At 73.1% G+C, this 57,531-nt stretch carries 54 protein-coding genes (1 of these 54 only partly in view); 35 read left to right on the top strand and 19 right to left on the bottom strand.

The genetic code is table 11. From position 1 onward, the window contains the following. The 6 genes from ABZS66_RS26200 to ABZS66_RS26225 all read right to left on the bottom strand — a co-directional run. Positions 1 to 201: hypothetical protein (locus tag ABZS66_RS26200; RefSeq protein ID WP_354761969.1), on the bottom strand; the 201-nt coding region annotated here is incomplete at its 3' end. Beyond that, positions 198 to 1,238, bottom strand: coding sequence for a hypothetical protein (locus tag ABZS66_RS26205; RefSeq protein WP_354761971.1), 1,041 nt, complete (start codon positions 1,236 to 1,238; stop codon positions 198 to 200). The genes ABZS66_RS26200 and ABZS66_RS26205, both read right to left, overlap by 4 nt. Positions 1,239 to 1,303: 65 nt before the next feature. Continuing rightward, positions 1,304 to 2,692: an MFS transporter gene (locus ABZS66_RS26210; protein WP_354761973.1), complete on the bottom strand. Its 1,389-nt coding sequence runs from the start codon at positions 2,690 to 2,692 to the stop codon at positions 1,304 to 1,306. A gap of 106 nt (positions 2,693 to 2,798) precedes the next feature. After that, positions 2,799 to 4,004: an ABC transporter substrate-binding protein gene (locus tag ABZS66_RS26215; protein ID WP_354761975.1), complete on the bottom strand. Its 1,206-nt coding sequence runs from the start codon at positions 4,002 to 4,004 to the stop codon at positions 2,799 to 2,801. A 140-nt stretch (positions 4,005 to 4,144) separates the two neighbouring features. Continuing rightward, entirely contained in the window at positions 4,145 to 4,948 is an 804-nt protein-coding gene (locus ABZS66_RS26220) for an enoyl-CoA hydratase-related protein (protein ID WP_354761977.1), read from the bottom strand. Further along, complete coding sequence (locus ABZS66_RS26225; protein ID WP_354761979.1) at positions 4,945 to 5,994, bottom strand: hypothetical protein; 1,050 nt, start codon at positions 5,992 to 5,994, stop codon at positions 4,945 to 4,947. Before ABZS66_RS26225 ends, ABZS66_RS26220 begins: the two co-directional genes overlap by 4 nt. 161 nt (positions 5,995 to 6,155) lie before the next feature. Here ABZS66_RS26225 and ABZS66_RS26230 point away from each other — a divergent pair, with 161 nt between their 5' ends. The 7 genes from ABZS66_RS26230 (at position 6,156) to ABZS66_RS26260 (ending at position 13,853) form a co-directional block, all read left to right on the top strand. Continuing rightward, positions 6,156 to 7,310 carry an acyl-CoA dehydrogenase family protein gene (locus tag ABZS66_RS26230; RefSeq protein WP_354761981.1) on the top strand — a complete coding sequence of 385 codons (1,155 nt, stop codon included), beginning with the start codon at positions 6,156 to 6,158 and terminating at the stop codon, positions 7,308 to 7,310. 71 nt (positions 7,311 to 7,381) lie between these two features. Continuing rightward, positions 7,382 to 8,248, top strand: a complete 867-nt coding sequence (locus tag ABZS66_RS26235; protein ID WP_354761983.1) for a branched-chain amino acid ABC transporter permease — start codon at positions 7,382 to 7,384, stop codon at positions 8,246 to 8,248. A gap of 2 nt (positions 8,249 to 8,250) precedes the next feature. Then, a complete protein-coding gene (locus tag ABZS66_RS26240; RefSeq protein ID WP_354761985.1) occupies positions 8,251 to 10,086 on the top strand; it encodes a branched-chain amino acid ABC transporter ATP-binding protein/permease in 1,836 nt (611 codons plus the stop codon). Then, positions 10,086 to 10,823 (top strand): ABC transporter ATP-binding protein, encoded by a 738-nt coding sequence (locus ABZS66_RS26245; protein WP_354761987.1) that lies wholly within the window; start codon positions 10,086 to 10,088, stop codon positions 10,821 to 10,823. Before ABZS66_RS26240 ends, ABZS66_RS26245 begins: the two co-directional genes overlap by 1 nt. 16 nt (positions 10,824 to 10,839) lie before the next feature. Continuing rightward, positions 10,840 to 11,652, top strand: a complete 813-nt coding sequence (locus ABZS66_RS26250) for a GntR family transcriptional regulator (protein ID WP_354761989.1) — start codon at positions 10,840 to 10,842, stop codon at positions 11,650 to 11,652. Between the two features lie 22 nt (positions 11,653 to 11,674). After that, positions 11,675 to 12,211 (top strand): nuclear transport factor 2 family protein, encoded by a 537-nt coding sequence (locus ABZS66_RS26255; RefSeq protein WP_354761991.1) that lies wholly within the window; start codon positions 11,675 to 11,677, stop codon positions 12,209 to 12,211. 16 nt (positions 12,212 to 12,227) lie between these two features. Further along, a complete protein-coding gene (locus ABZS66_RS26260) occupies positions 12,228 to 13,853 on the top strand; it encodes an AMP-binding protein (RefSeq protein ID WP_354761993.1) in 1,626 nt (541 codons plus the stop codon). Between the two features lie 49 nt (positions 13,854 to 13,902). Here the strand turns inward: ABZS66_RS26260 and ABZS66_RS26265 are convergent, their stop codons facing one another. Beyond that, on the bottom strand, positions 13,903 to 14,874 hold the full coding sequence (locus ABZS66_RS26265) for an NADPH:quinone oxidoreductase family protein (RefSeq protein WP_354761995.1): 972 nt from the start codon (positions 14,872 to 14,874) through the stop codon (positions 13,903 to 13,905). Positions 14,875 to 14,893: 19 nt separating this feature from the next. After that, on the bottom strand, positions 14,894 to 16,117 hold the full coding sequence (locus ABZS66_RS26270; RefSeq protein ID WP_354761997.1) for an acetyl-CoA C-acyltransferase: 1,224 nt from the start codon (positions 16,115 to 16,117) through the stop codon (positions 14,894 to 14,896). Between the two features lie 133 nt (positions 16,118 to 16,250). On the opposite strand from ABZS66_RS26270, the gene ABZS66_RS26275 reads away from it, so the two are divergent. The 10 genes from ABZS66_RS26275 to ABZS66_RS26320 all read left to right on the top strand — a co-directional run bounded on the left by ABZS66_RS26275 (position 16,251) and on the right by ABZS66_RS26320 (position 28,019). Next, the gene (locus ABZS66_RS26275) at positions 16,251 to 17,861 is read left to right on the top strand and encodes a class I adenylate-forming enzyme family protein (RefSeq protein ID WP_354761999.1); all 1,611 of its coding nucleotides are present in this window, start codon (positions 16,251 to 16,253) and stop codon (positions 17,859 to 17,861) included. Further along, positions 17,858 to 18,799 (top strand): NADPH:quinone oxidoreductase family protein, encoded by a 942-nt coding sequence (locus tag ABZS66_RS26280; RefSeq protein WP_354762000.1) that lies wholly within the window; start codon positions 17,858 to 17,860, stop codon positions 18,797 to 18,799. The genes ABZS66_RS26275 and ABZS66_RS26280 overlap by 4 nt, the downstream gene beginning before the upstream one ends. Before the next feature lie 66 nt (positions 18,800 to 18,865). Further along, positions 18,866 to 20,455, top strand: coding sequence for an AMP-binding protein (locus ABZS66_RS26285; protein WP_354762002.1), 1,590 nt, complete (start codon positions 18,866 to 18,868; stop codon positions 20,453 to 20,455). Further along, positions 20,452 to 21,591, top strand: coding sequence for a CaiB/BaiF CoA-transferase family protein (locus ABZS66_RS26290; RefSeq protein WP_354762004.1), 1,140 nt, complete (start codon positions 20,452 to 20,454; stop codon positions 21,589 to 21,591). Before ABZS66_RS26285 ends, ABZS66_RS26290 begins: the two co-directional genes overlap by 4 nt. 23 nt (positions 21,592 to 21,614) lie before the next feature. After that, entirely contained in the window at positions 21,615 to 23,219 is a 1,605-nt protein-coding gene (locus tag ABZS66_RS26295; RefSeq protein WP_354762006.1) for an AMP-binding protein, read from the top strand. Next, the gene (locus ABZS66_RS26300) at positions 23,216 to 24,061 is read left to right on the top strand and encodes an enoyl-CoA hydratase/isomerase family protein (RefSeq protein ID WP_354762008.1); all 846 of its coding nucleotides are present in this window, start codon (positions 23,216 to 23,218) and stop codon (positions 24,059 to 24,061) included. Before ABZS66_RS26295 ends, ABZS66_RS26300 begins: the two co-directional genes overlap by 4 nt. 65 nt (positions 24,062 to 24,126) lie before the next feature. Further along, complete coding sequence (locus tag ABZS66_RS26305) at positions 24,127 to 25,296, top strand: acyl-CoA dehydrogenase family protein (protein WP_354762010.1); 1,170 nt, start codon at positions 24,127 to 24,129, stop codon at positions 25,294 to 25,296. Then, on the top strand, positions 25,293 to 26,405 hold the full coding sequence (locus tag ABZS66_RS26310; protein WP_354762012.1) for an acyl-CoA dehydrogenase family protein: 1,113 nt from the start codon (positions 25,293 to 25,295) through the stop codon (positions 26,403 to 26,405). The genes ABZS66_RS26305 and ABZS66_RS26310 overlap by 4 nt, the downstream gene beginning before the upstream one ends. A gap of 40 nt (positions 26,406 to 26,445) precedes the next feature. After that, positions 26,446 to 27,234: an SDR family oxidoreductase gene (locus ABZS66_RS26315; RefSeq protein WP_354762014.1), complete on the top strand. Its 789-nt coding sequence runs from the start codon at positions 26,446 to 26,448 to the stop codon at positions 27,232 to 27,234. Next, positions 27,231 to 28,019: a hypothetical protein gene (locus ABZS66_RS26320; RefSeq protein WP_354762016.1), complete on the top strand. Its 789-nt coding sequence runs from the start codon at positions 27,231 to 27,233 to the stop codon at positions 28,017 to 28,019. Before ABZS66_RS26315 ends, ABZS66_RS26320 begins: the two co-directional genes overlap by 4 nt. Before the next feature lie 63 nt (positions 28,020 to 28,082). Here the strand turns inward: ABZS66_RS26320 and ABZS66_RS26325 are convergent, their stop codons facing one another. The 4 genes from ABZS66_RS26325 to ABZS66_RS26340 form a co-directional block, all read right to left on the bottom strand. After that, positions 28,083 to 29,099, bottom strand: a complete 1,017-nt coding sequence (locus tag ABZS66_RS26325) for a Rieske 2Fe-2S domain-containing protein (protein WP_354762018.1) — start codon at positions 29,097 to 29,099, stop codon at positions 28,083 to 28,085. An 85-nt stretch (positions 29,100 to 29,184) separates the two neighbouring features. Beyond that, a complete protein-coding gene (locus ABZS66_RS26330) occupies positions 29,185 to 29,826 on the bottom strand; it encodes a PaaI family thioesterase (protein WP_354762020.1) in 642 nt (213 codons plus the stop codon). Beyond that, positions 29,823 to 30,968, bottom strand: a complete 1,146-nt coding sequence (locus ABZS66_RS26335) for a thiolase family protein (RefSeq protein WP_354762022.1) — start codon at positions 30,966 to 30,968, stop codon at positions 29,823 to 29,825. The genes ABZS66_RS26330 and ABZS66_RS26335 overlap by 4 nt, the downstream gene beginning before the upstream one ends. Positions 30,969 to 31,058: 90 nt before the next feature. Further along, on the bottom strand, positions 31,059 to 31,733 hold the full coding sequence (locus ABZS66_RS26340) for a TetR/AcrR family transcriptional regulator (protein WP_354762024.1): 675 nt from the start codon (positions 31,731 to 31,733) through the stop codon (positions 31,059 to 31,061). Positions 31,734 to 31,911: 178 nt separating this feature from the next. On the opposite strand from ABZS66_RS26340, the gene ABZS66_RS26345 reads away from it, so the two are divergent. From ABZS66_RS26345 to ABZS66_RS26395, 11 genes are all read left to right on the top strand, one after another. Next, a complete protein-coding gene (locus tag ABZS66_RS26345) occupies positions 31,912 to 32,964 on the top strand; it encodes an acyl-CoA dehydrogenase (protein ID WP_354762026.1) in 1,053 nt (350 codons plus the stop codon). After that, positions 32,964 to 34,109: an acyl-CoA dehydrogenase family protein gene (locus tag ABZS66_RS26350; RefSeq protein ID WP_354762028.1), complete on the top strand. Its 1,146-nt coding sequence runs from the start codon at positions 32,964 to 32,966 to the stop codon at positions 34,107 to 34,109. The genes ABZS66_RS26345 and ABZS66_RS26350 overlap by 1 nt, the downstream gene beginning before the upstream one ends. 36 nt (positions 34,110 to 34,145) lie before the next feature. Continuing rightward, positions 34,146 to 35,021, top strand: coding sequence for an SDR family NAD(P)-dependent oxidoreductase (locus tag ABZS66_RS26355; RefSeq protein ID WP_354762030.1), 876 nt, complete (start codon positions 34,146 to 34,148; stop codon positions 35,019 to 35,021). 106 nt (positions 35,022 to 35,127) lie between these two features. Further along, positions 35,128 to 36,750 (top strand): class I adenylate-forming enzyme family protein, encoded by a 1,623-nt coding sequence (locus tag ABZS66_RS26360; RefSeq protein WP_354762032.1) that lies wholly within the window; start codon positions 35,128 to 35,130, stop codon positions 36,748 to 36,750. A 21-nt stretch (positions 36,751 to 36,771) separates the two neighbouring features. Further along, on the top strand, positions 36,772 to 37,647 hold the full coding sequence (locus tag ABZS66_RS26365; RefSeq protein ID WP_354762034.1) for a MaoC/PaaZ C-terminal domain-containing protein: 876 nt from the start codon (positions 36,772 to 36,774) through the stop codon (positions 37,645 to 37,647). Next, a complete protein-coding gene (locus ABZS66_RS26370) occupies positions 37,644 to 38,408 on the top strand; it encodes an enoyl-CoA hydratase-related protein (protein ID WP_354762036.1) in 765 nt (254 codons plus the stop codon). The genes ABZS66_RS26365 and ABZS66_RS26370 overlap by 4 nt, the downstream gene beginning before the upstream one ends. Further along, positions 38,398 to 39,462 carry an MBL fold metallo-hydrolase gene (locus tag ABZS66_RS26375; protein ID WP_354762038.1) on the top strand — a complete coding sequence of 355 codons (1,065 nt, stop codon included), beginning with the start codon at positions 38,398 to 38,400 and terminating at the stop codon, positions 39,460 to 39,462. Before ABZS66_RS26370 ends, ABZS66_RS26375 begins: the two co-directional genes overlap by 11 nt. Next, on the top strand, positions 39,463 to 40,317 hold the full coding sequence (locus ABZS66_RS26380; RefSeq protein ID WP_354762039.1) for a CoA-transferase: 855 nt from the start codon (positions 39,463 to 39,465) through the stop codon (positions 40,315 to 40,317). Beyond that, the gene (locus ABZS66_RS26385) at positions 40,314 to 41,111 is read left to right on the top strand and encodes a CoA-transferase (protein ID WP_354762041.1); all 798 of its coding nucleotides are present in this window, start codon (positions 40,314 to 40,316) and stop codon (positions 41,109 to 41,111) included. The genes ABZS66_RS26380 and ABZS66_RS26385 overlap by 4 nt, the downstream gene beginning before the upstream one ends. Before the next feature lie 172 nt (positions 41,112 to 41,283). Beyond that, positions 41,284 to 42,015 (top strand): hypothetical protein, encoded by a 732-nt coding sequence (locus ABZS66_RS26390; protein ID WP_354762043.1) that lies wholly within the window; start codon positions 41,284 to 41,286, stop codon positions 42,013 to 42,015. Positions 42,016 to 42,117: 102 nt separating this feature from the next. After that, a complete protein-coding gene (locus ABZS66_RS26395) occupies positions 42,118 to 43,581 on the top strand; it encodes an MFS transporter (protein ID WP_354762045.1) in 1,464 nt (487 codons plus the stop codon). Between the two features lie 9 nt (positions 43,582 to 43,590). On the opposite strand, the gene speB is transcribed toward ABZS66_RS26395, so the two are convergent. From speB to ABZS66_RS26425, 6 genes are all read right to left on the bottom strand, one after another. After that, positions 43,591 to 44,532, bottom strand: a complete 942-nt coding sequence (gene speB / locus ABZS66_RS26400) for an agmatinase (RefSeq protein ID WP_354762047.1) — start codon at positions 44,530 to 44,532, stop codon at positions 43,591 to 43,593. Between the two features lie 11 nt (positions 44,533 to 44,543). Next, the gene (locus ABZS66_RS26405) at positions 44,544 to 45,563 is read right to left on the bottom strand and encodes an amidohydrolase family protein (protein WP_354762049.1); all 1,020 of its coding nucleotides are present in this window, start codon (positions 45,561 to 45,563) and stop codon (positions 44,544 to 44,546) included. After that, positions 45,554 to 46,585, bottom strand: a complete 1,032-nt coding sequence (locus ABZS66_RS26410; protein WP_354762051.1) for an NAD(P)-dependent oxidoreductase — start codon at positions 46,583 to 46,585, stop codon at positions 45,554 to 45,556. Before ABZS66_RS26410 ends, ABZS66_RS26405 begins: the two co-directional genes overlap by 10 nt. Before the next feature lie 34 nt (positions 46,586 to 46,619). After that, on the bottom strand, positions 46,620 to 47,417 hold the full coding sequence (locus ABZS66_RS26415; protein ID WP_354762053.1) for an ABC transporter permease: 798 nt from the start codon (positions 47,415 to 47,417) through the stop codon (positions 46,620 to 46,622). Continuing rightward, positions 47,414 to 48,367, bottom strand: a complete 954-nt coding sequence (locus tag ABZS66_RS26420) for an ATP-binding cassette domain-containing protein (protein WP_354762055.1) — start codon at positions 48,365 to 48,367, stop codon at positions 47,414 to 47,416. The genes ABZS66_RS26415 and ABZS66_RS26420 overlap by 4 nt, the downstream gene beginning before the upstream one ends. A gap of 250 nt (positions 48,368 to 48,617) precedes the next feature. Then, entirely contained in the window at positions 48,618 to 49,286 is a 669-nt protein-coding gene (locus ABZS66_RS26425) for a GntR family transcriptional regulator (RefSeq protein ID WP_354762057.1), read from the bottom strand. A gap of 304 nt (positions 49,287 to 49,590) precedes the next feature. On the opposite strand from ABZS66_RS26425, the gene ABZS66_RS26430 reads away from it, so the two are divergent. Genes ABZS66_RS26430 through ABZS66_RS26460 form a run of 7 tightly spaced genes read left to right on the top strand, consistent with a single transcriptional unit; the run spans position 49,591 to position 57,513 of the window. After that, complete coding sequence (locus ABZS66_RS26430) at positions 49,591 to 51,147, top strand: ABC transporter substrate-binding protein (RefSeq protein ID WP_354762059.1); 1,557 nt, start codon at positions 49,591 to 49,593, stop codon at positions 51,145 to 51,147. A 26-nt stretch (positions 51,148 to 51,173) separates the two neighbouring features. Next, a complete protein-coding gene (locus tag ABZS66_RS26435) occupies positions 51,174 to 52,148 on the top strand; it encodes an ABC transporter permease (RefSeq protein WP_354762061.1) in 975 nt (324 codons plus the stop codon). Beyond that, complete coding sequence (locus ABZS66_RS26440; protein WP_354762063.1) at positions 52,145 to 53,026, top strand: ABC transporter permease; 882 nt, start codon at positions 52,145 to 52,147, stop codon at positions 53,024 to 53,026. The genes ABZS66_RS26435 and ABZS66_RS26440 overlap by 4 nt, the downstream gene beginning before the upstream one ends. Beyond that, the gene (locus tag ABZS66_RS26445; protein ID WP_354762065.1) at positions 53,023 to 54,810 is read left to right on the top strand and encodes an ABC transporter ATP-binding protein; all 1,788 of its coding nucleotides are present in this window, start codon (positions 53,023 to 53,025) and stop codon (positions 54,808 to 54,810) included. The genes ABZS66_RS26440 and ABZS66_RS26445 overlap by 4 nt, the downstream gene beginning before the upstream one ends. Then, positions 54,807 to 55,772, top strand: a complete 966-nt coding sequence (locus ABZS66_RS26450) for a Gfo/Idh/MocA family oxidoreductase (protein ID WP_354762067.1) — start codon at positions 54,807 to 54,809, stop codon at positions 55,770 to 55,772. The genes ABZS66_RS26445 and ABZS66_RS26450 overlap by 4 nt, the downstream gene beginning before the upstream one ends. Continuing rightward, positions 55,769 to 56,734 carry an NAD(P)-dependent oxidoreductase gene (locus ABZS66_RS26455; protein ID WP_354762069.1) on the top strand — a complete coding sequence of 322 codons (966 nt, stop codon included), beginning with the start codon at positions 55,769 to 55,771 and terminating at the stop codon, positions 56,732 to 56,734. The genes ABZS66_RS26450 and ABZS66_RS26455 overlap by 4 nt, the downstream gene beginning before the upstream one ends. Then, positions 56,731 to 57,513, top strand: a complete 783-nt coding sequence (locus tag ABZS66_RS26460) for a class II aldolase/adducin family protein (RefSeq protein ID WP_354762071.1) — start codon at positions 56,731 to 56,733, stop codon at positions 57,511 to 57,513. Before ABZS66_RS26455 ends, ABZS66_RS26460 begins: the two co-directional genes overlap by 4 nt. 14 nt (positions 57,514 to 57,527) lie before the next feature. Here the strand turns inward: ABZS66_RS26460 and ABZS66_RS26465 are convergent. Then, positions 57,528 to 57,531: part of an ABC transporter ATP-binding protein coding region (locus ABZS66_RS26465; protein WP_354762073.1), annotated on the bottom strand (this coding region is incomplete at its 5' end). Its footprint extends 786 nt past the window's final position; the window shows 4 of its 790 annotated nt.

Genomic DNA, 57,531 nt, shown 5'->3' on the forward strand with positions numbered 1-57,531 from the left:
GTGCGCGCCGCCCTCGTGGCGCCCGGCCGGGGCGTGGCGCAGCACCCACCCGCGCCCCGAACGGTCGGCCACGCGATAGGTCAGCATGCTGTACCCACCGGAGATGCGCTCGGCGGTGAACGGCGGATCGGCCTCGGGCAGCCCACGGGCCAACCAGTCCCGGACGGCCGGCGGCACCCCCTCGGCGAGCGGCGCGGTCACGATTGCGGCTGCGGCGGGGTTGCGCCGGTCATGCCGACGGGCCGGCCGTCGACGAGCTGGTCGAGCATCTCGACGATGCCCAGCCCGCGCCGCCCGTCGCTGGACACGAACTCGTAGGCGGAGTACCCGATCCGCGTGACCAGCTCGGTGCCGTCCGCGGCGGTGCGCCGGTGCCGCAGCGGCGCGAAGCGCTCCGGTGCGCGGGCGGTGCCGGTCAGCGCGACCGGGCCGGTGGGGGTCACGATCTCGGACACGGCCCTGCGGCAGAAGCCGTCGGCGGTCCACTCGATCGACTGGTCGGTCAGCTCGGCCGGCGACGTGATGCCGCCGTCGACCACGGCCGCGCGGCGGGTGCGCCCGCCGTCGCGGCGGGCGACGTCGAGGGTCATGACGGCCGAGCCGTCCTCGAAGGCGGCGACGATCCAGCGGTACGACACCGGGCCGGCCCAGTCGCGCGGCCCCCACGAGTGGTCCCGCAGGCCGCCGCCGCTGACCGCGAGCCGCCGCCCGTCGAGCTCGAGGTCGCCCTCGACGTGGATGAACTGCTCGTAGTGGCCGATGGCCATGGTGTCCTCGAGGATGTTCGCCGGGTGGTCGCCGTTGGTGCCGAATGACGCGCCGTGGCCGGTGACCGACAGCCGGATCCGCGCCGTGCGCTTCGGGGCGGCGCGGAACGCCTCGCCGGGCGAGGCGAGCAGCTTGGGTTCGCTGAAGGACGAGAGCTCCCCGTCGTACCGCAGCTGCTGCCGCCGGTGCGGTTCGACGATCTCGAACGCCAGGCCGCCGACGGCGAGCCGGTCGGCGGTCAGCTCGGTGGTGCGCTGGTGGGTGAACAGCGTCTCGCCGCCGGGGAGGAAGACCAGCACGCTGGCCTGGCCGGCGGGCTGGTTGGCCTGCATCGCCACCCGCACCCAGCCGACGACGCCGGCGTCGGGGCACAGGAAGTTGTAGTAGGTGCTCTCGTTGTAGGCCGGTCGGTCGTCGGGAACGTGCCGATACTCGTGCGCGGGCGCGATCGTCTCGGCGAACATCGACATGGCGTCTCCTCGTGACGGTTAACCAACCGTATGGTTGATAACGTAGTTGCGGGTCCGGCCGCGCGTCAAGCACCGGCCGGTTCGGCCGCCGGGCGCGGTATGGCGACGGCCAGCGCGGTGGCGAGCGCCATCGCGACGGCGAGGAGCACGAACCCCGCCGTGTAGCCGGACCCGAGCGGCGCGCCCGAGGCGTCCAGCCGCGCCGTGACGACGGTGGCCATGACGGCGGTCCCCACCGAGCCGCCGATGTTGCGGGCGTTGAGGTTGACCGCGCCGGCCACGGCGGACTGCGACGGCGGCGCCGAGACCACCACGAGCGTGGCGAGGGAGGCCAGCGCCACGCCGAGCGCGACGCCGTAGACCCCGAGCGTGGTCACCAGCTGCCACGTGGCCGCGTACCCCCACGCGACGACGGCGAGGCAGCCGGCGATGACCACGCTCGAGGAGACCACGACCCGCCGCGAGCCGGTCCGCCGCACGAGCCGAGCGGCGACCAGGCCGCCGACGAAGACCGCGCTGGCCAGCGGCAGCATCAGCAGACCGGACTCGGTGACGGTGGCACCGACGCCGTAGCCGGTCGACGAGGGCGCCTGCAGCAGCTGCGGTACGAACGCGTAGACGGCGAACATCGCGAAGCCGAGCAGGAACGAGACCGCGTTGCCCGACCGGACGGCCGGGATCCGCATCATCCTCAGGTCGATGAGCGGATGCCGGGCGCGCGACTCGAGCCGCAGCCAGCCGGCGGCGAGCGCCGCCGCGACGGCGTAGAGACCGAGCGTGCGCCCGCTGGCCCAGCCCCAGCGGGAGGCGTCGGTGGTGGCCAGCACGAAGGTGGCCAGGGCGCCGGCCAGGAACGGTGCCGGCGCCCAGGAGATCGGCTCGGCCCGCCCGGCCGAGGGGCGCACGACGAGGACGGCCGCGACGGCGGTGGCCGCGATCATCAGCATCGGCAGGAGGAACAGCCACCGGTAGCCCAGCGCGTCGACGATCGGCCCGGCCAGCACCAGCCCGGCGCTCGCGCCGATCCCGCTGATCGCCGCCAGGATGCCGATCGCCGAGGGCACCCGCTCCTCCGGGAACTCGTCGCGCACGATGCCGAAGGCCAGCGGCATCACCGCGCCGCCGGCGCCCTGCAGCACCCGCGCCGCCGTCATGAGGCCGATGTCGGGCGCGACCGCGGCGCCGAGCGAGCCCACGGCCAGCATGGCGAGCGCGGTCACCAGCATCGGCTTCTTGCCGACCGCGTCGCCGAGCCGGCCGAGGACCGGGGTGGCGATCGCGGCCGACAGCAGGTACCCGCTGACCACCCACGTGACGCTGCGGGCGTCGGTGTCCAGCGCGCGCCGGATCTCCGGCAGCACCGGGATCACCATCGCCTGCAGCAGCGCGAACGCCGTGGTGGCGACGACGAGCACGCCGAACGTCGCGGCCGGGCGCGAGGGGAGGTACCGCATGGGCGTCTCCTGCGGAGGCGGTCGAGCGGTCCGGGCGCCCCAGCGGCGGGGCACCCGGACCCGGACGGTTGGATCGCGGTTGGATCGCGGTTGGATCGCGGCGGGATCAGCCGGCCGGCGGGACGCTGAGCCCCTTCTCGACCGGGCCGTACTTGGTGAAGACGAAGTCGCCCGGGGCGAACGTCGGGAAGTGGTTGTCGGCGGAGAACGTCACCGGGCTGACGTAGAGCGGCATGTCCGCCGGCTTGGCGCCCTCCAGGGCCTTCGCCATCTTCTTGGCGTCGAGGCTGCCGGCGAGGTTGGCGGCCGCGGCGGCCAGGATGACGTCGTGGTAGGCGACGAGGTACGTGTTGATCGGGAACGGCAGCTTGCCGCCGGACTTGGCCAGCACCGCGTCGTAGAACTTCTTGAACGCCGCGCTCTCGGTCTGCGGGGTGCCCTTGACGCTCGTGGCCAGCTGCTGGAACAGCATGCCGTCGTAGGTGTTCGCCGGGGCGAGGTCGGCGAGGTTGTTGGCGGAGTACGTCTGCGCGGCGATCGTCGGCAGGGTGACGGCGAGCTTGGCGCGGGCCTTGGCCATGGCGCCGGCGGCGGGGCTGTAGCCGGCGAAGATCAGGGCGTCGGGGTTCGGGGCGAGGACCTGCTGGAGCTGGGGTGTGGCGTCGATCGAGTCCGGCGGGACGCGGGCGAAGGTGACGGCGATGGCGGCGGCCTTGAAGGCGGGGCCGGCAACCGCCTCGAACGCCTGGCCCGAGGCGTCGTCGATGTCGAGGATGCCGACGCTCTTGTACCCGCTCTCCTTCGCCTTGCTGACCAGGCTGCCGACGTAGTCGGGGATGGTGTGGGCGTTGCCGAACTCCAGCGGGTACTTCTTCGGGTCGTTGAAGGTCGCCGACGTGAAGTGCTGGGAGGTGAAGATGCCGGCCTGGGCGAGGATCGGGATGCCGGCCGGGATCTCCGAGGCGACGCCGGGGATGACGGCGTGCGGCTTGCCCCCGCTCAGCAGCTCCTGCAGCTTCGCCGCCGACTGGTCGGCGCTGCCGGCGTTGTCGATGTAGTTGATTTTGAGGGGCTGGCCGAGCACGCCGCCGTTGTCGTTGACGACCTGGACGGCGGCGTCCATGCCCTGCTGCATGGCCCCGCCGACGACGGCGAGCGGGCCGCTGAGCGCGACCAGCGCGTCGATCTTCATCGGTCCGCCGCCGGACCCGTTGCCCGAGCCGGAGCCGTCCCCGGCGTCGTCGCCGCAGGCGGCGACCACCAGTAACGACACCGCCAGCGCTGCCGCGACCGCGGCCCGCCGAGTTCTCATGGTGCTCACTCCACTTCTCATTGTTCAATTGATTTAAACGATTGGTGAGACGGAAGCCAGCGGCCTCGGAGGGAGGATGCTGACGCGGTACTGCGTGATGGGCGGGGTGCCCCACCGGAAGGTGCCCTACTGGAAGGTGCCTACTGGAAGGTGAAGGACGGGGCGCGGCGCTCCCGGAACGCCGCTCGTGCCTCGGCGCTGTCGGTCGTCCGCGCGCTGAGCACCTGTTGCCGGTTCTCGAGCTCGATCGCCGCGTCGAGCGACGGCAGCTCCAGGCCCAGCCACATGCCCTGCTTGGTCAGCTCCAGCGCCATCGGCGCCGCGCCGAGCAGGGCGTCGATCGTCGTGTCCACCGTGGAGTCCAGCGCGCCGGGCTCGACGACGCCGGCCAGCAGCCCGATGCGCAGCGCCTCGGCGGCGTCGAACCGGCGCCCGGTGAGCATCAGCTCGTGGGCCCGGCCGGCGCCGACCAGCCGCGGCAGCAGCCAGCTGGTGCCGAGGTCGCAGCCGCTGGCGCCGATGCGGATGAACGCGGTCGTGAAGACCGCGGTCGACGCGGCGAAGCGGATGTCCGCCGCGCACGCCAGCGCCAGGCCGAAGCCGGCGGCGGGTCCGTTGACGGCGGCGACGACCGGCTTCGGCAAACGGTGCACCCGCTGGATCAGCGTCGCGACGAGGCGCTGGAAGGCCAGGTCGCGGTACACCTGGCCCATCTGCGCCGTGCCAGGAGCGTCGCCGTAGCCGTCGAGGTCCAGGCCGGCGCTGAAGCCCCGCCCGGCGCCGGTGACCACGACGACCCGGCAGCGCGGGTCGCGCTCCGCCGCGCCGAGCGCGTCGTGCAGGCCCTGGGCGAGCTCGGCGTTGACCGCGTTGAGCTTCTCCGGCCGGTGCAGCTCGATGCGGTACACGCCGGGCCGGGGCCACGACACCTCGACGGCGCTCACGGGCGCACCGCCGCGAACGGGAAGTTGCCGGCCTGGGTGCCCCACTCGTGCACGACGTCGCCGGTCAGCCGGGTGGCCCGCCCCCACCGGTACAGTTCGGCGTCGATCCGGCCCACCTGCCGGCAGTAGTAGGCGCCCTCGTTGCCGTCGAGCTCGAACTGGTCGCTGACCCGGCCGTCTGTGAGCCGGGCGAAGAACTCCAGCTCGCCCTGGGCGGCCTTGAGCGTGACCACCTCCGGCCGGGGCAGCCCGGTGCCGGGCTCGATGCGGAACCGCTCGACCGACGAGGCGAACGCGAACGTGCTCAGGACCGGCTCACCCTCCCGATACAGCACGAACGGCGTGAAGTGCCGGAATCCGAGCTGTTCGGACGCCGCGGAGTCGGTCCACAGTCCCGTGTAGTCGCCGCAGGTGAAGTGTCCCCAGGTCCAGACCGACTGGGCGGACCGCGCCTGCTCCCGGCCGGCCAGCGGCAGCGACGACAGCTGCTTTTCGGTGTGGACCCGGCCGCGCACCGGCACGCGGTCGCCGTCGAGGGCGATCCAGCCGGAGACGTCGGCCCGCGGCGCGACCGGCCACCAGCCGACCGCGGTGCCCGACTCGGGGCGGTGGTGGGTGAAGCCGGGGGAGGCGGTGGTGAACTTGACCCCGGCGCAGACGACCGTCGCCGCCAGCTCCAGTTGTACCCGGCCGACGTCCAGGCTGAGGGTGAACGCGGCCGGGTCGCCACGCTCGGATAGCCCACCGACCAGTTGGTTGTTATCGCCCCACCGGCCGCCGAACGGGTACGGCTCGAACTCGTCCGGCGCGAAGCCGGCGTGCAGCTCCAGGAACGGGTGCCCGGGGCGCAGCAGGTTGACGGTGACGGCCGGGCGGCCGCCGTCGAACGGGCGCGAACGGTACAGGCCGATGCCGACCTGCCATCCGTTGTCCAGTGCGGCGTCGAGCCACCACAGCTCGACGTACTCGGGGTCGCCGGCGCCCAGCTCGGTGCGCCAGGCCAACTCGGCCGCGGTGATCGGTCGGAACGCTCGGACGGCACGCATCGGATCGCCTCGATTCGCATCGGCTACGGCCAGGGGTCGGCCCGGCCCCGGTTCGTTCGGGCCGGTCGACGTCGGTGTGCGGTTGCTGTTGTCGTTCGAGCGTCACTCTGTTGTACTGGTCCCCATGTAGTCAACCCATCGGTCGGTTAAGAGAGGGTCGAGTGAACTTCAGCGAGTCGAGTGAGCACCTTGCCCTCCGCGGTGCGGTGAGCGAGATCGGGGCCAAGTACGGCCACGAGTACTTCGCCCGGTGCGCGGCGGAGGGGCGGTTCACCCACGAGCTCTGGTCGACGATCTTCGACAACGGGTTCGGCGGCGTGAACCTGCCGGAGGAGTACGGCGGCGGCGGTGGCGGCATCCAGGAGATGGCGATCGTCATCGAGGAGCTCGCCGCACAGGGCTGCCCGCTGCTGTTCCTGATCGTCGCCGGCATGTGCGGACCGATCATCCACGAGTTCGGCTCCGCGGCGCAGCGGGAGCGGTGGCTGCCGGGGCTGGCCGCCGGCCGGACGAAGATGGCCTTCGCGATCACCGAGTCCGGCGCCGGGTCCAACGCCCCGAACCTCGCCACCACCGCCGCCCCCGCCGGCGACGGCTGGGTCATCAAGGGCGCCAAGCAGTACATCACCGGCATGGACGTGGCCGACGCCGTGCTCGTCGTGACGCGCACCGGCACCGACCCGCGCGGCCGGGGCCTGCTGACCCTGTTCGTCGTGGACACCGACACCCCCGGGCTGGAGTTCCGGCCGATCCCGATGGAGATCAAGGCGCCGGACCGCCAGTTCGCGGTGTTCTTCGACGACGTCGTCGTCCCGGCCGACCGGTTGGTCGGTGAGGTTGCGGACCAGGGGCTGCGGCAGATCTTCTCCGGCCTCAACCCGGAACGGATCAACGTCGCGGCCCAGGCGACCGGGCTCGGGCGGTACTTCCTGGACAAGGCGGTCGCCTACGCCAAGGACCGGGCGGTGTGGGGCGTGCCGATCGGCTCCCACCAGGGCGTCGCCCATCCTCTCGCCGAGGTGAAGATCGAGCTGGAGCTCGCCCGGCTGATGACCGCCCGGGCGGCGTGGCAGTTCGACAACGGCGAGGCCGGCGTGGGCGAGGCGGCGGCGGTGGCGAAACTGGCCGCGGCCGACGCGGTGCAGCACGCCTTCGACCAGACCGTCCAGGTGCACGGCGGCAACGCGTTCGCCACCGAGTACGGCATCGGCGACCTGTGGGGGCTGACGCGGCTCATGCGGTCGGCGCCGGTGAGCCGGGAGATGGTGCTCAACTACGTCGCGCAGCACTCGCTCGGCCTGCCGCGCTCGTACTGAACCGTCCGGCGCCGCGGTGGACGGTACGGAGCCGTCTCTTCTTTCACGTAAATCATTTAGTAGGGGCTGTCGTGACGATTGTCTGGGCTGGGCTGTCGGTCGGCGCTGTCTATGCGCTCACCGCCATCGGCTACAACATCACGATGACGTTCGGCGGCGTGTTCAACTTCGCCCACGGCGCGTTCGTCATCCTCAGTGCGTTCTTCTCCTGGTACGTCATGGTCGACCTCGGCTGGCCGTGGTGGTCGGCGGCGCTGCTCGGCGCGGTCCTCGGTGCGCTGCTCGGCGGTCTCGAGGAACTCGTCGCGGTACGCCCGGTGCTGCGCCGCACCGACACCCGCGCGCTGCTGGTGACCACCGTCGGCGCGTTCGTCGTCATCGAGGGCGTGCTCGCCGCGACGTGGGGCGCCACGCCCAAGTCGGTCGGCTTCTTCGCCGGCGAGGACGCCTTCACCTTCCTCGGCGGGCGGATGGCGCCGGTCGACGTGTGGCTGGTCGTGGTCGCCGTCGCGGCCGGGGCCGGCCTGCACCTGTTCTCCCGGCGCAGCCTGTGGGGCCTCGCCGCCCGCGGCGCCACCAGCGACCCGGACGCCGCCAAGGCCCGGGGCATCAACGTCGGCGCGTTGCGGGCCGGCGGGTTCGCGCTCGCCGGCGCGCTCGCCGGGCTGCTCGGCCCGCTCGTCACCCCGAAGACCGGCGCCAGCGTCGGGATCGCGGTCAGCATGACCATCTTCGGCTTCGTCGCCCTCGCGGTCGGCGGCTTCGGCAGCTTCGCCGGGTGCGTCGTCGGCGGCCTGCTCATCGGGCTGATCCAGGCCTACGGCAGCCGGTACCTCGGGGTCGAGTACCCGCCGCTGCTGCTGTTCGTCGTGCTGCTCGCGGTGCTGCTGCTGAGACCCACCGGCCTGTTCGGCAAGCACGGCATGCGGGCGGTGTGACGATGACCGCCCGGCTGCGCACCCTGCTGACCGACACCCCGCTGCTCGTCATCGCCGGCTTCGTCATCGTGGCGGCCCTGCCGTCGCTCGGGCTGGGCTTCTACTGGCAGCGGCAGGTCATGCTCATCGCCGTCTACACGCTACTGTGCAGCGGGCTCAACCTCAGCTTCGGCTACGCCGGCGAGCTGGCGCTGGGCCAGGTGGCCGTGTTCGCGTCCGGCGCCTACGTCGCCGCGATCCTGTTCAACCACGGCCACACCGACATCCTCCTGGCGTTCCTCGTCGCGACCGCGCTCGCCGGCGTCGCCGGGCTGATCTCGGGGATACCCGGGCTGCGGCTGAGCCACTGGTCGCTGGCCCTGGTGTCGTTCTTCTTCGTGCTGCTCATTCCGAGCCTGGTGTCCATCCTGGACGAGTACACCGGTGGCAGCGCCGGCCTGCCGGGCGTGCTCGGCCCGACGCTGTTCGGCCGGCCCCTGTTCGGCCGGGACTTCTACCTCGTCGCGATCGCCGCCACCCTGCTGTGGATGCTGGTCCTGCGCAACATGGTGGTCTCCCGCTTCGGCACCTTCCTGCGGGTGATGGCGGAGAGCCCGACGCTGGCGGAGTCGCTGGGCGGCTCGGTGCACCTGCTGCAGATCCAGGCGTACGTCATCGGGGCGCTGCCCGCCGGCATCGCGGGCGTGCTGTTCACCTACATGACGGGATTCATCAGCCCGACGACGTTCACCCTGAGCCTGCTCATCGCGGTGCTCGCCGCCACCGTGCTCGGCGGCGCGGACAGCGTCTGGGGCGCGCCGGTCGGTGCGGCGATCCTGGTGCTGGGCCCGTTGCAGGCGGCGTCCTTCCAGAAGTACTCCAGCGCGGTGTACGGCATCTTCCTCGTGTTCGTCGGCGTGGTGTTCTCGATGGGGCTGGCCGGCCTCGCCCGCATCGTCCGCCGCCGGCTGCTCCTGCGCCGCCTGGCGCGCGCCGGTGGCACCGAGGCAGCCGGCGAGCTCGGCGAGCTGTCGATCCCGGGCGAGCGGCTGGAGGTCGCCGGGGTCGCGAAGGCGTTCGCCGGCCTCAAGGCGCTCAACGGCGTCGACCTGACCGTGGAACCGGGCACCATCACGGCGATCATCGGGGCCAACGGGGCGGGCAAGACCACGCTGCTGAACCTCATCTCGGGCGTGCTGCGCGCCGACGCCGGGACGGTGACCCTCGCCGGCCGGCCGATCACCGGGCTGCGCGCCCATCAGGTCAGCCGCCTCGGCGTCGGCCGGACGTTCCAGACCCCGCTGATCCCGCCCCGGATGACCGTGCTCGAAGTGGTCGAGTCGGGCCGCCTGCGCTCCGGCGCGGTCGGTCTGCTGCCGGCCATCCTCCGCCTGCCGCGGTACTACCGGGTGCGCCGGGAGGACCGCGCGGCCGCGCTCGTCGCGCTGTCGTTCGCGGGGCTGGAGCAACTGGCCCACCATCCGGCCGGTTCGCTGCCGCTGGGCACCCGGCGGCTGCTGGAGGTCGTGCGCGCGGTCGCGGGCAAGCCGCACGTGCTGCTGCTGGACGAGCCGGCCGCCGGGCTGGACGACGAGGGACTGCGGGAGCTGGAGATGCTGATGCGCCGTACCAGGGAGGCCGGCGGCACCGTGGTGCTCGTCGAGCACAACGTGCCGTTCGTCATGAGCGTCGCCGACCGGGTGCACGCGATGGAGCTCGGCCGGGTCATCGCCTCCGGGCCGCCCGACGTGGTCCGCCGCGACCAGCGGGTCATCGACAGCTACCTCGGCCGGCGCGGCCGGACGGAGCCCGACGCCGCACCGCGCGCCGGCGTCCCGTCCGAGTCGGGGGTGGCCTGATGACGGCCACCACGGCAACCGGACCGCTGCTGGACGTCACCGGCGTCCGCGTGGCCTACGGCGACCTCGTCGCCGTCTGGGAGGTCTCGCTGCAGCTGCGCGCCGGCAGCATCACCGCCCTCGTCGGGCGCAACGGCGCCGGCAAGACGACGCTCGTCAACGGCCTGTGCGGACTGCTGCCGGTGAAGGCCGGCACGGTCGTGCTGGACGGCCGGGACGTCACCGCGCTGCCGGCGTGGTCGCGGGTGGCGCGCGGGCTGACGGTCGTGCAGGAGGGCAAGCGGGTCTTCCGCGAGCTCACTGTCCGGGACAACCTGGTGCTCGGCCTGCGCGGCGGCGGGGTGAAGCGCGCCGCCCGCGAGGGCGAGCTGGCGATGCTCTACGAGCGGTTCCCGATCCTCGGCGAGTGCCGCCGGCAGCGGGCCGCGGACCTCTCCGGTGGCCAGCAGCAGATGCTGGCGATCGCCACCGCGCTGGCCACGAAGCCGCGGGTGCTGCTGGTCGACGAGCCGTCGTCCGGGCTGGCCCCGGTCTTCGTGGACCTGGTGTTCGAGGCGCTGAGCGCGCTGCGCGACGAGGGCCTGGCGATCCTGCTCGTCGAGCAGCTGGTCGACGAGGTGCTCGGCGGCATCGCCGACGAGGTGATCGTGCTGGAGCGCGGGCGGGTCGCGCTGCGGGACCGGGCCGCCAACCTGGCGGTCGAGGACGTCGCGGCGAGCATCTACTCGTCGCTGTAGGACGGGGGAGTACACCATGCTGCAGGAACGCGGCCCGGGGCCGCCGGGGCCGCCGCGGCTCAACCCGCCGAGCGTGGCGGAGGCCGTCGCGGCACGGCTGCGGACCCGGATCCTCGACGGCGACCTGGTCGACGGATCCGAGCTGCCGCCGGAGGCGGCGCTGCTGGCCCAGTTCCCGGTCAGCCGGCCGAGCCTGCGGGAGGCGTTCCGCATCCTGGAGACCGAGGGCCTGCTCACCGTCCGGCGCGGCAAGCGCGGCGGGACGGTCATCCGGCACCCGACGCCGGACTCGGCCGCGTACCACGTCGGGCTGCTGCTGCACGCCCGGCACATCTCGGTCGAGGACCTGGCGGCCGCCCGCAACCTCGTCGAGCCGCTCGCCGCGGAGCAGGCCGCCCGCCGCGGCGACCACCGCGCGATCGGCCAGCGGCTCGCCGTGCTCACCACCGAGGCCGGGTCCTGTGTGGACGATGCGCTGGCCTTCACCCCGCTGGCCGCCCGGTTCCATCACGAGCTGGTGCAGGCGGCCGGGGTACAGACGCTGCAGTTGCTCGTCGGGGTCATCGAGAGCATCTGGGACACCCAGGAGCTCACGTGGGCCCGGTCGGCGGTGGCGGAGGGCCAGTACCCGGACGAGGGCCGGCGGCGCGAGGTCCTGCGCGCGCATCTGCGCATCGCCGCGGCGGTGGGTGCGGGCGACGACGGCGAGGCGACCCGGCTGACCCGCGAGCACCTGCGGGTCACGTCGCGGTACGTCTCGGAAGCCGGCGGCTCGGTCCGGGTGCTCGACGAGTACGGCAGCCGCCGCCTGCCGCCGGCCGTTTCGTGACGAACCCCTGGGAGGTCAGGTTATGGAGGACGAGATCCGGGCACTGCGCCGGGAGCTACAGGAGCTGCGCGACCACGAGGAGATCCGTCAGCTCCTCTACCGGTACGCCCGCGGCGTGGACCGCGCCGACCTGGAGCTGATCCAGTCGGTGTACGCCGAGGGCGGCACCGACCGGCACGGGCCCTTCGACGGTTCGGGCGCCGAGTTCGCGAAGGTCGTCGTCGACGGCGCCAGGAAGGTCTGGGACCACGTCGGCAACCACCACATCACCAACACGTTCGTCGAGCTCGACGGCGACCGGGCCCGGGCCGAGGTGTACTTCCTGGCCTTCCATCCGCACGCCGACAACGGCCGGCCCGAGCTCGGCATCATCTCCGGCCGCTACCTCGACGTGCTGGAGCGCCGCGACGGGCGGTGGGGCATCGTGCGGCGGGTCGTGGTGTCGGACTGGACCCGCAACGACTTCGCCGGACCGGAGTGGGAGCGCACGACCGAGCGGGCCGGCTACGTCGGCGGCCGGCGCGGCGACACGGACCAGTCGTACGAGTTCTTCGCATAGGGGCGAGAGGTACGTCATGAGTGCAGCAGAGTTCGACTGGAGCCTGGCCACCGTCTGGGAGACCATCGCGGAGGAGCTGCCGGACGCCCCGGCACAGATCCAGGGTGAGCGCACCTTCACGTGGGCCGACTTCGAGCGGCGGGCCAACGGCGTCGCGCGCACGCTGCTGGACGGCCCGGCGAGCCGGGACGACCGGGTCGCGCAGTACCTGCGCAACAGCCCGGAGTACCTCGAGGTCTCGCACGCCGCGTTCAAGATCGGCATTCCGGCGATCAACTCGAACTACCGGTACCGCGACGAGGAACTGCGGTACCTGTGGGAGGACGCCGACGTCACCACGGTCGTCTTCCACGGCTCGTTCACCGCGACCGTGGGCGCCCTGCGCGACCGGGTGCCCCGGGTGCGACAGTGGATCCACGTCGACGACGGCACCCAGCCGTGCCCCGAGTGGGCGATCCCCTACGAGCAGGCCGCGGCGGCGTCGGCCGAGCGGGTCCGCGCGCCGTGGGGCCGCGGCGGCGACGACCTGTTCCTGCTCTACACCGGCGGCACGACCGGCATGCCCAAGGGCGTGATGTGGCGCGCCGCCGACATGCTGCGGCAGGTCAACGACGTGTCCACCGTCCACTACACGCTCGAGGACGGCGCCGGGGGTGTCCGGCGCGACCTGCGGGGACCCGGGCAGGCGCACATCTCCGGCAGCCCGTACATGCACGGCACCGGGTACTTCGGCGCGACGATGGCGATGCACGGCGGCGGCTGCGTCGTGTCGCTGACCGCGCCCGGCTTCGACGCGGCCGAACTGCTCGACAGCATCGACCGCTACCGCGTCGCCAGCCTCGCGATCAGCGGCGAGGTCTTCGCCAAGCGCATCGTCGACGCCCTCGCCGCGCAACCGGGGCGCTGGGACAGCTCCACGATCCGCAACGTCCTGACGTCCGGCGGCATGCTGGGCGAGCAGAGCAAGCGGGCCCTGCTGGAGCACTGGCCGGCCGCGGCGATTCTCGACGGCTTCTCGTCGTCGGAGGGCTTCGGCATGGGCTGGTCGCTGGCGACGAAGGACAACATCCCCGAGACCGGCCGCTTCGCGCCCGGCCCGAACGTCTGGGTGCTCGACGAGCACGAGCAGCCGGTCGAGCCCGGCTCCGGCGTGATCGGCAAGCTCGTCGTGCGCAACCGCCTGCCGATGGGCTACTACAAGGACCCCGACAAGACGGCGCGGACCTTCCGCGAGATCAACGGCGTGCGGACGTCGGTGCCCGGCGACCACGGCATCATCCACCCCGACGGCACGATCCAGCTCATGGGCCGCGACTCGCTGTGCATCACCTCCGGCGGCGAGAAGATCTTCACCGAGGAGGTCGAGGGCGTCATCCTCGACCACGAGGCGGTGACCGACGTCCTCGTCGTCGGCGTGCCCGACCCGCAGTGGGGCCAGTCGGTGGCCGCCGTCGTCAGCGTCGAGGCGGGCACCGCGCCCACGGCGGCCGAGCTGATCGGCCACGTCAAGGCGCGGCTCGCCGGCTACAAGGCGCCCAAGCGCGTCGTGTTCGTCGACAGCGTGCCCCGTTCCCCGAACGGCAAGGCCGACTACCCGGCCGCCCGCGCACTGGCGGAGGCGCAGCGGCAGCCGGTCGCCTGAGCCGGGCCAACGGCCGGTCGTGCGGTGCGCGACCGGCCGTCGGGCGCAGTCAGGGCAGCAGCACGATCCGGCCGCGGGCGGCCCGCTGCTCCAGCATGGCGAGCGCCTCCGCGGCGCTGTGCAGCGGCAGCAGGCGGCCGATCGGCGGGCGGGCCAGGCCGCGCTCGACCAGCGGCAGCAGCCGCCGCCACTCGGCGTGCAGCCGCTCCGGCCGGGCGGCCAGGAACGCGCCCCAGCCGACCCCGACGACGTCGGCATTGCGCGTACCCAGCCGGTCGGTGGCCAGCACCGGGATCGTGCCGCCGGCGAAGCCGAGGACGAGTGCCCGGCCGAGCGGCGCGAGGCACTCCAGCGACTGCTCCAGCCGGTCGTTGCCCACCGGGTCGACGACGAGGTCGACGCCCCGCCCGCCGGTCAGCTCCAGGACCGCGGCGGCGAAGCCCTCGACGGGCACGACGTGGTCCGGCGCGTACCCGACCGGGGCCAGCAGTCCGGCCAGCGGCGTCGACGTCACCGCGACGACGGTCGCGCCGAACGCGGAGGCCAGCTGCATCGCGGCCACGCCCAGCCCGCCCGACGCGCCGTGCACCAGCACCGTCTCGCCGGGTCGCAGCCGGCCCCGCTGCAGCAGGCCGAACGTCATCGTGAGGTAGTTGGCCGGCAGGCACGCCGCCGCCGGGAAGCCGATGCCGTCGGGCAGCGGCAGCACGTGGCCCACCGGCACCGCGGCGAGCTCGGCGAAGCCCCGCCGGGCGCTGGCACACGCCACCCGGTCGCCGGGCGCGAACGGCGACCCGGGCGGTGCCTGGCGGACCACACCCGCGAACTCCCCGCCCAGCACGAACGGCAGCGGCGGGCGCTCCTGATACCGGCCGTAGGACAGCAGCAGCTCGGGAAAGGTGACGCCCGCGGCCCGGACCTCCACGAGCACCTCGCCGTCCGCGGCGGTCGGTGCCGGGATCCGCTGTACCTCGACGCCGGATGGGCCGGTGCGGCGGATCACCCGGGCGGCGCGCATCATCGGCCGGTCTCGAATCGGATCAGACGCGCTCGACGATGGTGGCGGTGGCCATGCCGCCGCCCGTGCACATGGTGACCAGGCCGGTGCTGAGGTCGCGGCGCTCCAGCTCGTCGAGCAGCGTCGCCAGCAGGATCGGTCCGCTCGCCCCGATCGGGTGGCCCAGCGCGATGGCCCCGCCGTTGACGTTGACCCGGTCGAGGCCCACGCCGGTGTCCCGGGCGAACCGCAGCACGACGGCCGCGAACGCCTCGTTGACCTCGAACAGGTCGATGTCGTCCAGCGTCATGCCCGCCCGGCGGACGCACTGCTCGGCGGCCGGCCCCGGCGCGGTGAGCATGATGACCGGATCGGCGCCGGCCGTCGCCGTGGCGACCACCCGGGCCCGCGCTCGCCAGCCGCGCTCCCGGGCCACGCCGGCCCGGGCGACGAGGACGGCCGCGGCGCCGTCGGCCAGGCCGGAGGAGTTGCCGGCGTGGTGGACGTGCGCGACGCCGTCGACCTGGGGGTACACCTGCCGCGCCAGCGCGTCGAAGCTGCGCTCGTAGCCGTCGAGGACCAGGGTGCCGAGCGCCTCGAACGAGGGCTTCAGCGCCGCCAGCGCCTCGACGGTCGTCGCCCGCGGCAGCTCCTCGCGGTCGAGCAGGGTGGCGCCGTCCGGGCCGGTGACCGGGACCATCGAGCCGGCGAACCGGCCCTCGCGGATGGCCTCGGCCGCGCGGTGCTGCGACTCGGCGGCGTAGGCGTCCACGTCGGCGCGGCTGAACCCGCCGAGCGTGGCGATGAGGTCGGCCGAGATGCCCTGCGGGATCAGCGGATGGCGCTCCCGCAGCCGCTCGTTGCCGGCGTCCAGCGTCGGGCGGGTGGCGGCCGGGTAGCGCGACATCAGCTCCACCCCGGAGGCGACGACGACGTCGGCCTGCCCCGAGGCGACCATCATCGCGGCCGAGTTGACCGCCTGCTGGCCCGAGCCGCAGGCGCGGTTCATCGTCAGGCCGGGCACCGTCAGCGGCCATCCGGCGGCCAGCGCCGACAGCCGGGCCACGTTGTCGCCGTGGTCACCGATCGCGTTGGCGCACCCGGTCAGCACGTCGGCGACCTCGGCGGGCTCGAACCCGACCCGTTTCTGCAGCTCGACCAGCACCCCGGCGAGCAGTTCCTGCGGATGGACCCCGGACAGCGCGCCGCCGGGCCGGCCCTTGCCGCGCGGGGTCCGGACGATGTCGACGATCGTTGCGTCTCGCACGCGGCGACGATACCAAGCCAACCGGACGGTTGGCTATAGCGGCAATGGTGCGCCCTGGGTATTGCGCCGGCCCGGCCGGCCGGGTGACGATGCCCACTACCCAACCGATCGGTTGGTGAACGGAGGCAGAGCAATGGCGGGTGCCCTGGGGCGCCGGATCGGCCCCCTGTCGGAGTGGACGGCCGAGCCGGCGGGCGAGGTCATCGAGGAGTCGGTGCCGCAGGTGCTGGCGCGGCAGGTCGCCGCCCACGGCGACCGCCCGGCGGTGTACTGGCCCGACGGCGACGGTCTGGCCGGCCTGACCTACGCCGAACTGGGCGCGGCGGCCGAGCGGCTGGCGCGGGCGCTGGCTGGCGCGGCGAAACCCGGCGACCGGGTCGCGGTGTGGTCGTGCAACGTGCTGCCGTACGTGATCCTGGAGCACGCGACGGCCATGGCCGGGCTGGTGCTGGTGCCGTTCAACACCGCCTGGACCGACGCGGAGGCCCGGCACGCGGTGGAGCTGACCCGGCCGGTGATCTTGTTCGCCGGCGCGACCCATGCCGGCGAGCCGCTGCTGCCGCGGGCGTGCGCGCTCGGCGCCGGCGCGGCGGTGACGGTCGCCGACCTCGGGGACCTCGACGGCTGGGCGGCCGCCGCGGCACCCGGCGCGCTGCCGGCCGTGTCGCCCGGCGACCCGTTCCTCATCCAGTTCACCTCGGGCACGACCGGCCGGTCGAAAGGCTCGGTGCTCACCCACCGCGCCGCGCTCAACGGCGCGCTCCAGCGCAACCGGCACGACGTCCGCCCCGAGCCCGACCTCTACCTCAACCCCGTGCCGTACCACCACATCGGCGGATCCTGCTTCGTGATCCTCGGCGGCCTCGTCGACGCCGGCGCGTTCGTCGTGATGGAGCGCTGGGACCCGGCGGTCGTGCTGCGCCTGCTCGGCCTCGGCGTCGTCAAGCGGATCGGCGGCGTGCCGACCATGCTCGTGGACATCCTGGCCAAGCTCGGCGACGCCGCGCGCGACGTGGGGCTGGAGTCCGTGTCGCTCGGCGGCGCCACCGTCACCCAGCACCTGGTGAACCTCGTGCAGGACGTCCTCGGCGTGCCGGTGCTCATCGGCTACGGGCAGTCCGAGTGCCCGCTGATCACCTCGACGCACATCGCCGACGACCCCGCCACCATCGGCGGTACCCTCGGCCGCCCGCTGCCGGCCGCCGACGTGCGCATCGCCGACCCGGAGACCGGCGCGGTGGTGCCGATCGGCACGCCGGGCGAGATCCTCGTGCGGGCGCCGTACGTGATGGCCGGCTACTGGGGCATGCCGGAGCAGACGGCCGCCACGATGACCGCGGACGGCTTCCTGCGCACCGGCGACCTCGGCGAGATGGACGAGTCCGGCTACCTGACGTTCCGCGGCCGCTCCCGGGACGTGATCATCCGCGGCGGCGAGAACGTGTACCCGGCCGAGGTCGAGGAGCTCCTCCTGGAGCACCCCGGCGTCGCCGCGGCGGTCCTGGTCGGCCTCGACGACGAGCGGCTGGGCGAGCGGGTCGCCGGGGTGGTCGTGCGCTCGCCGGGCAGCACGGTCGGCGGCGCGGAACTGACCGCGTTCCTGACCGGCCGGCTGGCCCGGTTCAAGATCCCGGCCGCGTGGCGGTTCGTGCCGTCGCTGCCGATGACGGCCTCGGGCAAGGTCCAGCGGTTCGTCGTGCGGGCCGAGACCAACGCCGAGGTCGCCGCCGCGGCACCGGCGTGAGAGCCCTCGTCGTCGCATCGCTCGACGGGCCGGGCGGGGTGGTACTGCGGAACGTGCCACGGCCGGCGCCCGCCCCCGGCGAGGTGACCATCCGGGTGCACGCGGCGGGGGTGGGCCGGCCGGCCTCCGGGCGGGTGCCGCCGGCGCCGCAGTTCGTGCTCGGGGCGGCAGTGGCCGGGACCGTGCTCGCCGCGCCGTCCGGGAGCGGTCACGCGCCCGGCGACCGGGTGCTGGCGTTCTGCCCGACCGGGGGTGCCGGGGAGGTCGCGGTCGCGCGCGCCGACCGCACCGTGGCGCTGCCGGCGCGATGGACGTTCGAGCAGGGGGCGGCCTCGCTGGTGCCGTACCTGTCGGCGTACTTCGCCGTGGTGGAGCGCGGCCGCCTGGCGGCCGGCGAGTCCGTGCTGGTCCGGGGCGTCGGCGGCGGCTGCTCCGCCGCACTGCGGGTCGCGCGGGCGTTCGGCGCCGCCCGGCTCGTGGGTGCCGGTGCGCCGTCTGGTTCGCCTTCTGTGGACGCGGGCGTCGAGTGGGTGCCGGTCGACGGATTCCGGGACGCGGTGCGCCCGGCCGGTGCGGTGGACCTGGTCGTGGACTGCACCGGTGGCGACGGGTTCGTCGACGCACTGCGCTGCCTGGCCGTCGAGGGCCGGGCCGTGCTCGCCGGCGGATCGCCCGGCGAGGTCCGGGTGAACCGGCTGCTGCTGAACAACATCGAGGTCGTCGGCGCCGCCTGGGAGGACTGGGTGTGCGGCGGTGACGGGCGCCTGGCCGGCGAGTGGTCGGCCATCGCGGGGGAGTTCACCCGCGGGGCCCTCATGCCGATCGCCGGCCGCGTGCTGCCGCTCGACGACGAGACCCCGGCCGCCCTGGCCCTGGGATGGCCCGGGCCGGACGCCGTGATCCGGATCGGGACCGAAACCAACCCACCGGTTGGTTGATATCCCGTTTCGGCGGCGTTACGGTGGGCGACACCCGGCCATCGCGGTCGAGAAGGAGGTTGCAACGTGTCAACAGGCGACCCGGCAACGGTCTTCGGGCACCTGACGGCCCGGCTCGAGCACGACCCGGACCGTCACCTCGCCGCGTGCGGCGGGGACTGGCGCACCGTCGGTGTCGTGCACGACCGGGCGCTGCGCCTCGCCGCGGGACTGCACGGGCTCGGCGTGCGTCCGGGCGACCGGGTCGCGTCGATGATGCCCAACCGCGACGAGGCGGTCGAGCTGTTCTTCGCCTGCGCCGCGCTCGGTGCGATCCAGGTGCCGCTCAACGTGTACCTCAAGGGCGAGTTCCTGCGCTACCAGCTCGGTGACGCCGACCCGAAGGTGGTCGTCGCCGACGGGGCGGCCCTGCCGCTCGTCGCCGACCTGCTCGCCGCGCCGGACCTGGCGGGCGCGACGCTGGTCGCGGTCGACGAGCCCGCCTCGGGCGCGCCGGCGCTCCGGGACCTCTTCGCCGACCCGGTCCGCGCGTGGCCGGACCCGACGCCCGACGACCTGGTCTGCGTGCTGTACACGTCAGGGACGACCGGCATGCCCAAGGGCTGCATGATCAACAACGGCTACCTGATGCACATGCCGAAGGCGCACATGATGCACGGCTGGTTCACCGCCGACGACACGTCGCTGTGCCCGCTGCCGCTGTACCACGGGTTCGCGATCAGCGCCCTCATGGACGCGCTCGTCGCCACCTGCCGGGTCAGTTTCGACCCGGTCTACAGTGCCTCGACGCTCATCAGCCGCGCTCGCGAGCTCGGCGCCACCCAGTTCTTCGGCGTCGGCGCGATGGCCGCCGCGCTGCTGGCCACCCCGGAGCAGCCCGGCGACACCGACCACCGCATCGAGCGGGCCGTCTTCATCCCGCTCGCCCCACCGGTCCGGCGCCGGCTGCGGGAGCGCTTCGGCATCCATGCGATCGGCGAGGGGTACGGCCAGACCGAGGTGCTGCCGGCGACGATGGGCGACGGCCGGTCCGCCGGCGACGGCGACCGCACCAGCGCCGGGCGTGCGCTGCCGTGGCTCGACGTGCGGGTGGTCGACGACGCCGACCGCGTGCTGCCGCAGGGGGCGACCGGCGAGGTCGTGGTGCGGCCGATGGAGCCGTACTCCATGTACGCCGGCTACTGGCGCAAGGAGCAGGCCACGCTGGAGGCGTGGAAGAACCTGTGGCACCACACCGGCGACCTCGGGTTCTTCGACACCGACGGCGCGCTGTACTTCGTCGACCGCAAGAAGGACGCGCTGCGGCGCCGGGGCGAGAACGTCTCGTCGGTCGAGCTCGAGCTGGCGATCCTCAAGCACCCGGCGGTCGCCGAGGTCGCCGTGCACGCGGTGCCCGCCGGGGTCCGCGAGGACGAGATCAAGGCGTGCGTCGTGCTCAACGCCGGCGCGCAACTCGACCCGGCGGAGCTGTTCGAGTACTTCCGCCAGCACCTGCCCTACTACGCGGTGCCGCGGTACGTCGAGTTCCTCGCCGAGCTGCCGAAGAACGCGGTCGCCCGGGTGCTCAAGCACCGGCTGCGCGACGAGTGGAACTCCCCGCAGACGGTGGACTTCCAGGCGCTCGGCCTGGTCATCGAGCGGAGCGCCCGGCGATGAGCGGACCGCTGGCCGGGATCAGGGTCCTCGAGCTGCAGGGAATGGGGCCGGGGCCGTTCTGCGCCATGCTGCTCAGCGACTACGGCGCCGACGTGGTCCGGGTGGAGCGCACCGCCTCCGTCCAGGCCGCGGCCGGCCCGCCGGCGCCCGACGTGCTCGCCCGCGGCCGCCGGTCCGTGGGCGTCGACCTGAAGACGCCCGGGGGCATCGACGCGCTGCTGCGCCTCGTCGAGCGGGCCGACGTGCTCATCGAGGGCTTCCGCCCAGGCGTCACCGAGCGGCTCGGGATCGGCCCGGACGTGTGCCTGGCCCGCAACCCGCGCCTCGTCTACGGCCGGATCACCGGCTGGGGACAGGCCGGCCCCTACGCGCCGCACGCCGGGCACGACATCAACTATCTCGCGTTGTCCGGCGCGTTGTGGTCGATCGGCCGGGACGGCGAGGCCCCGGTGGCCCCGCTGACCTACGTCGGCGACTTCGGCGGCGGCGGCATGCTGCTGACGGTCGGCATCTGCGCCGCGCTGGCCGAGCGGGCGTCGTCCGGCCGCGGGCAGGTCGTGGACGCCGCGATGGTCGACGGTGCGGCCCTGCTCAACAGCTTCCTGTACGGCATGCGGGCGATGGGCCTGTGGGGCGGGGAGCGCGGCCGGAACATGCTCGACACCGGCGCGCCGTACTACGACACGTACGAGACGGCCGACGGCAGGTGGATCTCGGTCGGCGCGCTCGAACCGCACTTCTACCGCAACCTGCTCGACGCCCTCGGCCTCGACGACCTGCCCCGCACCCAGCCCGGGCCGGACGGCTGGCCGGCGCTGCGGGACCGGTTCGCCGCGGTGTTCCGTACGCGGACCCGCGACGAGTGGTCGGCCGCGCTGGAGGCGGCCGAGGCGTGCTTCGCGCCGGTGCTGTCGCCCTGGGAGGCGCCGGAGCACCCGCACAACGCGGTCCGCGGGACGTTCGTGGCCCACGACGGGCTGGTCCAGCCGGCCCCGGCGCCGCGGTTCAGCCGGACCCCGGCCCGGATCGCCGGCCCCGTGCCGTCGCCCGGCCAGCACACCGGCGAGGTGCTGGCCGAATGGGGCCTCGCCGCCGAGGACATCGAGAAGCTGCGCGCCGCGGGCGACATCGCCTGACGGCCGCCGAGGAAGGACGCACCGTGACGAGCCCGAGCACCACCGCGACCACCGTGGACGGCGTCTTCCGCGAGCGGCTGGCCGCCGAACCCGACCGGCCGTTCGTCGCCTGCGGCGGCGGCTGGCTCACCTTCGCCGAGCTTGACGAGCGCACCGACCGGCTGGCCGCCGGCCTGGCCCGGCTCGGCGTGCGGCGCGGCGACCACATCGCCACCCTGCTGCCCAACCGCATCGAGACCGTGGAACTGCTGCTCGCCGTGGCCAAGCTGGGCGCCGTGCAGGTTCCGCTGAACTACTTCCTGAAGGGCGACTTCCTGCAGTACCAACTGGTCGACTGCGGCGCGAAGGTCTTCATCGCCGACGGCCCCGGCCATGCGGCGGCCGCGCCGCTGCTCGACCGCACGGGCGTCGTCGAGCGCGTGTACGTCGACGCCGTCGAACCGGGCGGCGTCGCCTATGCGGACCTGCTGACCGAACGCTCGACGTTCGAGCCGTCGGCGCGCCCGGCGGACCTGTTCACCATCATGTACACCTCGGGCACGACGGCGGCCGCGAAGGGCTGCATGCTCAGCACCGGCTACTTCGTCGCGGTCGGCCGGGCGTACGGGATGCGCAACTGGGTCGTGCCCGGCGACCGGATGTACACCGGGTTCCCGATGTTCCACACCAGCGGCCAGATGGTGGCGTTCATGAGCGCGCTGGTCAACGGCGCGTCGATCGGCATCGCGCCGGAGTTCCACGCGTCGAGCTTCATGCGGGAGGCCGCGCAGATGGACGCCACGATGCTCGTCGGTGTCGGTGTCATGGCCAACATGATCCTGGAGCAGCCGCCCGCGGAGGACGACGGTGCGCACCCGTTCCGGCTGGCCTCCTGGGTACCGCTGCCCGAGGAGCGGCAGCGGGAGTTCGAGGCGCGGTTCTCCACCCCGGTCATGTCCGAGGGCTACGGGCAGACCGAGTGCGTGCCGGTGACCAACAGCGACCCCTACGGCGTCCGCAGGCGCTCGTCGTCCGGCCAGGTCTCGCCGCTGCTGGAGGCCAGGATCGTCGACGACGAGGGCAATGCGGTGCCGACCGGCGAGTCCGGCGAGATCGTCGTGCGCCCGACGGTGCCCAACGCGATGTACAGCGGCTACTGGAACAAGCCGGAGAGCACCGTCGAGGCGTGGAAGGACCTGTGGCACCACACCGGCGACTTCGGCCGGATGGACGCCGACGGCATCATCACGTTCGTCGACCGCAAGAAGGACGTGCTGCGCCGGCGCGGCGAGAACGTCTCGTCGCTGGCCCTGGAGAACGTGATCCGCCAGCACCCGGCGGTCGCCGACGTCGCGGTGTGCGGCCTGCCGTCGAAGCTCGGCGACGACGACATCAAGGCGTGTGTCGTGCTGGCCGCCGGCGGGTCGCTGACGGCGGCGGAGTTCTTCGCGTTCGTCGAGGAGCGGGTGCCGTACTTCGCCGTCCCACGTTACGTCGACATCCGCGCCGGGCTGCCCACCAACGCGCTGGGCCGGGTGATGAAGCACGTGCTGCGGGACGAAGGGGTACCGCCGGGAACGTGGGACCTGCCGAGCCAGGGCCTCGTCGCCCGCCGCACCGCCCGCCGGACCCCGGCGGCCGCCCAGTGACCGGCGGCGATGTGCTGGTCGAACGGCACGACGGGGTGCTGCTCGTGCGGCTCAACCGGCCGCAGCGGCACAACGCCATCGGCGGCACCCTGCTGCGCGACCTCGCCGCCGCCTTCGACGAGGCCGGCCGCGACGACACCGTCCGGGTCGTCGTCACGATCGGCGCCGGCGCCGCGTTCTGCGTCGGCGCGGACGTGGCGGACTTCGACCGGGTCCGCCATCTGCCGGCCCGGGAGCTGCTGGTCAGCGACCTCATCGGCGGCGAGAAGGGCCTGCCGGCGCGGTCGCCGGCCGACGTGCCGGCCGAGGAGCTGGGCAACGCCGGCCGCTGGGCGCTGCGGATGTGGGCGCTGGAGAAGCCCACGATCGCCGCGGTGAACGGTGCGGCGGTCGGCGGCGGGTTCGGCATCGCGCTGCTGCACGACATCCGGCTGGCCGCGTCGACGGCCCGGCTGGGCACCGGCTTCGCGGCCGCCGGCCTCGCGCCCGAGCTCGGCATCAGCCACCTGCTGCCGCGGGTGGTCGGGCTCGCCGCCGCGGCCGAGCTGATGCTGACCGGCCGGTTGGTCGACGCCGCCGAGGCCCGCGAGCTGCGGCTGGTGTCCGGCGTGGTCCCGGACGAGGAGCTGCTGGAGCGGGCGATGGAGCTGGCCGGGCGGATCGCGTCCGGTCCGCCGCTCGGCGCCCGGCTGACCAAGCGCCTGCTGCGCCGGTCCGCCGCGGCCGAGCTCGAGGCGCAGCTGCGCGCGGAGTACACCGCCCAGGTCACACTCTTCGACCACCCGGAGACGCGCGCCGCGATGGACCGCCTGGCCCAGCGCGTCCTGCGCCGCCGCGACTGACGAGGGCTTCCGGGTTTCCCCACCAACCGGTTGACTACGACCAGCGGCCCGCATACTGTCGGTGCGTGAAGACCGTGCTGGGCGATGAGCAGTTGAAGTTCCTGACCGAGCTGCGGACCTATCTCGACGGTCTGGATCCGCGGCTCGTCGAGGCGACCCGGATCGAGAACATCGACGACCCGATGCAGCCGCGCGAGCACGGGCGGCGCTTCCTGCGCCGGCTCGGTGCCGACGGCTGGCTCGGCGTGTCGTGGCCCCGGGAGTACGGCGGGCAGGGCCGCAGCGCGATCGAGAGCTGGCTGCTGGCCGAGGAGCTCTACAGCCGCCGCCTGCCCAACGGCCTGCTGACGCTCAACGCCATCGGACCGACGCTCATGATCGTGGGCACCGACGAGCAGAAGGCCGAGTTCCTGCCGCGGATCCGGGCCGGCGAGCTGGAGTTCGCGATCGGCTACAGCGAACCGGACGCGGGCAGCGACCTCGCGTCGCTGCGGACCCGGGCCGTGCGCGACGGCGACGACTACGTCGTCAACGGGCAGAAGATCTGGACCACCGGCGCCTCGGTCGCGACCCACCTCTGGCTCGCCGTTCGCACCGGCGCGCCGGAGGACCGCCACCGCGGGGTGAGCATCTTCATCACCCCGATGGACACGCCCGGCATCACGATCACGCCGATCATCACCCAGGGCGGCGAGCGGACCAACGCGGTCTTCCTCGACGACGTGCGGATCCCGGCCCGCTCGCGGATCGGCGCCGAGAACGACGGCTGGTCGGCGCTCGTCACGGCACTGAACTTCGAGCGGATGTTCTACCACAACGAGCCGCGCTGGGAGCTGCGCCAGCTGACCGACTGGGCCGCCGCGGCGGGCCTGCTGGAGGGCGACAGCGCCGAGGCGCACGAACTGCAGGCGGTCGTCGGCGAGCACGCGGTCGACGTGGAGATCTGCCGGCTGTTCGCCCAGCGTGGGGCGCGGATGCTCGCCGAGGGCCGGGTCCCGCACGCCGAGGCCTCGGTGAACAAGATCTGGTGGGGCGAGCTGCGGCAGCGCATCTGCGACACCGGCCTTGACCTGATCGGCGAGGACGGCACGATCGCCACCGGTTCGCCGTACGCCCCGGCGCACGGGCACCTGGAGCACGGCCTGCGCTCGTCGCCGGTGTGGCGGTTCGGCGGCGGTACCAACGAGATCCAGCTGGACATTATCGCGATGCGCGGTCTGGGGATGCCACGATGATCGACACCGACCTGACCGACGACGAGGCGCTGCTGGCCAGGACGGCCCGCGCCTACTTCGCCGACTTCGTCGACAACACCTACCTCAACGCCCAGCAGGCGTCGGCGGACGGTTACGAGACCCGGCGCTGGCACCAGATGTGCGAGCTCGGCTGGACCGGCATCGACCTGCCCGAGCGGGTCGGCGGGGCCGGCGGCACGCTGGCGGAGGCCGGTGTCGTAGCGCGCGAGGCCGGGCGGGCGGCCTTCGCGTCGCCGCTGCTGCCGACCATGCGTGCGGGCACCGTGCTCACCACCCTCGGCCGCGCGGTCTTCGACGACGCCCTCACCCGGATCGCCGCGGGATCGCCCGCCGCCCTCGTGGCGCCCGCCGACGGTGCGGTGCGCGCCGAGGCGACCGGCGGCGGCGCATACCGGCTCGCCGGCCCCGCCGTCCCGGTCGAGTGGCTGAAGCACAGCGACGACGTCGTGCTGCTGCTGCCGGTGGCCGGCGGCGACGGGTGGCTGTGCGCACTCCTGCGCGGCGCGGACCTGCGCGGGCGGGCCGAGGCGGTGCCCAGCATCGACAACGAGCGCGTCGCCCGGGTCGACCTCGACGGCCTCACGCTCGCGGCGGCCGACGTGGCGCTCGACGGCATCGACGCCCGCACGGCCCGCTATGCCCTCGCCCGGGCGAACCTGCTACGGGCCAGCGCGATGGTCGGCGGGTGCGAGGCCGTGCTGGAGCGCAGCGTGCAGTACGCCACCGAGCGGGTGCAGTTCGGCCAGCCGATCGGCGCCTTCCAGGCGGTCCGCCATCATCTGGGCAGAATGCTGATCGCGCTCGACGCGGCCCGGCTGACCTGCAACGACGCCCTGACGCGGGCCCAGCCCGGCGCCGACGAGTCCGCGATCGCCGCGGTGGCGCTGTTCGCCGCCGGCCGGTCCTACGTCGAGATCGTCCTCACCGCGGCCCAGCTCCACGGCGGCGTCGGCACCACCACCGAGCACGTCCTGCACCACCACTTCCTGCGGGCCAAGGCGATGCAGCTGCGCGGCGGCAAGCGCGCCAACCGGCTCCGCGAGATCCACGACGCGCTGGTCGTCCGGCGCGAGGGCAGCCTGTGGTGACCGACCGGGCGGCCGGTGGGCGCATCGACGTGGTAGCACGGTGATCGCGCGCGGACGCGTCGCGGTCGTCACCGGGGGAGGCCGAGGCCTGGGTCGCGCCGCCGCACTGCGCCTCGCCGCCGAGGGTGCCGACGTCGCGGTCCTGGCCCGCTCGACCGGCGAGATCGACGCGGTCGCCGGCGAACTGCGGGCGGCCGGCGTTCAGGCGCTCAGCCTGCCCGTGGACGTCACGTCCACCGCGGACGTCGACCGGGCCCGGGAGCGCATCCTGGACCGGTTCGGCCGGGTCGACATCGTCGTCAACAACGCCGGAACCCTGCTGTACCGGACGTTCGTCCCGCTGCCGGGCAAGGAGCACGCCCACCCGGGGTTCGACCGGCCGGTGAGTGACGACGAGTGGGACGCCGTCATGGCCGTCCACGTCGGGGGTGCCGTGCGGATGCTGCGCGCGTTCGGCCCCGACCTGCTGGCCCGCGGCTACGGCCGGGTCGTCAACGTGGTGTCCAACGTGGTCCGGCGCAGCATGCCGTACTGCAGCGTGTACGACACCGCGAAGGGCGCGCTGGTCCAGCTGACCCGCTCGCTGGCGCGCGAATGGGCGTCGTACGGGATCACCGTCAACGCCGTCGCCGCCGGACACTTCGAGACGGCGATGACCCGGGAGCAGTTCGAGAACGAGGCGGCCCTGCAGCACCTGCTGCGCCGGGTGCCGGCCCGCCGCGCCGGCCAGGCCGGCGAGTTCGCGGCGCTGGTGGCCCACCTGTGCGGTGAGGACAGCGGGTTCGTCACGGGCGAGACACTGGGGATCGACGGGGGTGAGTCGCTGTGACCGGCAGTGAGCTGGTGTTCATGTGCGCCGACACCGGCGCCGTGGTCTGCGTGAGCGGCGGGGACGCGGCGGCGCGGGTGCTGGTCTTCCTGCCGACCGGGGAGACGTTCTGGGCCGGCGGCGCCGAGGTGCGCCCGGACGCCATGCGGGTGTCGGCGATGGCCGCGCTGTTCACCGCACCCGCCCATGTCGTGCCGGGCGAGCCGCTCGCCGCGCGGCAGGTGCCGCTGAGCATCGCCGTGGCGCTGGAGCCGGCCGCCGCCGACCTGGCGCTGGCCGGTGACGGGCCGGAGCGGGTGACCGTCGTGCACGGCACGGGGTCGATCGCCGTCGGCAGCGTGATCTACCGCGTCCAGGGCACCGGCTGGCTGAGCACGGCGCCGGCCGGCCCCGTGGTGCAGCGGGCGCGGGCCGTCTTCCAGGACCGCTCGGCGACGTTCGCCGCCGGCACCGCTGCCGCCGTCATGGTCAACACCGAGGTCCGCCGGGTGCCCGTGGCGCAGTTCGCGGTCCGGGGCCGGGACAGGGTTCCGTTGCACCGCCTGAGCTGCGCTCTTGGCGGCCGCACGCCCCGGCTGGTGACCGGCGAGATCCGCGACACGCTGCAGCACGTGACGTTCGCCGAGCCGGCACCGGACGGCGCCGGCTGGATGTGGTGGAGCGCCGCCCCGTTCGTCTTCGTCCGGTCCGGCACCACGGGCCTGGGGCTCGTCGAACGCACGACGCGGACGGAGTCACCCCGCGAGCCGTCGGCGCCCGCCGACGACCTGCCCGATCCGTACTGACGCGGGTCGGGAAACTCCGAAAGGCCAGGCCCGCCGGGCCTGGCCTTTGCTCGTGGGTGCCGCTCAGCTCGCGGCGGCGACCTCGGTGCTCGCGGTGTAGGGCTTGTCGGAGTAGAACTGGCGCGACCACCGGCGGAACCGCGCGTAGTGCTCCTCCTCGCCGCCGGCGAACGGCGGGTGCTCCACGTAGCGCTGGTTCTCCCAGATCGCGAAGTCGCGCCGGATCTGGCCCTTCTGGAACTCGATCATCCGCGCCGCGCGGCCGGTGGGCTCGGGGCCGCCGTCGGGCTGGCGGTTGACGGTAATGGTCTCGAACAGCTGGGAGTGCTCGGCGTCGACCGGGGTGGAGGCCGTGAGCTGGTTGGTGACGAAGCTGTCGAGCACGAAGCGCGCGTTGGACAGGCCCAGCCCCCACGCCTCGGTCTCGATCTCGCCGAAGACCGGGCCGTTCGGCGTCATCCAGGTCGCCTTCTTGCCGTGGCCGTACCAGAAGCCGACCCGGGTGTGCAGGTAGTGCTGGTCCTCCTTCCACAGCAACGGTTTGCCCGGCTGGCCGGCGCCGTGCACCCACATGAAGTGGTAGTAGTCGGGGGTGTTCTCCACCGGTGACTGGGGGATGATCTTCCTGATGCCGACGTGGTCGTGGACGATCGGGTAGTTGTGCTCGAGGTCGGCGAACTCGGGGATCCCCGGCCACTCCCAGAACGGCTCGCGGCCGAACGCGTCGTACCAGACCAGGATCAGGCCGTCGACCTCGCGGGTGACCCACCGTGCGAGCTTCACCCGGCGGCGCTCGCCTGGCGCGTAGGGGATCTCGGCGAGCTCGCCGTCGGCCTGCCACAGCCAGCCGTGGAACGGGCATTCGATGCACTCGCCCTTGACCGTGCCGCCGTAGCCGAGGTGCGCGCCGAGGTGCTGGCAGTACGCGTCGAGCAGCGAGACCTCACCGCTCTCGGTGCGGAACATCACGAGGTTCTGGTCGAAGTACATCGCGGGCCGAACGTCCCCGGGCTGCAACTCGGAGGAGTACCCGACCTGGTACCAGCCCGTCGGGAACACCGTGTAGGGCCAGTCCTTCATGTCGTTCTCCCATTCACTGAAGGATAACCAACCATCTGGTTGGTATAAAACCACCCGCGCCGTGGTTCGTCAACCAGCGCGGGGCTCAGCGCTGGCCGGGCCGAAGGGCCAGGAACAGGCCGTCGGCCTCGGCGCACAGCCGCTCGCCGTCCCGCAGCACCCCGGCCAGCCGGCGCTTGCGGCCGTCCTGTCCGAGCAGCCGGGCGCGAACCGTCAGCGGCCGCCCGACCGGCGTCAGGCTGCGGAACTCCACCCGCAGCGAGACGGTCCGTGACGGTGGCCGGTCGGCGAGGTCGGACAGGCGGCCGAGCGCCTCGTCGAACAGCAGCGCGACCGCGCCGCCGTGCACGGCGTCGTTGCTGCCGGAGTGGAACCGCCCGAAGGTGACCTCGCCGACGATCTCGGTGGCCGTCCAGGAGACCAGCCGCAGCGGCGGGCTGAGCGTCTGCCCGCGGCCGGGCAGGCGCAGGAGCTTGCCGTAGAGCTGCTCGTCGTCGGCGACGGTGTGCGCGGCGAGCAGGCGCCGGGCGTGGGCCAGCAGCGTGGTGGCCCGGGCCACCGCCTCCGCCGGCGGCGCGCTCGCCGCGGCCGTGTCCTGCAGGTCGCGCAGCTCGTCGATCAGACCCGTCCAGCCGGCCGGGGCGCGGGCCGCCGCGCGGTCGCTCCACTGCTGCCAGAACGGCGCGAGCGGTACCCGGTCGTGCGCCGACTCCGGCGAGGACGTCACAGCAGCTCGAGGATGGTGGCGTTGGCCTGCCCGCCGCCCTCGCACATCGTCTGCAGCCCGTACCGGATGCCGTGGTCGCGCATGTGGTGCACCAGCGTGGTCATCAGCCGGGCGCCGGAGCCGCCGAGCGGGTGCCCGAGCGCGATCGCGCCGCCGTTGGGGTTGAGGGCCTTGGCGTCCGCCCCGATGTCGGCCAGCCACGCCAGGGGCACCGGCGCGAACGCCTCGTTGACCTCGAACGCGCCGATGTCCTGCGCGCGCAGCCCGGAGCGCGCCAGCGCCTTGCGGGTGGCCGGGATCGGCGCGGTCAGCATGATGACCGGATCGCTGCCGGCCAGCACCGCCGTGTGTACCCGGGCGATCGGCGTCAGCCCGAGCTCGCGCGCCCGCTCGCTGGTGGTCAGCAGCAGCGCGGCCGAGCCGTCGGAGATCTGCGACGAGTTGCCGGCGGTGATGACGCCGTCGGGCCGGAACGCGGTTCGCAGCTGGGCCAGCCCTTCGACGGTGCCGCCGCGGCGGATGCCCTCGTCGCGGGCGACGACGGTGCCGTCGGGAAGCGTGACCGGCGCGATCTGCGCGTCGAAGCGCCCCTCGTCCTGTGCCGCGGCCGCGCGCTCGTGGCTGGCGAGCGCGAACTCGTCGCACCGGGTGCGGGAGAATCCCCACCGCTCGGCGATCATCTCGGCGCCGGCGCCCTGGTTGGGCGCCACCCCGCCGTAGCGCGCGGCGAAGCGCGAGCCGTTCGGGTCGGCGTCGCCGGAGGCGCTGCCCATCGGTACCCGCGACATCGACTCGACACCACCGGCGACGACGACGTCGTACTGTCCGGCGATCAGCCCGGCCGCGGCGAAGTGCACCGACTGCTGGCTGGAGCCGCACTGGCGGTCGACGGTCACGCCGGTCACCGTGTCCGGCCAGCCGGCCGCCAGCACGGCGGTGCGGGCGATGTCGAACGCCTGCTCGCCGACCTGGTCGACGCAGCCCCAGACGACGTCGTCGACGAGTGCGGGGTCGATCCCGCTGCGCTCGGCCAGCGCCTCGAGCACGTGGGCCGACAGGTCCACCGGGTGTACTCCGGAGAGGCCGCCGTTGCGCTTGCCCACCGGTGTCCGCACTGCCTCGACGATCACGGCATCCCGCACGTCCTGCCCCCTCGCCATCATCAACCAACCAATCGGTTGGTTAAACGTATGGGCGCGGTCCGGCGTGCGTCAAGCGGTGGGCAGGGCGGCTCAGCCGTTGACGCGCTGACGGCGCGGGGCGGCCGCGGCGGCGGCTCTGCCGGAGCCGGCCGGTGCCGCGCTCGTGGCGGCGGGCGGCTCGACGGCGCGGATGCCGTTGATGACGAACTCGGTCACCTCGTCGATGAGCCGGGCGTCGGTGCCGGCGGTCGCCGGGCGGCGATACCAGCTCGGCAGGTAGGCCAGCAGCCCGATGATGGAGTAGAGGATCGTCGAGGGGGAGAGGGGCCGGAACTCCCCGGTGCGGGTGCCCTCCGCCAGCAGTGACTTCACGAACTCCTCGTAGCGGTAGATCCGCTGGCGGATCGACCGGGCCTGCTCCTCGGGCAGCCGCTGGTCGATCCACGGCACCTCCTGGAAAAACACGACCAGCTCGTCGTGCTTGGTCGCGACCAGCGCGACCTGCTCGCGGACGAAGAACCGCATGCGGTCCAGCCCGCTGCCGGTCAGCGGCACCCGGGCGAGCACCTCCAGCGTCGCGTCGACCTGTTCGGAGAGCAGTTCGTTGAGGATCGCGCTCTTGGCCGGGTAGTAGTGATACAGGGTGCCCTTGTTGAGCCCGACCTCGTCGGCGATCAGGTCCATCGTCGCGGCGAGGTAGCCCTGCTCGCGGAATATCCGGGCCGCCGTCGCGCGGACCTCGTCCCGGCGGGACGGCCTAGGCATGCCGCACTCGTGTCCGCATTGATGACCTCCGACTGTGTCTGTGCCAACCCTTTGTACTCCGGGTCGATCCGAGTTTAACCGGACGGTGGGTCGGTTTCGTTCCGGGTCGGTAAACAACGGCGATCGCTTGCCAACCAACCGGCTAGTTGGTTATAACGGAGTCCCCGAAGGAGGCCCGATGGACCTGGAGCTGACACCCGACGAGCGTGACGTCGCCGAGGCATTTGCGCGCGTCTTCACCCGGGACTCGTCGAGCGAGCGGGTCCGCGCCGCCGAGGACGCCGGGTTCGACCCCGCGCTGTGGAAGACGCTTGCCGGCATGGGCGCGATCGGCATCGCCGTCCCGGCCGCCGCGGGTGGCAGCGGCGGCGGCTTCGTGGAGCTGGCACTGATCGCCGAGGCGGCCGGACGCCGGCTCGCCTGCGTGCCCCTGGTCGAGGCCGCGGTCGCCGCCCGGCTGCTCGCCGACGCCGGCGCCCCGGCCGACCTCGTCGCCGAGGCCGTCGACGGCGAACGGGTCACCGTCTTCGCGCCGCGCCCGGCCGAGCAGGGCGTCGCCCGCCGGGTGCCAGCCGGCTCGGTGGCCGGCGGCGTCGTGGCCCTCGACGGCGACGAACTCGTCCTCGCGCACGGCGTCCACACCGGCGACGGCAGCCCCGGCGGTCCCGGTGCCGCGGCCGGTCGTGACCTCGGGTTCCAGGCCGTCGCCGACCGCCCGCTGCGCGGGACCGGCCTCGACCGGCGCGTCCTCGCCGCCGGGGCGCAGGCCCACGACCTGTGGCGCCGGGCCCGCGACCGCTGGCGGCTCGGCACCGCCGCCGCGTGCACCGGGCTGGCCGCCGAGGCGCTCGACATCGCCGTGCGGTACGCGGCCGGGCGCCACCAGTTCGGCGCCCCCATCGGCTCGTTCCAGGCCCTCCAACAGCCCCTCGCCGACGTCGCGATGGCCGCCGACGGCGCCCGGCTCGTCGCGCGGGAAGCGGCCTGGCGCCACGACCACGGGCTGGAGTCGTGGGCCGGCGCGGCGGCGGTCGCGTTCGCGCACGCCGCCGAGACCGCCGTCCGCGCCGCCGAGCTGTGCCTGCACGTGCACGGCGGATACGGATTCACGCTGGAGTACGACGCGCAGCTGTACCTGCGCCGAGCCAAGGCGACCCGGCTGAGCGCCGGCGACCCGGACCTGCTGTGGGAAGAGATCGGGGCGGCGACGATGGCCGGGGGAGCGCACTGATGGACTTCGCACTGGACGAGCGGGCCGAGACGTTCCGCGCCGAGGTGCAGGCGTTCCTGCGCGAGCACCTGACCGACGCGGTCCGCGCGCGGGTGGCCGGGTCCGGCACCTACCACGACCGGGAGTTCCACCGCGCGGTCGCCCGGCAGGGCTGGATCGGCGCGGGGTGGCCGGTCGAGGACGGCGGGCAGGGCCGCGACCGCGCGGACCTCGACATCCTCTACGAGGAGCTGGCCGCGGCCGGCGCACCCGTCGAGGGCATGTCGGTGACGCTCATCATCGCCGAGACCGTCCGCCGGGTCGGCACGCCCGAACAGAAGGAACGGATCCTCGGCCCCGTGCGGGACGGCCGGCTGCTGCTGAGCCTCGGCTACACCGAGCCCGACGCCGGGTCCGACCTCGCCTCGGCGCGCACCCGCGCCGTGCGCGACGGCGACGGCTGGCGCATCGACGGGCAGAAGAACTTCACCACCCACGCCCACGAGGCCGACTACGTCTTCCTGCTCGCGCGCACCGATCCGCAGGCGCCCAAGCACGCCGGCCTGACCATGTTCCTGGTGCCGACGTCGGCGGAAGGGTTCTCCCTGACGCCGGTGCAGACGCTGAGCGGCGAACGCACGAACCTCACCTTCTACTCCGGCGTGCACGTCGGCGACGACGCCCGCATCGGCGACGTCGGCCAGGGCTGGCCGATCGTCAGCCTGGCCCTCGCGTTCGAGCGCGGCGGCGAGTTCGCCGCGCAGCTGCGCCGCCTGGTGCACGCGACGGTCACGTGGGCGCACGCGGCGCGCCGCACCGGCGACGCCCGGCTGCTGCGGCGGCTCGGGCGGGTCGCCGCCGCCACCGACGTCGCCCGCCTGCTCGGCGCGCAGGCCACCTGGCTGCGCTCGTCGGCCCAGGCCGGCGCCGTGGAGGGCGCGATGGCCAAGGTGTACGGCACCGAGGCGCTGCTGGCCGGCGCGGGCGCGCTGCTGGACGCGGCCGGACCCGACGGGCTGCTGGCCGGGCCGGGCGATCCCGCGGCCGAACTGCAGCATCTGTACCGCGAAGCCCAGATCTCGACGCTCTACGGTGGTACCAGCGAGGTCCTGCGCGGCGTCATCGCCGAGCGCCGCCTCGGGCTGCCCCGCAGCCGTCGAGGCTGAGCCGTTCCACACCATGACTGCGCGAGGGAGAGCGTCTTGACCAAGGATCAGCTGCGCTTCGACGACCGGGTGGCGATCGTCACCGGCGCGGGAGGCGGACTCGGGCGGGCCTACGCGCTGCTGCTGGCGTCCCGCGGCGCGCACGTGGTCGTCAACGACGTCGACCGCAAGGACGACACCGGCCGTACCCCGGCCGCCGCCGTCGCCGCGGAGATCGCCGAGCTGGGCGGGTCCGCGGTCGCCCACGACGGGTCCATCGCCGAACCGTCGGCCGGGCCGGCGGTCGTGGACACCGCGATGCAGGCGTTCGGCCGGGTCGACATTGTCGTCAACAACGCCGGGATCGTCCGGGACCGCTCGTTCGGCAAGATGTCGGACCAGGACATCAAGGACGTCCTGGACGTCCACCTGCACGGCACCATCGGCCTGACCCGCGCGGCGTGGGCCGTGCTGCGCGAGCGCCAGTACGGCCGGGTCGTCATGACCACGTCGGTCGCCGGGCTGTGGGGCAACCTGGGTCAGGCCAACTACTCCGCGGCCAAGGCCGGGCTGGTCGGGCTCGGGCGCACCCTCGCCGTCGAGGGCGCCCGCTACGGCATCCGGGTCAACCTCATCTCCCCGGGCGCCGCGACGGCCATGACGTCCGGGATGCTGCCCGAGCACCTGCACGAGCGGATGTCGCCGGACCGCGTCGCGCCGATGGTCGCCTACCTCTGCCACGAGTCGTGCACGCTCACCGGCGAGATCCTGTTCGCCGCCGCGGGACGATACGCCCGGAACCTCATCATCGAGACGGCCGGGTACGAAAACCCCGATGCGACCGTCGAGGACATCGCCGCGCATCTGCCGGACATCCTGGACACCACGTCGTGGACGGTGCCCGCGCAGGCGGTGCAACTCCCGCCGGGCTGACCGCCGGGACGAACCCGACAGGCGTTGCGCAACCGGGACCGGTTGGGCGACGATGCAGGAATTATCAACCAGCCGGTTGGTAACAGCGCTCACCGTGGAGCAGGCCATGTCGACAGGAACCACGATCGGGTCAGGGCGGCGGATCGGGCCGCGGTCGGAGTGGACCGCCCAGGGCGGTGACGAGCTGCTGACCGACTCGGTGCCGGGGCTGCTGGCCCGGCAGGCCGAGCGGTACGGCGACCGCCCGGCACTGTGGTGGCCCGAGCACGGGGGCCTGGCGAGCCTCACCTACGCCGAGCTCGCCGCCGCGGCCGGCACGGTGGCCCGCGCGCTGGCCGGCCGGGCCGCCCCCGGCGAGCGGATCGCCGTCTGGTCGCGCAACAGCGTCGAGTGGGTCGTGCTCGAGTACGGCTGCGCGATGGCCGGGCTGATCCTCACCCCGTTCAACACCGCCTGGACCGACGCCGAGGTCGACCACGCCAACCGGCTGACCACACCGGCGCTGGTGCTGGCCGGGACCGGCCCGACGGGCGACAGCCTGGTGCCCCGGGCCGCCGGCGTGTGCGGCGCCGGCATCGTCCTCGACCTCGCCGGCGTGCGCGCCTGGGCGGCCGGCGCCGAGCCCGGCGAACTGCCCGACGTCGCCGCCGGGGACCCGTTCCTCATCCAGTTCACCTCCGGCACCACCGGCCGCTCGAAGGGCGCCGTCCTCACCCACCAGGCCGTGCTCAACGCCGCCCGCGAACGCAACCGCCGCGACGTCATCGGCCCGGCCGACACCTGGCTCAATCCGGTGCCGTACCACCACATCGGCGGCTCCTGCTTCGTCATCCTCGGCGGCCTGGTCGACGCCGGCGCGTTCGTCGTCGTCGAGAAGTACGTGCCGGCCGAGACGATGCGACTGCTCGACCACGGCGTGGTCAACCGGATCGGCGGCGTCCCGACGATGGTGATCGACGCCCTCGACCACCTCGGCGACCGGGCCGCCACGGCCGGCCTGCGCTCGGTCGCGGTCGGCGGGGCCACGGTCACCCAGCACCTGGTCGAGCGGATCCGCCGGACGCTCGGCGCGCCGGTCATCAACACCTACGCGCAGTCCGAGTGCCCGGCCATCACCTCGACCGAGATCGACGACGACGCGGCGACGATCGCGGGCACCGTCGGGCGGCCCGTCGCCGGTGTCGAGGTCCGCATCGTCGACCCGGCCACCGGCGACACCGTGCCGATCGGGACCGTCGGGGAGATCCGGACCCGCTCGCCGTACGTGATGCGCGGGTACTGGGGCATGCCCGAGCAGACCGCCGAGGTCCTCCCGGCCGACGGCTACCTGCGCACCGGCGACCTGGCGTCGATGGACGAGTTCGGCAACGTCACGTTCCAGGGCCGGGTCCGCGACGTCATCATCCGCGGCGGCGAGAACGTGTACCCCGCCGAGGTCGAGGAGTGCCTCGCCGCGCACCCGGGGATCGCCTCGGCGGTCCTGGTCGGCATCGACGACGAGCGGCTCGGCGAACGCGTCGCCGGCGTCGTGGTCCGCGCCCCCGGCAGCGCCGTGACCGGGCCGGAGCTCACCGAGTACCTGCGGGACAAGGTGGCCCGCTTCAAGCTCCCCGAGGTCTGGCGGTTCGTCGACGCGCTGCCGATGACGGCGTCGGGCAAGGTCCGCCGCTTCGTGGTCCGCGACGACACCAACGCCGAGCTGGCCGCCGCACGCCCGGCCGGCCAGTAAGCCAACGAGAAGGAGAACCGGATGCCGATCGATCCCGGCGTAGCCCTGGCGGCGCCCCCGACGGTCGAGGAGATCGGGTGGGACGCCTCCGACGTGCTGCTCTACCATCTGGCGCTCGGCGCCGGCGCCGACCCGGTCGACCCGGTCGAGCTGCGCTACGCGACCGAGTCCGGCTCCGTCGTCGTACCGACGTTCGCCGTCGTCGTGCCGATGCTGCGCTCGACCCGGCCGCCGCGGGTTTCGTACCCCGGCGTCGAGGTCGACCTGCGCACGATCCTGCACGGCAGCCAGCGGGTCGAGCTGCACAACCCGATCCCGCGGGACGGCAAGGCCTCGGTCCGCACCCGGGTCGCCGACCTCTACGACAAGGGATCGGCGGCGGTGATCGTCGTCGACACCGAGGCGACCGGCGCCGACGGTGCTCCGCTGTGGACCTCCAGCATGCGGATGTTCTCCCGCGGTGAGGGCGGCTTCGGCGGCCACCGCGGCCCGGCCGGCCCGCCGGACCCGCCGCGGCGCGCGCCCGACCACACGGTCGTCACCCCGACGCTGCCGCAACAGGCCCTGTGGTACCGCCTGCTGGGCGACCGCAACCCGCTGCACGCCGATCCCGCGGTCGCCGAGGCCGCCGGCTTCCCGCGGCCGATCCTGCACGGGCTCTGCACGTACGGCATCGCCTGCCGGGCGATCGTCGACGCCGTGCTCGACGGCCGCGCCGAGCGGGTCCGGGCGATCGAGGCGCGCTTCGCCGGCGTCGTGTATCCCGGCGAGACGCTGCGCACGTCGGTCTGGCGAGAGGACGGGCGGCTGCTCTTCGTGTCCACTGTGGACGAACGCGACAACGCCCCCGCCCTGGCCGGTGGCGAGCTGACCGTCGACGAAGGGCAGCCCACGTGAGCATCGCCGTGGAGCGCGACAGCGGCGTCGTCCGGCTGACCCTCGACCGTCCCGAGCGGCGCAACGCCCTCACCGTCGACGGGTTCGCCGAACTCGGCCGGGTGCTCGCCGAGATCGCCCGGACGCCGGACGACCGCGCCGTGCTCATCACCGGCGCCGGCGGCGCGTTCTGCGCCGGCGCGGACCTCTCGGCGGGCGTGCCCGACGAGTCCGTGGTGCGGGTCATGGACCGGATCAACGACGCGGCCCGCGCCCTGCACCGGCTGCCGCAACCGACGGTCGCCGCCGTCGGCGGGCCCGCGGTCGGCGCCGGGATGAGCCTCGCCCTCGGCTGCGACCTCGTCGTCGCCTCGCCGGCCGCGACCTTCTGCCAGATCTTCGTCAAGCGCGGCCTGTCGCCCGACTTCGGCAGCAGCTGGCTGCTGCCCCGGCTGGTCGGCCTGCAGACCGCCAAGCGGCTCGCGCTGCTCGGCGACACGATCACCGCCGAGCAGGCCCGCGACCTCGGTCTGGTGTCGGCGGTGATGGCCCCCGACGACCTGCTCGACACGGCCACCGCGCTCGCCCGCCGCCTCGCCGACGGGCCGCCGATCGCGCTCGCCCTCACCAAGCGGCTCCTCGACGCCTCCTTCACCTCGACGTTCGACGAGGCCCTCGACGCCGAGGCGGCCGCGTCCGCGGTCAACACGGCGACCGAGGACGTCGCCGAGGCGTTCGCAGCGTTCGCCGCCAAGCGGCCGGCCGTGTTCCGTGGCCGCTGAACACGACGGGGCACCGCTGCCGGTCCGCCCCGACGACCCCGGGCGCGACTGGACCGAGCCCGGCGTGTACGGGCTCGGCGCCGGGCTGTACCGCATCCCGTTGCCGATGCCGCAGGACGGCCTGCGCGCGGTCAACGTGTACGCGGTCCGCGACGGCGACGCGATCGTCCTCGTCGACTCCGGCTGGGCGCTGCCGGAGGCGCAGGCCCGGCTGCGGCAGGCCCTGCGGGCCCTCGACGCCGACGAGGACCGGATCAGCCGGATCCTCGTCACGCACGCCCATCGCGACCACTACAACCTCGCCGTCCGGCTGCGGGAGCGGCACCCGCGGCTGCGGGTCGGCCTCGGCCTGGCCGAGGAGGGCACGCTGTGCGTCGCGCAGGCGCCCGTCACCGAACCCTGGGCCGCCCTGTGCGAGCAGCTGCGCCTCGGCGGCGCCGCCGCGCTCGCCAAGGAGCTCGTCGCCGGCGTGCCCGTCGAGCACGACCCGGCCGACTGGGCGTTCCCCGACGAGTGGATCGACCCGCCGTCGGCCATCGCGCTCGACACCGCCACGTGGCAGGCGTACCCCACCCCGGGGCACACCCGCGGCCACGTCGTGTTCGTCGACGCCGCCCGCGACGTGATGTTCTGCGGCGACCACGTCCTGCCGCACATCACCCCGTCGATCGGCTTCGAGCCGAGCCCGGCCGTGTCGCCGCTGCGCGACTACCTCGACTCGCTGCGGCTCGTCCGTGACCTGCCCGACCGCACCATGCTGCCGGCACACGGCCACCCGGGACCCAGCGTGCACGCGCGCGTCGACGAGCTCGTCGCCCACCACGACACCCGGCTGGAGCAGACCGCCGGCGCCGTCGCCGCGGGTGCGGCCACCGCGCTGGAGGTCGCGCAGCGGCTGCGGTGGACCCGCCGCGGCCGCGCCTTCGACGACCTCGACGTGCTCGGCCGCTGCCTGGCCGTCACGGAGACCGCTGCGCACCTCGACGTCCTGGTCGGCACCGGCCGGCTGCGGCGCTCCGAGGACGACGGCGTCCGGCAGTACGGGGCCGGATAGGTGCGCGACAAGGTCGTCTCGGCCGAGCAGGCGGTCGCGCTCATCGCCGACGGCGACGTCGTCGGCCTCCAGGCGGGCCCGACCCAGTGCGCGCCGATGACGCTCGTGCGCGAGATCATCCGCGCCGGCCGCCGCGACCTGTCGCTGGTCTGCCTCAGCGGTGGGCTGCCCGTCGACTGGCTCGCCGCCGCCGGATCGCTCGCCCGGTGCACCTTCGCCGCCGTCACGATGGAGCACTTCGGGCTGTGCCAGCGGTTCCGGCGCAGTGTCGAGACCGGCGCCATCGCCGTCGAGGAGCTTTCGGAGACCGCGCTGTACGCCCGGCTCGGCGCCGCCAGCCGCGGGCTGCCGTTCCTGCCGACGCGCGGGCTGATCGGCACCGACCTGCTCGACGTCGGCAACGACGCGCTGAAGGTCATCCCGGACCCGTTCGGCGGGCCGCCCGTCGTCGCCTGCCGCGCGCTGCGCCCGGACATCGCCGTGCTGCACGCCCATCGCGCCGATCGGGCCGGCAACATCGGGATCGATCCGGGGGTACGCCTGCCCACCATGACGACGCTGCCCCGGGCGTCGCGGCGGGTCATCGTGTCGGTCGAGCGGATCGTCGGCTCGGCCGAGCTGCGGCGGGCGCCGGACCGCACGATCCTGCCCGGGTTCGCCGTCGACGCCGTGGTGGAGGCGCCGTCCGGCGCGCATCCGACGTCGCTGTTCCCGGCGTACGACCACGATGCCGGGTTCTTCACCGCGTGGGTCGAGGCCGCGGCCGACGACGACGCGTGCGAGGCGTTCCTGGACCGGTACGTGCGCGGCCCGGCGACCCAGCAGGAGTACCTGGGACTGGTCGGCGTGCGGTGACCGGCTACTCGGTCGACGAGCTGATGATCGCGACGCTGGCCGCGTGCTTCGACAACGACGACCAGGTCTGCAACGGCCTGTCGTCCGTCCTGCCGGTGTGCGCGATCCAGCTGGCCCGGCTGACCCACGCCCCCGACCTCGTCTGGATCGCCGGATCGTCGGGTGTGGACCCGCTCGACCCGCAGCTCACCGCCTCCAGCTTCGAGTCCCCGCTGTGGCGCGACGCCGTCATGTACCTCGAGCACTACGCCGAGTTCTGGGACTACGTGGCCGGCGACCGGTTCCTGCGCAAGTTCTGCGTCGGCGCGGCCCAGCTCGACGCGTACGGCAACGCCAACAACTCGGTCATCGGTGCGTTCGACCACCCGCGGGTGCGGCTGCCGGGCACCGCCGGGCTGGGCGACATGGGCGCGCTGGACAAGCAGCTCATCTACTGGGTCACCGACCACAGCCCGCGGACGCTGGTGGAGCGGGTCGACTTCCGCTCCGGCGCCGGCTACCTCGGCGGGCACGGCGAGCGGGCCCGCCTCGGCCTGCGCGGCGGCCCGGCCCTCGTCGTGACGAACCTGGCGGTCCTCGACTTCGCGCCGGACTCGCAGCGCATGCGCCTGAGGTCGGTACACCCGGGCATCAGCGTCGACGACGTGCTGTCGGCCACCGGGTTCGCGCCGGTCCTCCCGCCGCGGGTCGCGACCACCACGCCGCCGACGGCCGAGCAGGTCCGCCTGATCCGCGAGCGGATCGACCCGCACAGCTACCGCAAGCGCGGCTTCCGCCCACCGACCGTCCGGTGACCGCGCGCCCGCTGGGCTCGGGACCGCGCCACCGAGAGATCTTGTGAGGCGTCTTGCAGAACGGTCACACGTGGTGACCGGCACTGGTGTGCTGCGGCCCCGGGCGCCAACACTCGTCTGACACGCCGCGCACGCGTCCGGCGGCCCGCCATCCCGCAGACGGGACACGTCGATGGCACGACACCGCAGCGCACCACCGCTGGCAACGCCCGCATCCGCCGGGGTGGCGCCCGGGCCCGTCGACGTCGACGCCGACCTGTTCGAGGCGAGCCTCATGCTGCTGGCGGGAACACCGCGGTTGCAGCATCCGGGCGACGGGCGCGCACGGGACGCGTGGGCGGTGGTCGGCGACTGCGCCGGCGCCGGGCTGCGCGCCGAGTTCGAGACGGAGCCGGCGGCGGCCCGGTTCGCCGACCTGATGCGGGCCGTGCCGGACGCCAGGTGCTGGATCCGCCGTCACGTGGCCGGCATCCGCCGGCGGTACGAGACCTTCATCGTCGACGTCGACGGCGCCGAACCGTTGCGCGTGGTCGGCCGGCTGCACGGCGAGTGGACGCGCGGCGTCGGACTGCTGCTCGACGACGGGAAGGCCGACGGGACATCCAGTGGGACGGCTGACGGGGCGGTGCTGCGGACGCGGGCCGCGGCGGTGTGGCGCTGCGCGCTGCTGACCGCGTCGCCGAGGGTGTCGCACACCGGCCTGCGGCTGCGCTCGCGGGACCGGTCCTCGGTGCGCCTGCTGGTGCGGGCCGCGCAGGTGCTCGGGGTCGCCTGCCGTGCCGGTTCCCGGGTCGTGCAGGCCGAGGGGCGTGGCATCATCGTGCTGCTCTCCACGGTCCGACCGGTGCCCGATGCGTGGGACCCGTCGGTGGAAACGCACCGGAACCTTGTCACGAAACGATAGGAACCCGCGACATTCATCACCACGGGACGGTGTACCTCGACGGGGACGGGTGCCACCTTGGATGATCGGCGGTGTGAGCCCGACCCCCGCTGACCGCGCACCGTGACCGTCACCGCGCAGACGGCCGCCGGCTGGTCGCGTCCGGTGGCGCTGACCGTCGCGGCCGCGTTCTTCCTCGAACAGATCGACGGCACCATCCTGGCCACGGCGTTGCCGGCGATCGCCCGGGACCTCGGTGTGCGGCCGAGCGACGCAGGTCTCGCGATGACGGCGTACCTCGTCACGGTGGCCGCCTGCATCCCGGTCAGCGGGTGGCTCAGCAACCGGTTCGGCGGCCGCCGCGTCTTCCTCGTCGCCATCGCCGGGTTCGTCGGCGCGTCCGTGCTGTGCGGCCTGAGCTCCTCGCTGGCGATGCTCGTCGCCGGACGGGTGCTCCAGGGCCTGGCCGGCGCCATGATGGTGCCCGTCGGCCGGTTCATCGTCCTCGCGGGTACCGCCAAGACCGATCTCGTCCGCGCCGTCGCGTACCTGACCTGGCCGGCGCTCGCCGCGCCGGTGATCGCCCCGTTCCTGGGCGGAGTGATCACCCAGTACGCGGGCTGGCCGTGGATCTTCTTCGTGAACGTACCGCTGGGCGCCGTCCTGCTCGCCGTCGCCTGGCGGGTCATCCCCGCCGCCGACCCTGCTGCCGGCTCAGTCGGCCCTGCTGTACCCGCCGGGATCGACGTGCGGACGCTGCTGCTGGTCATGGCCGGCATCGTCGGCCTGGTTGTCGGGCTGGAGCTGGTGGCCGACCCGGGGTGGTTGCCGGTGGCCGCCGCCCTGCTCGCCGTCGCGGCCCTCGGGCTCGGGTCGGCGGTGCGCCGCGCCCGGCGCGACCCGACGCCGCTGCTCGACCTGCGTTCCTTCGCCCGGCCGACGTTCCGGGCCGCCAACACCGGTGGCGTCGCCTACCGCATCGCCGTCAACTCGGTGCCGTTCCTGCTGCCGCTGCTGCTGCAGGACGGCTTCGGCTGGAGCCCGATCGAGGCCGGGCTCATGGTCATGTGGGTCTTCGTCGGCAACCTCGCGATCAAGCCCGTGACGACGCCGCTGCTGCGCGCGCTGGGCTTCCGCACCCTGATCGCGGCGTCGTCGGCCGGCCTCGCCGCCACGATGGTGATCTGCGCGCTGGTCACCCCGCAGACCCCGACCGCGGTCATGGCCGCGGTCTTCCTGCTCAGCGGGGTGTTCCGGTCGGTGGGGTACACCGGCTACAACACGATGCAGTTCGCCGACGTGCCCGCCGGCCTGATGAACGGGGCGAACACCCTGTCAGCGACGATCGTCCAGCTCGCCAACGGCCTGGGCGTGGCCCTGGCCGCCGTCACCGTCCGCGCCGTGGATGCCACGACGGACCCCACGGCCGCGTCCGGCCCGCTCGGGTACCGGGTGGCGCTGGTCGCCCTGGCCGTCCTCGCCGCCCTCAGCACGGCGGCGCTCCTGCGCCTTCCACCGGGCGCCGCCGACCACGTACGACATGCGCAACGCGAACCGGCCGCCCGCCCCGCGGGCGAGACCGCATGACGACCGCGCTCAGTGCCGGGCCATCAGGCTGATCAGGTCGTACGTCACGTGGGACGCCGCGATCGTCGTCAGCTGTGCGTGGTCGTATGCCGGTGCCACCTCGACCACGTCGGCCCCGACGATGTTGGCGCCGTCCAGGCCCCGCAGCACGGCGAGCAGCTCCCGGCTCGTGAGGCCGCCGGCCTCCGGCGTTCCGGTGCCGGGTGCGTGGGCCGGGTCGAGGACGTCGATGTCGATGGAGACGTAGACGGGGTGGTTGCCGACGCGGTCCCTGATCCGCTCGACCAGTTCGGGGAGCGCGCGGTGCTGGAAGTCCAGCGACGAGACGATGCCGAAGCCGAGGCGCTCGTCGTCCTCGAGGTCCTTCCGGCTGTACAGCGGGCCGCGGATGCCGACGTGTGTGGTGTGCGCGGCGCGGAGCAGTCCCTCCTCCGTGGCGCGGCGGAACGGCGTGCCGTGCGTGTACGGCTCCCCGAAGTACGTGTCCCAGGTGTCGAGGTGGGCGTCGAAGTGCAGCAGCGCGACCGGGCCGTACTGCTGGTGCATCGCCCGCAGCAGCGGCAGCGCGATGGTGTGGTCGCCGCCCAGGGTGACCAGGCGCCGGCCGTCGCCGATGAGCCGGGTCGCGCCCTGCTCGACCTGGGTGAGGGCCTCGTCGATGTGGAACGGGTTGGCCGGGATGTCGCCGGCGTCGACGACCTGCTGCGCGGCGAACGGCGCGACGTCGAGGGCGGGGTTGTACGGCCGCAGGAGGCGGCTCGCCTCGCGGATCGCGGCCGGGCCGAACCGCGCGCCCGGCCGGTAGCTGACGCCCGTGTCGAACGGGACGCCGACGACGGCGACGTCGTAGGCGGACACCTCCTCGAGCCGGGGGAGCCGCGCGAAGGTCGCGATGCCCGCATAGCGCGGGATCTTCGACGCGTCGACCGGGCCGACCGGGACCTCTGTCATTTTGGTGCCCCCTACCGGGTGAAGAGTTGTCGTGCCGTGCCGCGCAGGATCGACTCGGCCTCGGGCGCGGTGATGGACGGCATGGCCGCCAGCCGCGCCACGGGCTCCTCGACGCGCATCGGCGCGGGCCAGTCGGTGCCGAGCATGACGCGGTCGGCGCCCACGGTGTCGATGAGGAAACGCAGCGTGCGCTCCTGGTAGGTGACCGCGTCGTAGAAGAACCGCGACGCGTAGGTGCTCGGCGGCTGCAGGCAGGCGCCGCGCCGGTTCGGCCACTGCCGCCACCCGTGGTCCATCCGGTCGAGGGCGAACGCGGTGTAGCCGCCGGCGTGCCCGAGGCACACCTTCAGGGTCGGGTGGCGGTCCAGCACGCCGCCGTAGACCAGCGACGCGAAGGTGATCGCCCGGTCGACCAGGTTGCCGATCGAGTTGAACAGGAAGAACCGGTCGATGCGCGCGGCGACGGAGGTGGGGCCGTACTGATGGACGAAGACGACCGCGCCGAGCTCGGCGGCCGCCGCGAAGAACGGGTCGAACCGCGGCAGGTCGTAGGTGTCGCCGTTGACGTGGTCGTCGATCATCACACCGACCATGCCGAGGTCGCGGACCGAGTGCTCCAGCTCGGCCACGGCGAGGTCGGTGTCCTGCATCGGCACGGTGCCGAGCCCCGCGAACCGGTCGGGGTGGTCGCGGCGCAGCTCGGCGACGGCCTCGTTGACGGAGCGCGCGAGCTGGGCGGTGACCTTGGGTTCCTGGTGGTACTGGTAGAAGACGTCGGTCGGCGAGACCACCTGCACGTCGACCCGGTCGGCGTCCATCGCGTCGAGGCGCTGCGCCACGCTCCAGTGGTTGAGCGGGTTGTGCAGCTCGCCGTCGGCGGCGGTCATGTTGTGCCAGCTCCGGCCGTCCGCCACGGCGTCGATGAAACGCCGGGGCGTGAGGTGGGCGTGGATGTCGACGATCCGGCCGGTCCCGGACGCCGCGGTGCGTCCGGGACCGGGCACGTCGCCGGGTGGCGGAGTCAGTCCCACAGGCCGCAGGTCTCGATCTCCGCGACGATGGCCTTCGCGATCGCCATCGTCTGCGCGCCGCGGGAGAGGTACGTCGCGCCGCCGTTGTGCGGCGTGAGCACGACGTTGTCCATCTTGCGCAGCTCGACGGGGATGTACGCGTCGATGTTGTTCGGCGGCTCGCTCCAGAAGACCTCGAGCCCGGCGCCCGCGATGGTCTTGTCCTGCAGCGCGCGGATGAGGGCGTCCTCGTCGACGAGCCGGCCGCGGGCCACGTTGATGAAGTACGCCGTCGGCTTCATCAGCTTGAACTGGGCCTCGCCGAACATCTTGAGGTTGGCCGGCTCGAAGTTGGTGAGCAGGCACAGATAGTCGGACTGGGCGATGAGGTCGTCGGCCTCCTCGACCCACTCGACGCCGAGCCGCTCCTCGTCCTGCGCCGAGAGGCGGGTGCGCTTGGTGTAGACGACGCGGAGGTCGAGCGCCTTGAGCTTGCGCACGGCCTGCTTGCCGACGCGGCCGAGGCCGTAGAGGCCGACGGTCTTGCCGACGCAGCCCTGGCCCATCAGCGCCATGGTCATCTCCTGGAAGAATCCCATGCGGCGGCAGTAGTCGTCGGACTCGGTGATGCGGTAGGCGAGGTTGAGCAGCAGGCCCACCATCAGGTCGGAGGTGGCCCGCGGGTTGAGACCCCAGCCGGTCTCGACGTCGTAGGTGCCCTCCGGGTCGACCGCCGGCGGCTCCGGGTGCCTGGCCAGCAGTACCTTCACGTCGGAGCGCTCCAGTGCCGCCACGTCGTGCAGGTCGTCGCGCACCACCGCACAGCCGATGCCCTTGAGCCGGGTGTTGAAGAGGAACTGCTCCCGGATCGGGTTGGAGTGCATGAGGAAGAAGTAGTCGGATCGCAGCGACGCGGCGTGCAGCTCGTCGACGCTCACCTCGCGGTGGTCCCAGGGGAACACCTCCACCTCGGCGTGCTGGCGCATGAGCTCCAGCGCCGGCTCCGGGATCGGCTGCGACACGAAGATGTGCGGTCTGGTCATGGTGTGAGGTCCTCCGGGGTCGGATCAGGTGGGTTTACGAGGAGCGCTGGAAGGAGCGGACCGCCAGGATCGTGAAGACGACGGCGATGCCCCCCGTCCAGGCCACGTAGAGCAGGAAGTCGTGCAGGAGCGGGCCGCCGTTGACGAGGTTGCGGGACAGGTCGACCGCCGGGGTCACCGGGTTGCACCGCGCGAACACCTGCAGCCAGTGCGGCATCTGGGCGATCGGCGCGATGGCCGAGCTGCCGAACACGAGTGGCAGCGTCGGCGTGATCAGCCACATCTGGGTCGCCTCGGGGTCGGACGCGGCCAGCCCGACCCAGGCCGAGAATGCGGTCACCGCGAGCCCGAACACCGCGAGCACGGCGACGGCGGCGACGCCGCGCAGGAGTCCCTGGCGGAAGTCGAAGCCGACCGCGGCCACGGCGATGACGGTCAGGACGGTCAGCTGGATCGCGATCTTCAGCGAGTCGCTGATGGTCCGTCCGAGGATCACCGCGGACCGCGCGATCGGCAGCGACCGGAACCGGTCGTTCATGCCGGCGTTGCGGTCGTAGGAGACCGCGACCCCGGTCCGCATCGCCGACACCATGACGGCCTGGACGAGCACGCCGGGGATGACGTACTGCCGGTAGGGCAGGCCGGGCGCGGACGCGACCTTGTTGAAGATGTACGCGAACATCACCATGTTGGTCAGCGGCTGCACGAGCGAGAGGATGAGCAGCTGCCGGTTACGGAAGAACTGCAGCAGGTTGCGGTGGATGAGGGTGCCGATGTTCTCGGCGATCTGGCCGGCCGTCAGGCGCGTGAACGACAGTTCGCCGGTGGTCATGACCGGCTCTTCGGCGTGGTCAGCACCGCGAACACCTCGTCGAGCGACGTGCGGCGCAGCCGGATGTCCCGCAGCTCGATGCCTTCGCCGCTGAGCTCCCGCACCGCGGCCCAGACGGAGTAGGTGCCGGCCGGCAGCCGGACGTCGACGCGCGGCTCCTCGAACGTCCGCACGATCGACGCCTCGCCGAGCCCGGCGCGCGACACCAGGTGTTTGGCCGCCTGGTACGCGCTGTGGTCGTCGTGGCCGATCAGCTCGAGCACGTCGCCGCCGTAGACGGCCTTGAGCTCGGCCGGTGTGCCGTCGGCGACGGCGGTGCCGTGGTCGATGAGCGTGATCCGGTCGGCGAGCTGGTCGGCTTCTTCGAGGTACTGCGTGGTCAGCACGATCGCGGTGCCCTGGTCGCGCAGCTCGCGCACGACGTCCCAGAGCCCGTCCCGGCTCGGCGGGTCGAGCCCGGTCGTCGGCTCGTCGAGGAAGAGCACCTTGGGCGTGGTCACCAGGCTGGCGGCGAGGTCGAGGCGCCGGCGCATCCCGCCGGAGTAGGTGCGGGTGATGCGGTCGGCCGCGCCGGTCAGCTGGAACCGGTCGAGCAGTTCGTCGGCGCGGCGCCTGGCCTCGCGCCGGCCGCGGTGCCGCAGCCGCGCGATCATGACGAGGTTCTCCCGGCCGGTGAGGTCGCCGTCGACCGCGGCGTACTGGCCGGTCAACGAGATGGACGCGCGGACCGCGAGCGGTGCCGCGGCGACGTCGAAGCCGGCGACGAACGCCTGCCCCGAGTCCGCCCGCTCCAGCGTCGTGAGGATCCGCACCGTGGTCGTCTTGCCGGCACCGTTCGGTCCGAGGAGCGCGCCCACGGTGCCCGGTGCGACGCGGAGGTCGAGGCCGTCGAGCGCGCGATGGCCGCCGAAGTCCCGCCGGAGACCGGAAGCCAGCACACCGAGGTGCATCGATCCTCCCGCTGCCGCCGTTTGTCGATAATGCATTATCGGTAGTTTGCATGAGCACCCACGGGCGCACAAGAGGCGGGGCGAAGAAGGCGCGGGGCGAGGAAGGGCGCCGGGCTCAGCTCACGGCGGCGGCCCCGCCGGGGCTCGGCTTGGGCGGCGGCCCCGCCGGGTTCGGCTCACGGCGGCGCCGGTGCGAGTGCCGGCGCCGGGCGGGGCGGGGTGGGCGGGGCGGAGGTTCAGGGCGGAGGGCTCAGGCGGACGCCGAACGGGCCGCGAGGTCCGCGCGCAGCAGGGTGAGCATCGGCTGGCAGTGCTCGACCAGGATGTGGGCCGCCTCCTCGGCGTCACCCGCGCGCGCCGCGGCGATGAGCGCGCGGTGCTCCTGCTCCGACTGGGCTGGGCGGTCGGCGATCCGCAGGGCGTCGGTCGGCACGTGCAGGGCGCTCAGCGTGAGCAGTTCGTCGAGCAGCGCGATGGCGCGCTTGCGCTGCGACGGCCGGGCGAGCGTGAGGTGCAGGTCCTTGTTCAGCAGCGAGCGGCGGCTGCCCGCCCGGGCCATCAGCCGCACGATCTTCTCCGCCTCGTCGAGCGTCCGCTCGTCCATCCGCGGCACCGAGTGCAGGAGGTTGTCGGACTCGACGGCGACGATCAGCTCCTGGATCTCGATGCACTCCTCCAGCGTCAGCTGGCGCACGACGACGCCCCGGTGCTCGTCGATGCGCACCAGGCCCTCGGTGGCCAGGGTGCGGAAGGCCTCACGCACCGGCGTGGTGGAGACGCCGAGCTCCGTGGCGATCTGCTGCTGCCGCAGCCGGGAGCCGGTCGGCAGTGCGCCGGTGATGATGCGCTCGCGCAGCACGTCGGCGACCATGCCCTCAGTGGTGCGGGACGCGCCCTGCAGGCCGATGCCAGCTGCCACGGCACACCTCCCTCTCGTTGTCGTCGCTCCGCCAGGATGTCGCCTGCTCACAATGTACGTCGCCACGTGTCGGACAGATTACGGACTCGGGCACCGTGTAAACAGTTCGTTCCGGCCCTTGCGTGCTCCGCCGATGGTCCCACAGATTGCTTCTACCGATTATGCACAATCCATCATCTGGGGACGCGGGCACCGGACCTCAGCGCCTGCCGCGACGATGACTCGGCGGCGAGCCAGCATACTCGATCCGCCCTGCGGCCGACGTCCATAGCCAACTCGACGAACCGACCGAGGAGAGCCTTCGATGTCTCAGCAGTATTCCCGTCGCACGTTCCTGGCCGGCGCCGCCGGCGTGGTGGGCCTCACCGCGCTCGCGGCCTGCGGCGACACGTCCAGCCCCACCCCCGGCGCCGACAGCTCCACCCCGAAGAAGGGCGGCCGGCTGCGCGTCGGGAGCATCGGCGGCGCCACCGACATGATCGACCCGCACTACATCGCGACGGACAGTGACCAGCAGCGGTGCCAGAACCTCTACGACGGGCTCAAGTACCTCAGCCCGGACCTGCCGTTCCACACCGAGTACGGGCTGGCCGAGTCGGTGGAGCTCGCCCCCGACGCGACCGGGGCGACGATCCGGCTCAAGCAGGGGGTCGAGTTCCACCACGGCAAGACACTGTCGGCCGACGACCTGATCTTCACGTTCCAGCGGATCCTGAACCCGGCCAAACCGGGCAAGGCCGCTGCGGCGCTCGCCGCGATCGACCTCAAGAGCGCCCAGAAGCTCGACGAGCGCACGGTCCGGTTCACCTTCTCCACGCCGGACTCGCTCTTCGCGGAGCGCTTCGGTCCCGCACAGTCGATGATCCTGCCCACGGACTACGACCCGGCCAAGCCGGTCGGCACAGGCCCGTTCAAGCTGCAGAGCTTCACCCCCGGCGCGCGCGCCGTGTTCGTGGCGAACCCGAACTACTTCGTGGAGGGCCAGCCCTACCTGGAGCAGCTCGAAATCATCTCCTTCGCCAACAACGAGTCGCGCAGCCAGGCGCTGCTCGCGGGCCAGATCGACGCGGTCGACTCGATCGATCCGGCGCTCGCCGCCCAGTTCTCCACCGGTGCGTACCGGACGATGACCACGAAGTCGGGCTTCTACCAGCCGCTGGTGATGCGCGTGGACAAGAAGCCGTTCGACGACCCGAACGTGCGGCTGGCGTTCAAGCTCATCGTCGACCGCGAGGCGATGCTCAAGCAGGCGTACAGCGGCCTGGGCTCGATCGGCAACGACATGCCCCACCCGGCGACGCCCGGCTACCCCGACCTGCCGCAGCGCAAGCAGGACATCGAGCAGGCCAAGAGCCTGCTCAGGGCGGCCGGCTACGGCGACGGGCTCACCGTCAACCTGCAGACCTCGGCCCAGAACGGGGGCATGGTCGACTCGGCGCAGGTCTTCGCGCAGCAGGCGGCGGCGGCCGGCGTCACGGTCAAGATCGACAACGTCGACGCCAGCTCGTGGACGGCGACGCACAAGGCGGTGGCGTTCAAGCAGAACTACTGGTCCGGCTCGACCATGGGCCAGACCTACGCGCAGCGCTTTTTGCCCACCGGTGGCTCCAACGACAGCGGCTGGAACGACGCCGACGGCATCGCGATCTACAAGCAGCTGCTGTCGACCGTGGACGCCAAGAAGCAGGCCGAGCTCCAGGGCCAGCTGCTGCAGCGCTTCTACGACAGCGGCCCGGAGATCGTCCACGTCTTCAAGGCCAACGTCGACGTGTACTCCAGCAAGGTGAGCGGCTTCAAGCCGTTCGAGCCCAACGGCTGGAGCCTGGGTGCCTGGCGCTACCGCCAGGTGTGGATGGCCTGACCACAGCGCGTCACCAGGAGTACCCCTTGATCAGATCCATGCTGCTGCGCCGGATCGCCGGCGGTCTGGCCATCATGTGGCTGGTCTCCGTGATCGTGTTCCTCGCGATCCACGTCCTGCCCGGGGACGCACGCGACGTGCTCCTCGGGCAGGAGGCCACGCCCGAGCAGTACGCCGCGCTGACCCGCGAGCTCGGTCTCGACCGCCCGCTCGTCGACCAGTACCTGAGCTGGATGGGCGGGCTGCTCACCGGCGACTGGGGCTCGTCCCTGGTCTCGACGCTGCCGGTGTCGGAGCTCGTGACGACCAAGCTCGGCTACACCGGCCTGCTGACACTGTCCAGCCTGATCCTGATCGTCCCGCTGTCGATCCTCATCGGCGCGTACAGCGCGATCCGGCACGGCGGGCTCTTCGACAGCATCGTGACCGTGGTCACCCTGGTCTTCAGCGCGGTACCCGGCTTCGCGGTCGCGATCCTGGTGATCTACGTGCTGTGCACCAACGTCCTGCACCTGCTGCCGGCCGCGAGCATCTTCGACCCGACCCGGCCCACGGCCGCCCAGCTCGACATGGTCGTCGCGCCGACCATCGCGGTCGTGCTGTCGATGATCGCCTACCCCATCCGCATGATCCGGGCCAGCATGATCGAGGTCCTCGACAGCGACTACGTCATGCTGGCCCGGCTCAAGGGCCAACCGGAGCACCGCGTGATCTTCCGGCATGCACTGCGCAACGTCCGCGGCGCGATCGTCCAGGCCAACGGCCTCACGCTGCTGTTCATCTCCGGCGGCATCGTGTTCGTCGAGACCGTCTTCTCCTACCCGGGCGTCGGCTACGGCCTGGTCCAGGCGGTCAGCAACCGCGACGTACCGGTGCTGCAGACGCTGGTCGTGATCCTCGCGGCCATCTGCGTGATCATCAACCTGCTCACCGACCTGGCGATCATCGCCGTGACCCCGCGCCTGCGGACCCGGATCGCGCACTCAGGAGCGGCATCATGAGCAAGACGGAAACACCCGTGGAGACACCGGTCGCGGCACCGGCCCGCCACGTAGGCGCGATCCGGCGCTCGCTGCGCCTCACCCGCACCCGGGTCGGTCTGGCCTGCGTCCTGCTGGTGCTCGCGATCGCGGTCCTCGGCCCGCTCTTCGCGCCGCACAGCACGACCGAGTTCGTCGGCGCGCCCTTCCAGCCGCCGGGCCCCGACTACCTGCTCGGCACCGACCGGATCGGCCGCGACGTGCTGTCGCGGTTCCTCGCCGGCGGCAAGCTCCTGATTTTCATCAGCCTGCTGTCGACCGTCATCGGCGTCGGGGCCGGCGCCGTGCTCGGCCTGCTCGCGGCACAGGGCAACAAGCTGCTCGACGAGATCATCATGCGGTTCTGCGACCTCAAGATGTCCTTCCCGGGCATCGTGCTCTCCCTGCTCGTCATCACTGTGCTCGGCAAGCACCTGCCGGTCCTCGTCGGGGTCGTCGCGCTCGACCTGGCACCCCACGCGATCCGCGTCGTGCGCTCGGCGACCGTCCAGGTCCGCGAGGCCGACTTCGTGCGCTACGCCGAGGGCAACGGCACCTCCGCGAGCCGCGTCATGTTCCAGGAGATCCTGCCGAACATCGCCAGCCCCCTGACCGTGGAGTTCGCGCAGCGCCTCACCTACGCCATCGGCAGCGTCGCCGGTCTGGCCTATCTCGGCCTCGGCGTGCAGCCACCCACCGCCGACTGGGGCGTGATGATCCAGGAGAACCAGGTCGGGCTCACCGCGACGCCACTCGCGGTGCTCGTGCCGGTCGTCGCGGTCGTCGTGGTCACCGTCGGCGCGAACCTCGTCGCGGACGGCTTCGCGCTCGCCACCGCCGGAATCGAGGACCGCACGTGAGCACCCTCGTCGTCGACGATCTCCGCGTCAGCGTCACCGGCACCGACCCGTACGACATCGTCAGCGGCGTGTCGTTCGAGCTCGCCGCCGGCTCCGTGCTCGGCCTGGTCGGCGAGTCCGGCTCCGGGAAGACGACCACGTCACTGGCGCTGCTGGGGTTCGCCCGCTCCGGTACCCGGATCAGCGGCGGATCCGTCACGATCGACGGCACCGAGATGGTCGACACGACGGAGGCCGCCCGCCGCAAGGCCCGCGGGCATCTCGTCTCGTACGTCCCCCAGGACCCGATGACGGCGATGAACCCGGCCCTCAGCATCGGCGAGCAGCTCGTCGAGATGCTCGGCAGCACGCGCCGCGAGCGCCGCAACGCCGACGTCGGCCGGATCACCGACCTGCTCGAGAAGGTGCACCTGCCGGGCACGACGGCCTTCCTCAAGCGGTACCCGCACCAGCTGTCGGGCGGCCAGCTCCAGCGCGTGAGCATCGCCATGGCGATCATCAACCGCCCCCGCCTGATCGTCTTCGACGAGCCGACCACCGGGCTCGACGTCACCACCCAGGCGCACGTCCTCGACACGATCGAGGAGGTCATCGGCACCGAGGGCTCGGCCGCGGTGTACGTCACCCACGACCTCACGGTCGTCGACCGCCTCGCCGACAGGATCGGCGTGATGTACGCCGGCAGCCTCGTCGAGTACGCCGATGCCAGGACCGTGCTGCACCGCTCGGCCCACCCCTACTCGCGCCGGCTCGTGCTCGCCACCCCCGACGTCCGGGAGCGCCGGCAGCTCGTCGGCATCCCCGGCACGGTCACGCACGCACGGGACCGCAGCACCGGCTGCGCCTTCCTGGCCCGCTGCCAGTTCGCGGAGGCCGCCTGCGGCCTCGCCGCCCCACCGGCGGTCGAGCTCGGCCCCGACCACCTGTCCCGCTGTTTCCGCGCCGGGTTCGTCGAGCAGCAGCGGCTGGAGCAGACCTCCGGCGCCCAGACCTGGCGCACCCACGCCACCCGGGAGAAGCCGCTGCTCCAGGTTGCCGGCCTGTATGTGAGGTACGGCGACCACCAGGTCGTGCACGGCATCGACCTGGCCGTCGCGCCCGGCGAATGTGTCGCGCTGGTCGGCGAGTCGGGCTCGGGCAAGACGAGCACCGCGCGCGCCATCAGCGGCCTGCACGACGAGGCGGTCGAGGGCTGGCTCGGCTACCAGGGCGACCGGGTCGGCTGGACGGCGAAGGAGCGCGACCGGCAGACACTGCAGGACATCCAGTACATCTTCCAGAACCCCTACGCGTCGCTGAACCCGCGGCGCACGATCGGCTGGATCATCGAACAACCGCTGCGGACCTTCGGCCTGTGCGGCAGCGCGAAGCAACGTCGCGCCGAAGTGCGCCGGCTCCTCGCCCAGGTGTCGCTGCCGGCCCAGTACGAGCACCGCCGCCCGAGCCAGCTCAGCGGCGGCGAGCGCCAGCGCGTGGCGATCGCCCGGGCCATGGCGGCCAGGCCACGGGTGCTGATCTGCGACGAGATCACCTCCGCGCTGGACGTGTCGATCCAGGCGTCGATCCTGGAGCTGCTCGGGCAGCTGCGCGCGACCGAGGACCTCACGACCCTGTTCATCACCCACAACATCGCGGTGGTGCGGGCCATCGCCGACCGCATCGTGATCCTCAAGGACGGCGTGATCGTCGAGCAGGGCGAGGCGCAGGCGGTCCTCGACAAGCCCACCCACGAGTACACCCGCGAGCTCGTCGACAACACCCCCACGATGAAGGAACCCGTATGACCGCATCGCATCTGCGCTGGGCACTGGTCGGCACCTCGGGCTACGCCGCGCGCGCGTGCCTGCCGGCGTTCGCGGCCGTCGAGGACGCCGACCTGGTTGCCGTCCTGAGCAGCTCGGCCGAGCGCGCCGCCGCGTTCGCGGCGGGCAACGGCATCGCGAAGCCCTACGCCGACCTCACCGACCTGTGCGCCGACGACGAGGTCGACGCCATGTGGATCGCGTCCCCGAGCCACCTGCACTTCGAGCAGGCGATGGAGGCGATCCGGTCCGGCCGGCACGTGCTCCTGGAGAAGCCCCTCGCGCTCGAGTCGGGCCAGGCGTGGAAGCTCGTCGAGGCGGCGGACGCCGCCGGTGTGCACCTCGCCGTCGGCTACCAGGCGCGGTACGTCCCCGCCCACCTCGAGATGCAGCGCATCATCGCCTCCGGCGAGCTCGGCCCGATCACCACCGTCCGGTCGCTGTACGGCATGCGCCGCACCGGGCCGCCGGCCTCGTGGCGCGGCGACAAGGAGAAGGCCCGCTGGGGCGTCCTCGCCGACATCGGCACCCACCACATCGACCTGCTGCGCATGCTCGCCGGCGAGATCACCGGCGCGGCCGGGTTCACCGCTCACCAGCGCGGCTACGCCACCGAGGACCTCGCCGTCGCCGCGCTGCAGTTCGAGACCGGCGTGCTCGGCACACTGACCGCCACCGGCAACAACTTCACGCCGGCCACGGTCGTCGAGGTCGTCGGCTTCAACGGGATGGTGCGCGCCACCGACACCTCGCCCGACGGCCAGGGCACCGCCGTACTGATCCGCACCGACGGCACCGAGACCGACATCACCGGGCCGACCCCCCGCTCGTTCGACGCACAACTCGCCACCGTGAACCGCGCCTTCCGGGGCGCGGACGTCGCGTACGCCACCGGCCGTGACGGCGCCCGCAACCTGGAGATCCTCGAGATGATCGCGCAGTGACCCGCCCGCCCGTGGTTGCCGTCCTCGACCGGATGCTCAGTGCGGAGCGGGCCGCCGAACTGCTCCCCGGCGCCCGGATCGTCGCCGACCTCGCCGAACCGGAGGCGGTCACGGCCGTCATCGCCGGGCCCGCCACCCGGCTGACCGGCGGGCTGATCGAGTCGATGACCGGGCTGCGCGTCGTCGCCTCGACCTCCGCGGGCTACGACCACCTCCCCGTCGACGAACTCGCCCGGCACGGCGCCTGGGTCACCTCGGTGCCCGACTACTGCGTCGAGGAGGTCGCCGACCACGCACTCACGCTGATCCTCGACCTCCTCCGCCAGGTCAGCCTCCACGACCGCGCGCTGCACGCCGGCGGCTGGCGGCTCCCGCCCGGCCCCGCGGGCCCGCCCCGACGGATCGCGGGCACCACGCTCGGCGTCGTCGGCCTCGGCCGGACCGGCCGCGGGCTGGCGGCGCGCGCCGCCGCGCTCGGCATGCGGGTGCTCGGCTGGGCGCCGCGCGTGCGGCCGGACCGGCAGGCCGCCGGCGTCGAACTGGTCACCGACCTCGACCGCCTGCTCGCCGCCGCCGACGTCGTCAGCGTCCACCTCGCCCTCAACGAGCAGACCCGCGGCCTGCTCGACAAGGAGCGACTCGCCCACCTCCGGCCCGGCGCGATGCTCGTCAACGTCGCCCGCGGCCCGATCGTGGACGCCGGCGCGCTCGCCGAGGCGCTCGCGTCGGGCCGCCTGGCCGGCCTCGCCCTCGACGTGTACGACGACGAGCCGCTGCCCGCCGACCACCCGCTGCGCGCCAGCCACGCCGTCCTGACACCCCACATCGCCTGGTGGTCGAACGACTCCGTCCGGGCAGGCGGGGAACGCGCGGCCGCCGCCGTCGCGGCGGTGCTCGACGGAGCGATCCCCGCGGGGGTCGTGGCACGGCCGGCAACGAACGCCAGAGAGGGCAGCGCATGACCACGACGCCGGGCCCGGCGATCATCCAGGGCATCGAGACCGAGGCGGAGGCCCGCCGGCAGCTGGCGGCGGCCTTCCGGCTGGTCGCGCACTTCGGCATGACCGACCTGATCTACACCCACATCTCGGTCCGCGTCCCCGGCACCGACGACCGCTTCCTCATCAACCCCTACGGGCTGCTGTTCGACGAGATCACCGCCTCGTCCCTGGTGGAGATCGGCACCGACGGTGCGGCGATCCGCGCGGGCTCCATGCCCGTGAACCCGGCCGGCTTCGTCATCCACTCCGCGATCCACACGGCACGACACGACGCGAAGTGCGTGCTGCACACCCACACCAGGGCCGGCTGCGCGGTGGCCGCGCAGGCCTGCGGGCTGCTGCCGCTGAACCAGATGTCGATGGAGTTCTACAACCGGGTCGGCTACCACGACTACGAGGGCGTCGCGCTGGACCTCGACGAACAGCGGCGCCTGGTCGCCGACATCGGCCCCCACAACGCGCTGATCCTGCGCAACCACGGGCTGCTCACGGTCGGCGAGACCCCCGGCGCGGCCTTCCTGCGGATGTTCTACCTGGACCGCGCCTGCCAGATCCAGATCGAGGCCCAGCATGCCTCCGGCGAACTGGTCATCCCGGGCCCGGAGGTCGCGGAGCGCACCGCGCGGCAGCTCAACCTGGAGGACACCGGCGACACGTTCGCCGACACCCAGGCCAACGACCTGGCCTGGGCGGCGCTGCTGCGCCTCGTGGCGCGGGTCGCCCCCGACTACGCCGACTGAGCCCGACCGCCGTTTCAG

Source organism: Dactylosporangium sp. NPDC005572 (assembly GCF_040605515.1).
In the GTDB taxonomy this organism is placed as follows: Bacteria; Actinomycetota; Actinomycetes; order Mycobacteriales; family Micromonosporaceae; genus Dactylosporangium.

Coding starts and splice junctions, on each gene's coding strand:
- ABZS66_RS26390 (WP_354762043.1), top strand. CDS start 41,284: ATGGCACGACACCGCAGCGCACCACCGCTGGCAACGCCCGCATCCGCC.
- ABZS66_RS26410 (WP_354762051.1), bottom strand. CDS start 46,585: ATGACCAGACCGCACATCTTCGTGTCGCAGCCGATCCCGGAGCCGGCG.
- ABZS66_RS26350 (WP_354762028.1), top strand. CDS start 32,964: ATGGACTTCGCACTGGACGAGCGGGCCGAGACGTTCCGCGCCGAGGTG.
- speB (WP_354762047.1), bottom strand. CDS start 44,532: ATGACAGAGGTCCCGGTCGGCCCGGTCGACGCGTCGAAGATCCCGCGC.
- ABZS66_RS26440 (WP_354762063.1), top strand. CDS start 52,145: ATGAGCAAGACGGAAACACCCGTGGAGACACCGGTCGCGGCACCGGCC.
- ABZS66_RS26255 (WP_354761991.1), top strand. CDS start 11,675: ATGGAGGACGAGATCCGGGCACTGCGCCGGGAGCTACAGGAGCTGCGC.
- ABZS66_RS26420 (WP_354762055.1), bottom strand. CDS start 48,367: ATGCACCTCGGTGTGCTGGCTTCCGGTCTCCGGCGGGACTTCGGCGGC.
- ABZS66_RS26340 (WP_354762024.1), bottom strand. CDS start 31,733: ATGCCTAGGCCGTCCCGCCGGGACGAGGTCCGCGCGACGGCGGCCCGG.
- ABZS66_RS26365 (WP_354762034.1), top strand. CDS start 36,772: ATGCCGATCGATCCCGGCGTAGCCCTGGCGGCGCCCCCGACGGTCGAG.
- ABZS66_RS26310 (WP_354762012.1), top strand. CDS start 25,293: ATGATCGACACCGACCTGACCGACGACGAGGCGCTGCTGGCCAGGACG.
- ABZS66_RS26260 (WP_354761993.1), top strand. CDS start 12,228: ATGAGTGCAGCAGAGTTCGACTGGAGCCTGGCCACCGTCTGGGAGACC.
- ABZS66_RS26415 (WP_354762053.1), bottom strand. CDS start 47,417: ATGACCACCGGCGAACTGTCGTTCACGCGCCTGACGGCCGGCCAGATC.
- ABZS66_RS26275 (WP_354761999.1), top strand. CDS start 16,251: ATGGCGGGTGCCCTGGGGCGCCGGATCGGCCCCCTGTCGGAGTGGACG.
- ABZS66_RS26450 (WP_354762067.1), top strand. CDS start 54,807: ATGACCGCATCGCATCTGCGCTGGGCACTGGTCGGCACCTCGGGCTAC.
- ABZS66_RS26225 (WP_354761979.1), bottom strand. CDS start 5,994: ATGCGTGCCGTCCGAGCGTTCCGACCGATCACCGCGGCCGAGTTGGCC.
- ABZS66_RS26250 (WP_354761989.1), top strand. CDS start 10,840: ATGCTGCAGGAACGCGGCCCGGGGCCGCCGGGGCCGCCGCGGCTCAAC.
- ABZS66_RS26345 (WP_354762026.1), top strand. CDS start 31,912: ATGGACCTGGAGCTGACACCCGACGAGCGTGACGTCGCCGAGGCATTT.
- ABZS66_RS26290 (WP_354762004.1), top strand. CDS start 20,452: ATGAGCGGACCGCTGGCCGGGATCAGGGTCCTCGAGCTGCAGGGAATG.
- ABZS66_RS26215 (WP_354761975.1), bottom strand. CDS start 4,004: ATGAGAACTCGGCGGGCCGCGGTCGCGGCAGCGCTGGCGGTGTCGTTA.
- ABZS66_RS26460 (WP_354762071.1), top strand. CDS start 56,731: ATGACCACGACGCCGGGCCCGGCGATCATCCAGGGCATCGAGACCGAG.
- ABZS66_RS26205 (WP_354761971.1), bottom strand. CDS start 1,238: ATGTCGATGTTCGCCGAGACGATCGCGCCCGCGCACGAGTATCGGCAC.
- ABZS66_RS26210 (WP_354761973.1), bottom strand. CDS start 2,692: ATGCGGTACCTCCCCTCGCGCCCGGCCGCGACGTTCGGCGTGCTCGTC.
- ABZS66_RS26360 (WP_354762032.1), top strand. CDS start 35,128: ATGTCGACAGGAACCACGATCGGGTCAGGGCGGCGGATCGGGCCGCGG.
- ABZS66_RS26265 (WP_354761995.1), bottom strand. CDS start 14,874: ATGATGCGCGCCGCCCGGGTGATCCGCCGCACCGGCCCATCCGGCGTC.
- ABZS66_RS26325 (WP_354762018.1), bottom strand. CDS start 29,099: ATGAAGGACTGGCCCTACACGGTGTTCCCGACGGGCTGGTACCAGGTC.
- ABZS66_RS26240 (WP_354761985.1), top strand. CDS start 8,251: ATGACCGCCCGGCTGCGCACCCTGCTGACCGACACCCCGCTGCTCGTC.
- ABZS66_RS26245 (WP_354761987.1), top strand. CDS start 10,086: ATGACGGCCACCACGGCAACCGGACCGCTGCTGGACGTCACCGGCGTC.
- ABZS66_RS26430 (WP_354762059.1), top strand. CDS start 49,591: ATGTCTCAGCAGTATTCCCGTCGCACGTTCCTGGCCGGCGCCGCCGGC.